We start from the raw sequence: 48,309 nt of genomic DNA on the forward strand, positions 1-48,309 counted from the left end.
GAGCGGGTGACCCGATCGAGCATGTGCTTTTCCCTCATAGCGGCGCCATCTCGCTGATGATCGACATGGCGGACGGGCAGACGGTCGCCACCGCCGCGGTCGGGCGCGAGGGGGCAATAGGCATTCTTTCAGTGCTCGGGCCGTCGCCTTCGGCCGTTACCGCGGTCGTTCGTGCGGCGGGCATCGCCTCGCGGATTCCCGCATCGCGCTTTCACGCCGCTTTCAACCGGAGTCCGGCGATCCGGCACCTGGTCCAGAATCACGCCAGGGCGATGCTGGTACAGTTCCAACTCGGCTCGGCCTGCAATGCGCTGCACCCGGTCGAAGCCCGCATGGCCCGCTGGCTGCTGCAATTTCGCGACCGCATCGACCACGACGTGCTCCCGCTCACCCAACAGGCGTTGTCGCAAATCCTTGGTGTGCGACGAACGACGGTGACGCTCCTGGTGGGTAAACTGCGCGCTTCCGGAGCGATCAGGTCCGATCAACGAGGCCGGATCGAGATCGACCGATCGCGGCTCGCGGCCGCATCGTGCGAATGCCACGACACCATGCGTGTCGAAGTCGAAGAAATCTTTTCGTCGAACACGGCCCGATCACGCGCGGCGGTTCCTTCCGCTGCTGTGCGCATCCCGGAAATTGAATCGGGCGATGTCGTGTGAGCGCGACCGCCGACCTATCCGCGCTGCGACTGGCCGTTGTGTCGTTTCTTCCCGTTGTGTCGTTTCTTCGCCTCGAGCTTGGCGAGCTCGCGCAGCACCTTCGCCGTCTGGCGCAGCTCGTTGCGTGCGGGGCCCGGCTTCAGCCGTCGTGCTTCTTCAAGAAAATCCTTGGCCTGCAGCAGCCAGGTCGACGTTTCAGTTGAGATTTCCATGCGCGCCATGGTGTCCCCCATTGCGCAGCGACGGTCAGGCGCTGGAGCCCGCGCCGAGACGCCGCGTCCGGATGCTCGGCTCGTGAACCCAGGCTTCCCGCGCGAACCAGTCGTGATAGGTGCGGCAGATCGGGCAATGAGTGCGCGAGAAGAACACCGCGCTGCGTCCAAAGCTCTCGCGATCGATCTTGATGCCGGTGGGGATCGCGCGTCCGCTTTGCGGACATTTCACCATAACCATACCCATGTGTCCCTCCCTTGAAATGGTACTTGCTGTCTTTGCAGCAAAGTACCGGCCGGTTGGATTTGCGCCTCTTGTCGGTGCGGTGACTTGGGGGGCATAGCGCACCTGTGCATTTGTCTGATCGAGCATGGGGTGGGCATACTCGTTGCGGGGCTTACTCCAACCGGCCGGATCCCTCCTGAACGAATCCTCTGTGTAAATTGGGCGCCGCTTTTTTAGCTGGCTTTGTGCAGAATCTTGGCGAAGTGATCCCTGATCGGCTCACCCGTTTCCGTCGCAAGCTTCTGGGCAAGGGCCAGTAATTCCTTGTTCTGGCCGGATGCGGCGTCGAAGGTCTTGCGCGCCTGCGACGCGGACAAGGTAAAGACTTCCGAAACTGACTTGCTGCCCAGCAGATTGACGAAGAAATCGATCGCGGAGGCAGCATTGGCGTTTGAGATTTCGAGCACCTTGAGGCCGTAGTCTGTCGTGCTTCTGGCATTGCTCGAATAGCTCTCGCGCAGCGCTTCCGTCATCGCCTCTGACGCGACCTTCATCTTCTCGCAACCTTCCCGCGCGCGGGCAAAACCCTGCTCGGCCAGCTCGAAGCTCACGCCCGGCAACGCGATCTTCGGGAGTTCCAACAGTGGCATCCCGAATACATTGGTTCCGTTCGGTGCAACTTTCGTTTCGCTTTCACTCACTGCGGCATCACCTTTCTCAAGCGAAAGCCATTTCCCGAGACGCTCGCTTGCGTCACGAGAGCTCACGCTCCGTGTTCGATCTGTTTTTTGATGAGCTTTGATCCAGCCCCGCACCCACTGTGCCCTGCGAAAACGGGGCGGTCGGTTCGATTTGCGACTCTCGGTTAAAATTTTTTCGACGATGTCAATTCACACCATCGTATATAGCTATGGTTAACGGGGAAGACGTTGTGAATAACTGGACATTGCCAGGCGCGGGCTTTCGTTCGTTTCCGACGCTGCCTTGGGCGGCCGCGCTGACCAGGGGTAACCCAATAGGGCGAGTCTCAGGGACATGCCCCGGGCGGTAAAATTGCTGCCGATCGGCATGCACGCAGTATCGGCGCGGAGACCGAGATGCGCGAACCGACCGAGCAATCGCATTCAAAAAATGGAGCTGATCATGAGCAGGATGGCACTGGTGATTGCATTCGTGCTGGCGTTGATTGGACCAGCGTCGGCACAGAAGGCGGAGATCGAGGCGGCAAACGCTAAATGGATTGAATTCTTCAACAAGGCCGATTTCGCCGCGATCGCGTCATTCTACACCGCTGATGCCATCGCACTTCCGCCTGGTTCTGCGATGGTCCAGGGCCGAGCCGCGATCGAGGCAATGTGGAAAAGCATGGCCGAAAAAGTTGGCGATCCGAAACTCACCGTCCTGGACGTCAAGCCGCTCGGCCCCTCTGCGGCGCGCGAGATCGGGAATTTCAGCCTGAAGACCAAGGGCCCGACGCCGCAGGAACTGAGCGGAAAATATGTTGTGGTTTGGGAAAAGGTCGGAAATGACTGGAAGATGGCGACCGATATCTGGAACGACGGCAAATAGGCTCTTCGCGGCTGTTGGCTGCTGATCACAACACCACGCTCGTGATGCTTGGCTCGCCGCTGCAACCATGTTGGTCAGATCATCCTGGCCCGCATCGGTAACGCCGACGCTTCAGGTCCGATTGCCGCTCGGATATGGCTCGGCAATCCAGGTCCGAAAGTGCCAGACGCGGAACGCTAACTTATTCTTCGTTTGGTCAGGATCTGCGCCCGCACGTGCGCGTCGTCGGCGACCCTGACCACGTAGGGCTTCTCAAGTTTGCGCTCTACATCAAACTCGGAGCGTCCAGTGTAGTTGATGTGCCGGCCGTAAGTGTGCAGCGACATCGAAATGTCTTTTCCAACGTTCCGGACGCTATGTATGTGTTCTGGATAACAGCGGGCCGTGTCACCAGCGGTCATCACGTGTTCACCGCTGCGTTTCAGGTCGGCATAGCCGGGCTTACCACCGTCATCGCGCCGGTCATAGTTGATCTCTTGTTCCTGGCCTTCGATGCCGACCACCACGGCCCAGGTTTTGTGGTTGTGCGGGTTGGTGCCTCGGTTCGGCAGCCACGATACCAGGAAAACGGCCAGATCGTGATTGGGCTCTTCATGGAGCATGTGAACGCCGAAGCCTTGCTCGGCATCGCATTCACGATATTCGGGGCGGCGCAGTTCCGGCGATTTTGCAAATTTCCTGGCGAGCGGTACGACCAGATCCGTGATTTCGACCGGATCAGAACGCTGAGCAGTAATCTCCCGCAGGTCGCGCACGTACTGGTCGAGGGTCATTGCATCTACCTCCAGGTTTTCAAGGCGTTGCAATCCGGACGAAATTTACGACGATCGCTGCGAAATTCAATGTCTGCTCCGGGTCCGAAAGCCGACATCGTCGCGCGGACGCCGTGTCTGGGGATACCTCTGTGTTGCCCGACGGGCAAATCAGTTCCGGTTTTCAGAAATCGTGTCAAGTAGAAAATTTCCGTAAATCAAAAATATTTCTGTTGTCGGCCGACCCAAATCAGTGCGCATCTATCGCCATCCCGTCCTGGTCAGAAGGGCGTCGGCCGTCGTCACGGACGTTGGGCGGGTTGCGGTGGACGCTGGTTTGCGCTGAGACGATGGCGCGGACCAAGCGTACGGCAAAACCGTGTGGTCCTGGCACCCGTTGCAGGTGTCAAGCTGTCGGGTAGGCGAGAGCCGAACGGCAGCGACGGAGTCAACCAAGAACTCGTCTCCGGGGAGAGCACGGCATAAGCCGTAAAGCCATTGCGCAGGGAATGTCGGATGTTCTCCGCTGCCCTGTATGCTCATGTGCACTTTGTTTTGTGCTAACCGCACATGAGACCGCGGGTGCAGCGCGCATCCGGCATTCCCTGCGCCCTCTGTTTTGAGAGGGTGGAAGTTCAAGAGCAAACCTCGGGCGCGATGCGTCGCGAGATCGCGAGGGTGTGTTCAGTGCACTGTGCAACAACACTACGGACGTCGTCCCGGCTCAAGGCCGGGACGACGTAGCGTAACCCGGATCCACCGAGCGACATCCGGGGCTGGCAGAAATCCCGCATGTCGCTATGCTCATGCGGGCTGCAATTCACATCAATCGAGGCGCCCCATGCCCATCCAGCACTTTCTTCCTCCCGCCGGCATCAAGTCGCCGCCGCTGTCGTTTGCCACCCGCGTCGGCGATCTACTGTTCATCTCGGGGATTCCCGGCTTCGACGACAAAGGCGCGCTGCCCGACGGCTTCGAGGCGCAATTCGGCAACGTCGTGATCAACATCAAGCGTATCCTCGTTGAGGCCAACGCGACGTTTCGCGATCTGGTCAAGGTCAACGTGCTGCTGACGCGCGCGTCCGACGTCGCCACCATGAACAAGCTCTATGCGGAAGCGTTCGGGCCGGCGCCCTATCCGGCGCGCACCACCTGCGTGGTGGTGGCGTTGCCGAACCCGCAGATGCTGATCGAGATCGAGGGCGTGGCGTCGCTGAAGGCGCGGTGACGCGATGCTGACGCTTTATTCCTATCCAACGCTGTTCGGCGTCGCCGACAATAATGGCTATGGGCTGAAAGTGTTCGCCTTCCTCAAGCTCGCGGGCGTGCCGTTCGTCCATGAGCATCTGTTCGATGCCTCGGCGGCGCCCCGCGCGCAGCTGCCTTACATCGTCGATGACGGCGAGACGATCGGCGACAGCGAGACCGTCATCGCGCATCTGGTGCGAAAATATCATCTCATCATCGATGCTGCACTGACGCCGGCGCAGCGCATGACCGATCATCTGGTCACGCGCATGCTCGACGATCTCTATTGGGTGATGTCGTATTCGCGCTGGAAGGACGATCGGTATTTCCCCGCGTTCCGCGACGGCTTCATGGCGCAGCATGCGCAGATCGACGCGGCCGGGCTGAACAAGGCGCGGGACTACAACGCGCAGCGCTATTATTTCCAGGGCATTGGCCGCTACACGCCCGACCAGGCCTACGCACGCGGGCTGGCTGACTTACAGGTGCTTGCCGATCTGATTCCGGCGGATGGATATGTGCATGGGGTGACGCCGACCAGCGTCGATGCCGGCATCTACGGCTTCATCGCCAATATCCACTTCTTCCCGATCCCGACGCCGCTGAAGGCGTTCGTGTCGGATCATCCCAATCTCGTGCGCCATTGCGAGGCGATCCACGCGATGGTGAGCAAGAAATCGTAGGGTGGGTTAGCGAAGCGTAACCCACCAAAGTCTCACCGCGCGTGAAGATGGTGGGTTACGGCTACGCCTAACCCACCCTACGCACCTTCTACCTCAACGTGATCGCGAGACCGCTCAAATCCGCATTCGCCATCAACCCGGTCTGCTGGCCGGCGAGCTCCAGCACCGCGCCCTTCTGGTTGGTCAGCACGATCGCGCGCGCGCCGCGGCCGATGGCAAGGCCCGCGCCCGCCGCGCCATAGACGCCGGCGACGTCGGACGGGCGATAGATGTTGCTGACGCGGCCGCGCAGCACCGTCTTCGAGCCGCCGAACACCAGGCCGTAATCCAGCCCGCCGGTGGAGAGCGCGTAGCGCCGGCCGCGAAAAGTCAATGTGCCGCTGCCGCCGGAGCCGCCGATGACCCATCCGGCCTTGTAGATCGTCATCGCGATGGTGCCCTCATCGGCACGGGCGACGGAGGACAGCGCGGCGCCGGCGAAAGCGATCAGCGCGACGAGCGCGACACGAATGGCGGATGACTTCTTCATGCAGTGTTTCCTTGAGCGTGGAGAGCGAGCGCCGCGACGGTGAATCAGATCGCGGTTCGCCGATTGTAACCGATTGACGGGATCGACAAAGCCTATTCGCGCCGCGCGATTTGCAGGGTTCCACCGCGCTTCAGGCTCGGCCATTTCCGCACCGCGGCTTTGAACCAATCGGGCACTCGCGGGACATAATTCATGACCGGGACATGACGTCTCGGGCGCCTCCCCGATCGGATTTCATTGCCTGGGAGAGCAGCAAACCCCCTGATATCCAGGAGACCCTCGATGCGCCGCCTTTGCCTCTTCGCCGCCACCGCCGCTGTTGCCGTCACCGCGCTTGCCGCCATGAGCCCCGCCGAGGCCTCCTTCCACCTGATCCGCTGGCAGGATTCGGGCTTCTGCCAGATCTGGGACCAGAACATCCCGACCGCGCCGTATCCGGGCAACTACACCGTCGTCGTCGGCAGCGAAGTGCCGACCTTCGGCGATGCGCTGGTGCTGAAGGACGGCCTGCTGCACAACGGCACCTGCTCGTTCTGAGCGCACGTTAACGCTTCGATCAAGGCCGGCCCCACCGGCCTTTTTCGCGGCTAGAAAATTGAACCAATCACGCTTTCGCCACACTCAATGAATGCCCGGATCCCCATCGGGCGCCGTCCCTGCCAGCACGCATTGCGGGGGCCGGCCGACATTTCCCAACAGGAGACCTTTGCCCATGCTTCGAGTTACCGCTCTCAGTGCCGCTGCCGCTATTGCACTGTCCGCTTTTGCCGCGACCGCTCCTGCCGAAGCCGCGTTTCATTTGATCCGCTGGGAAGGCACCGGCGCCTGCCAGATCTGGGACGAAAGCATTCCGGGCAAGCCGATCCCCTCGAACTACAAGACCGTCAGCAAGCCGGTCCCGACCTTCGCCGCCGCGCTCGCAATGAAGGACGGCATGCTCAAGAAGGGCGCCTGCAATATCTAAGACCTTGCATCGGCGGTGGGTTACGGCTTCGCCTAACCCACCCTACGATCAAATCGAAAAAGGCCGGTGGGTGATATCCGCCGGCCTTGCCGTTTCGCCGCACGCTTCGCACACACCTGCCCCGCGCATGACGGCGGCCGCTAGGGGCTGACGGCCCGCAATCCGCATCCTAATATGGCCTCACACAAAAACAGAACCGTTGAGGAAACACCCATGCCCCTGCTCCAAAATCACATCGCTGTCATCACCGGCGCAGGCTCCGGCATCGGGCGCGCGATCGCGAAAGGCTACGCCAGCGAGGGCGCGCGCGTGGTGCTGCTCGACATGAACGAGCAGGCCGCGGCCAGCGTCGCCAGTGAAATCCGCGACGCCGGCGGCAAGGCGGAGAGCTTCCTGCTCGACGTCACCAGGCGCGAGGACTGCGTCGCGATCGCCAGGCGCGTCGCCGATAAAGTTGGCCAGGTCTCGATTTTGGTCAACAATGCCGGCATTGCCCGCCGCAACGGCATGCTGGGCGCAGCCGAAGCCGTGATCAATGATTGGGAAGACATCATCGCGATCAACCTCACCGGCGTCTTCAACGTGACGCATGCCTTCCTCGAACCGCTGCGATCAGCCAAGGGACGCATCGTCAATATCGGCTCGATCCAGTCGTTCGTGCATCTGAAGACGCCGAGTTCGCCGGCCTACACCGCCTCCAAGCACGGCGTGCTCGGCTTCACCAAGGCGCTCGCCGCCGAACTCGGCAAGGACGGCGTCCGCGTCAACGCGATCGGCCCGGGCTTCATCGAGACGCCGCTGAACGAAAAGGTGCGCGCCAGCAATCCGGCGCTGGTGAAAGTGTTCGTCGACCACACCCCGCTCGGCCGCGCCGGCACCGCCGAAGACATTGTCGGGCCCGCGGTCTTCCTGGCGTCCGATCTGTCTGCCTATGTCTCGGGGTCGATCGTGATGGTGGATGGCGGCTACCGGACGGTCTGAACCGACGGGACCCGATATTTGGTGCGGGAACCCAGAAAACGGATTGCCGGGTCGGGCCCGGCAATGACATATTTGCCTAGGCAACTAGTTCGCTCTCCCACCCACGGCAACCGATCATGTCCAACGCCCCGCATTTCGAGATCGACGTATCCACGTTCTGGGCCGATCCCTATCCGGCCCTGGCTCGGATGCGGAAGGAGGCGCCGATCGCTTTCGTGCCGCAGCTGGGCTCGACCGTCTTCACCCGGCGCGACGACATCTTCACCCAGGAAAAACGCATCGACGTGTTCTCCTCGCACCAGCCGGCGGGGCTGATGAACGTGCTGATGGGCCACAACATGATGCGCAAGGATGGCGATGCGCATATGTCGGAGCGCGCGGCGATGTTTCCGGCGGTGTCGCCGCGCACCGTGCGCGACACCTGGGTGCGCCAGTTCCAGGCCCATGCCGACCGCATCCTCGACGAACTCGTGCCGCAGGGCAAAGCCGACCTGTGCAAGGCGCTGGCGCTGCCGCTGTCGGCCGAATGCCTGAAGGACATCACCGGGCTGACAAACATGCGCTACCAGGACATGGACGCCTGGTCGCAGGCGATGATCGACGGCATCGCCAATTACACCGGCAACAAGGAAGTCGAGGCGCGCTGCCATGCCGCCACCGCTGGCATCGATGCCGCGATCGACGACATGATCCCGGTGGTGGAGAAACATCCCAACACCTCGATCCTCAGCGTGCTGCTGGCCTCGGGCCAGAACATGGAAAGCATCCGCGCCAACATCAAGCTGGCGATCTCGGGCGGCCAGAACGAGCCGCGCGACGCCATCGCCGGCTCTGTCTGGGCGCTGCTGACGCATCCCGAACAGCTGGCGCTGGTCCAGGGCGGCAAGGCAAAATGGCTGGACGTGTTCGAGGAATATGCGCGCTGGATCGCGCCGATCGGCATGTCGCCGCGCCGCGTTGCGAAACCGTGGTCGTTTGGCGGCGTCGATTTCGAGCCGGAGGATCGCGTGTTCTTCATGTTCGGCTCCGCCAACCGTGACGAATCCTGTTTCGGCGACCCTGATCGATTCGACATCACCCGCAACACGTCGAAGAGCATCGCCTTCGGCGCCGGCCCGCATTATTGCGCCGGCGCCTTTGCCTCGCGCGCGATGGTCGCGGATGTCGCGCTGCCCGGCATTTTTGCACGGCTGACGGATCTGCAACTCGACGACAGCGAGCCGGTACGGATCGGCGGCTGGGCGTTCCGCGGCCTGCTCAATCTGCCCGTCAAGTGGGACGCGAGCTAGAGCGCAGCGTTAACTTTCGCCATTTGAATCCGGGCGGCGCCAGTCAAATCGGCAAGTCAATGCCCGTACTGATCCAATCCTTTAGAAGCGGACTGTCGCGACGGTCAAGGAACTTTCCGAAGTCAATCCGCTTCGGCTTGCTCTCTTCCAACTTCCTCTCGATGATACCGGTCGCGTATTGCCAGTACTCCTCACCATACCCTGGATTGGATTCAACGAGGGATTTCGCGAGAATTTCTACGTAAATCGCACCGATCGCCCTCCTCCAAAACTCTGACGCTTTGAATAGTCCGTCAGCGCGCCCGGCCGGCCATACCACATGATCCAGTAGTCCTCTTCTGCGGCAGCCCAGCCTTCAGGTGACAGCGTCAGATCAAGGCAGGGCGACCTGCACACCAACGGCTCCTTCATCTCCTTATCGAAGAAGAAGTAGCAGCCCAGCTTGTGATACCAGGAGACCCGCAGGAATTTTCGCACCTCATCCCGATCTTGCTGCAGCGCGACCTGCCGCGCTCCTGTGCGCTTGAGATCGGAGACGATTCCTTCAACTCGCTCTCTGCTGAACTTCTCGACCTCGAAAACCATCCCTTTGTACGTCGGAAACAACTCCTGGAGAATTACCATGATCTCGGAAAAAAAATTGCCGGCAATATTGCCGCCGCGCCAGCACTCCTGCACGCCAATATAATTTCCGTAGATCAATTCGCTGGAAAAGTCATAGGTGAAAAACCCCAAACCGACGGCCCGATCGGCGAGCTTCAATATGAAGTAGCGGGAGTCGAGCGTGTAAGAGATTTCCTTGCCATTCGATATGACAAAACTCCGCCGCACTCCGATATCGCCGTGCAGCGTCCATCGGATAATGTCCTGGGGATCATCCCTTTCGATTGCCGGAAACAGATCTTCATAGAGATCGAAGACTCCGGAATCATAAAATGTCTGATGGTCCCAAAAATCCAGTCGGGTGACCCAAATCGACGGCCTCAGAAATGCAATCAGCCTCTCGTCACTGTCGACCTGCGGATTTGCATATTTGTCGACGCCCCGCACGTCGCCGAGATTGAAAGCCGTCTCGCCGGGTTCACCCGTTTCGAAATCACGCACGGGAAACTGCCGCGGTCGGACGCTGGCTTTTCTCCATTCCGCATCCTTGGCATAAATCGGAATAATGATGGGCCGGTAGTTCTTGCGTTGTTTTTGCAGAGCGACCGCCAGGCCAAGCTCTCTCTGAACCCAAGGCGAGTTCAGCGAATGCTCACTGACCACCAGAAAAAAGAAGTGACACTTTGAAATCCTGTCCCGGACCACATCTTGAACCTGGCTACCCAATTGAAGATCTTCGCCATACTGGAATACGGAAAATCCGGCCTCCTCAAGGACGCGCTCGTAACCTTCGGCCTCGTTGTAGTCCTTGGAGCTATGCGAGATGAACGATGAGATGTATCGCTGGGCGCTGCCTAAGAAACGCAAATTGACCTCCTAATCCGAGAGCAAAATTCCTGTGCTAAAATCTCTTTTGGTAGAACTATCCAAGTGATACTACCTTCAGGCATAGCGTGAGACAACTCGATATCGCGACGCTGGTCGTCTGGCCGCAAACCACGATGCTCCAGCGCTCGAACCGCATGCTGATGATTCTGCGCATAAGCGCGGTTGCGTATCTGCCTGTGATCTGGGTCACGTAGACAACGAGAGACCTCCCTGTTCGGGCCGAAAAATCGAACTGATATCGACAAGCTGACGACCAATCTCCACACACGCCAACAATGGAGAACGACAATGCTTGCTGAAATCTTTTTGCTGCGCCTGGAAGCCAAGTTGCGCTCGAACCAACAAACCACGCCAGTGAGGAATCCTCGCTTCGTACCGATCGTGCTGCGTTCGTAACCGAACCGTCATCGGGGGCTCGCCAACGGTGACGCCTCCATGACAATTTCGTTGAGATCGACAACTCAATTGAAGCCGTCATCAAACGTCTGATAAGAAGCCCTTCGGAATCATATTCGGAGCGTGCACGTGGCGGACGAAGCAGGTCCCCGGCAGGGACGACAGGGACCACAGGGTCCGCGCGGCGAACCCGGACGTCCCGGGCCGCAGGGGCATCCCGGACCGCCCGGCCTGGAAGGCCCGCGCGGCAAGCCTGGCGCGGACGGCAAGGCCGGCGCGCAGGGTAAAGCCGGACCGCAAGGCAAGCGCGGCGAGACTGGCCCGCAGGGTAAAGCCGGCGCGCAGGGTCCGGCAGGCCCCCGCGGCGAACCCGGACCGCCCGGCCAGCTGCCCTCGATCGAGCAGGTGATGCCGTGGCTGCATCTGATTTTCGATGCCTGGGAAGATCACCGGAAAATGCGCGAGCGCGAGGCCGCGGAACGCGAAGCCGCAGCACTCGCGGACACCGAACGTGAGGCCGCCGAGCGAGTGGCGCTCGAGACGGCCCTGCACGGTGATGATGGCGACGCTGATGATGACGACGATCGCCACAAGGACAAGAAGAAGCACAAGCGCAAACACAAGGACAGGAAGTAAGCGCGCCGCTCAGCGCCGCTGACAAACAGGCCCGCGAGCGTCGCCTACCATTCGCCCAAAGGGATCATGGGATCGACCTGGCCACACAGCCAGGCCGTCGCCAATCCGGTGAAAAACGTCAGCAACGCCCGGCCCAACAAACACGCGATTCAATGTGCGGCGCTGGGCCCGGCGCCAATATCCGGCAGCAGGCGCATCAGCCGGAAGCACCAGCGCATGACGCGATACCAGAGAAAACCCGCAATGGAGCCCGAGATCGCGAGAATGGTGATGATGGCGGGCTCGTAGCTTCCGCCCACCCACAGCATCCAGCCGGACCACAGCACGGTGAAAGCGATGGCGCTCAGTTTCAGGGGAATCGTCGGCTTCATGACACCCTCCACGGCAATCGGATGGTGCCAACCTATGCCCGGGCGACCGGCCGCACTGTGAGCTACGTCACGTGGGCTACCCGGGAAAACGCGATCAGGAACGGCCTCCAATTCAATTGCCGGGCGGCGAACGCAGCCTGTCTTATCCGAATCTCGCCCGCGAACGCTCCCGTGCCTTCTCGGCCTCGACCTCGCGGTCGCGGGCCGGCGCGTTGGTCTGCAGCGACGCCAGCAGGCGGCGGGCGCTGTCGGAAACCTCGGAGACCGCGCGGTTGAAGGCCTCCGCATTGGCCTGCGACGGCGAGTTGAACCCGGAAAGCTTGCGCACGAATTGCAGCGCCGAAGCATGGATTTCCGCGTGCGTCGCCGGCGGCTCGAAATTGAACAGGGTCTTGATGTTGCGGCACATGGTTCTCTCCTCGGGATGCAGGCTGGCCATTCCAAGGACGAACGGCCGATGCAAAATCCGACAGTTTCGACTATTCTGTCATAGATTGACCGGCGCGTTCACCCTCTCGGCAATGGCAACAGCGAGTTCCCGATGAGCCACGTGACCTACAAGATCGTCGAGCATGACGGCGGCTGGGCCTATACCGCCAATGGCGTTTTTTCCGAACCGTATCCGACCCACGCCGCGGCGCTCGCGGCCGCGCGGCGTGCGGCGGCCGAGCAGCGGGTGCCGGGGCGCACCGAGGTGATCGAATACGAAACCGCAGACGGCAAGTGGCAGACCGAGACCGCGGCCGGCAATGACCGGCCTGAGACCGATGTCGAGGACACCGCCTAGCCGCGAACGCACACAATCCGGTGAACGCGCAAGACAGAAACGGCGACCAACGGTCACGCGCCAGTGAAAGGCATCCGATGATCGTACGGTTCGGCCGCGGCCTAAGCATCCTGCTCGCATGGTTCATCCTGAGCCAAACCAGCCCGGCCCTTGTCTCCTCCGCCCTCGCCTGCGCTTGCTGCACCAATGAAGGTCAGCGCAACGTCGCCACCGTGGCGCTGGATTCCGGCAAGCAGCAGGAGATTGAAAGCCTGCGTTTCGGCAGCAAGGCGACCTTGTTCACGGGCGAAGGCGACGTCGAGGGCATCCCGGGCATCGCCACGCCCGCCGGCACCTACAAGCTTTCGGCGCAATGGCGCGAGGACAGGCTCGTGCTTTCATTCCGCGACGCCGCCGGCCACACCGGCACATTAGCGTTGACGCGTTCCCCAACGATCTCGGTGTTCGAGGTCGACCCGCGCGACCGGCCCGACAGGGGCCAGGGACCGACGCTCTACAAGGAATGGAAACTGTCAGCGCCCGCCTCAGGCAGCGGCGTCTTTCAGCCCGGTATCGCAAGGCAGCAGATCCTGACGCTGATCCTGCAGGGCGGCGGCAATTCCTGCACCTCCGGGGTCGACTTTACGCACTGGACGCTGGTGATGCAGGGTCCGAAAGCCAATTACACGCTGTACGGCAATCTGGTGCGGTAAAACGCCCTTGTGATATGCTCCCCAACAAGTGGCCCAAGAGAGCGCCGCATCAGGGGAGATCAGCATGAATTTTTCGCAAATCACGTTGACGGCCGCACTCGCCTTGACCTCCTTCGCCGCATCTGCCGCAGATTATCCGGCGCCCAAACAGGGCGACTGGATCGCCAGGGATTTCAAATTCCACTCCGGCGAAACCATGGAGCTGCGGCTGCACTACACCACGATCGGCGAGCCGACCGGCCAGCCGGTGCTGGTGCTGCATGGATCGGGCGGCTCCGCCACCAACATGTTGACGCCGACCTTTGCCGGCGAATTGTTCGGCCCCGGCCAGCCGCTCGACGCGGCGAAATACTACATCATCATCCCGGACGGGCTCGGCCACGGCAAATCGTCAAAGCCCTCCGACGGCATGAAGACGGCATTCCCGAAATACAATTATGAGGACATGGTCGACGCGCATTACCGCCTGCTCAAGGAAGGCCTCGGCGTGAAGCACCTGCGGCTGGTGATCGGCAACTCGATGGGCGGCATGCACACCTGGATCTGGGGCGGCAAATATCCGCAGTACATGGACGCGCTGGTGCCGATGGCCGCGCAGCCGACCGAGATGGCGGCGCGCAACTGGATGCTGCGGCGGATGATGCTGGAAACCATCCGCAACGATCCCGACTACAACCGCGGCAACTACGTCACCCAGCCGCGCATGATGAAATACGCCATCGCCGCCTATGGCATCGCCACCGGCGGCGGCACGCTGGCCTATCAGATGCTGGCGCCGACGGGCGCGAAGGCGGACAAGATGGTGGACGACCGGCTGGCGCTGCCGATTACGGCCGATGCCAACGATTTCATCTATCAGTGGGAAGCCTCGCGCGACTACAATCCGTCCGCGGGCCTCGACAAGATCGAAGCGACGCTGCTGGCGATCAACGCCGCCGACGATGAGCGCAATCCGCCGGAAACCGGCGTCACCGATGCCGCGATGAAGCGCGTCAAGAACGGCCGCCTGTTCCTTATCCCGGCTTCGACCGAAACGCGCGGACACCTCACCACCGGCAACGCCGCATTCTACAAGAAGCAGTTGCAGGAGTTGCTGCAGGCCGCGCCGCAGCGGAACATGTGAGCCGGCGCACAAACCGGATCACCCGATAGTGGCGGAGCCTATCCGGTAACAGCCGCTTACGCCTTGGGACTGCGACCGGGCGAAGCCTCGACATATTCGATATCGCGGCCGAAACCGGTCAAAGCCGCCTTCAGAGCTTTGACATCCTTGGCGTCGGCCTTCGCGACGGTGAAAATCGACGCGAGCTTCGGACGCTTCTGGCCGGGGTACAAACTTTGCGCAACGAAACCCGCACGCTGCAGCGCTTCGATAATCTCCTGACGCCTGTCGTGGTCGACGGAGTCGCTGAACTTGAACTGGACCGACATCCTCCTTAGTTGGGCCACCCTCGTTGCCTAATCAAGCCGACTTCCATCTGCTATGCCTGCTTTTTCGCCTTCTTTTTTGCTTTCTTCTTAGCCTTCTTTTTTGCTTTCTTCTTCGCACGCTTCGCCAGCGCAGCCGCGAGATCAAGCAGGCCTGAACCGTATTCCTGCGTGAACTTCTTTTTCTTCATCCCGGCCACCTTCTTGGCCGTCGAGGTCAGCCGCTCCACCACGGCGTCGGCCGCGGCTTTCGACTTTGCGGTACGGCCATAAACCAGTGCGGCCGCGCCGGCCACATGCGGCGTCGCCATCGATGTGCCCGGCCAGGAGTCGTAGTCCGTGGTGTCCGCAAAGCTCGCCTTGACGCGCGGCACGGTGGACAGGATGTTGACGCCGGGCGCCACCAGCCCGATATGCGCGCCGGTGCAGGAGAACGACGCCCGCCTGTCGGTTTCGTCGACGGCGCCGACGGCAAGCGCGCCAGGGTAACCGGCCGGGAACTCCTTCGGATTACCCTTCTCGAACTCGTTGCCCATGGCAGCCACGACGACCACGCCGGCATCCGCCAACTCCTGGAAAATGGCGGCCTCCGCCCTGGAATTTTCGGTGCCACCGATGCTGAGGTTGACGACCTTGATGTCCGAATCGAGCGCGGCCGCCAATGCCTGGCTGTAATATTCGAAGTTGAAGTTCTGCTCGGCGCTTCCGGGCTTCGGATCGTCGAATATCTTCCAGCAATGCAACCGGCAATTGGCGACGCCGGCGACCCCGATCGAATTATTGACGATGGCGGCGATCGTGCCGCTGACATGCGTCCCGTGACCGAGAAAGTCCCGGGAGACGTTGCCGTCATGGTGATAGGCGTCGATCGCTTTCTTGAGGTCGGGATGCCCCTCGTCGATGCCGCTGTCCAACACCGCGACATGGATCTTGCTGGCGTCGGGATGCGATCCGTCGAACCACCGGATCGCACGCAGTCCCCACTGGCGATTGACCATGGGATCCGCCTTGCTCAGCCAGCGGTTTGGAACGGGCTCGACCAGATCGATTGCTTTCGAGGCCCGCAGCCGCTTCAGCAGCGCGGTGGTGGCTTTCTTTTCCTTGACCTCCACGAGTTGAAATCCGGTCAGGGATTTTCTCGAATTGGTCGACGACCTGGCGAGAGCACCATGAACGGATGCGAGCGCCATGACTCCAGGCCGCGAAACCTCCGTCCCCCCGCCGGTAACAAAAAGCGGCTTCATCGACTGAAGACCGGCTTCGTTCCTGAGCATTTCGAGCGGGCCGGCAACTTCGTCCGGCATGGCACGCGCCGCCATGCGGGCGGTCGCCGTCGAGGCCAATGGGCTTGCCGCGACGTGTCTGACGGCAGATGTCTTGAAGCGGATAATGAACTGGCCCGCGACGTGGTTGCTCTGCGAGGAAGTGCGCAGTTCCGCATGTCGTCGTGATCTGCCAGCGGTTTCGACTTGCCTTGTACGTTGTGTTGCCATGGGCCAATTCCTTCAAATAGTAGGAATAAAATAATACCCGTTATAAGCGAAAATATCCTCCCGCGCTACTCCGAACAAGAGCCCGGGACCGGCAATGTCGACGGCACCGCGCAAGTGATGCTAAGGCAACGTTGTGCTGGATGTGAGCGCTCGATGTCGTCGCACCGCTTTCGCTTGATTGCACTTGGTCTGTCCGGAGTGATCGAAGGCTCGCACCAGGGCCACGCCGACTTCCGCGTCGGCAAACGCATCTTCGCTACGCTGGGCCATCCCGACGAAAACTGGGGCACGGTGAAGCTGACGTACGAGCAGCAATCGATGCTGGTAGAGGCGGAGCCCGAAATCTTCCGCCCGGTGCCGGGTGGATGGGGCAAACAGGGCTACACCAATGTTCGCCTGGCCAAGGCCAATGCGGCGACGCTAAAAAGCGCGCTGACAATGGCCTGGCAGAATGTTGCGCCGAAGGCATCCGCCAAGCGACGCGGGATGACGCAATAGCGATTGCTGCAATCATTCCTTTCCATTGCTGCATCATCCGTCGACCTGCCGGGGTATTCGAAACTCGGGACAACTACCCCATGGGACGTTGCGCGCGCGATTCTTGTCGGGGGTACCTTTCAGCCCGGCATGCAGAACGTTCACTTCCTGCAACTCGTATCGGCCGGTGGCAAAGTCATGAGAAAAGATCACGTCAATGGTTGTGTGCGACCATATCAGGCAAAGAACACACACAGGCGCGAAACGCACTTGCGCCAAGTAGTATGTGAAACGGACGCGCGAACCGGAGCGATCCCCTCGCGCATCCGGCACTTCCTGAGTCTGGACGTATTCTGCGCCCATGCTGCGCATGACGGCATGGCCTGAAGCCAGCAGCCGATTCATGGACGCGCCGGGCCCGGCAAGTTCTCTGACATGTGAGAGAAGCTGATCATTGATATTGCTGTTGAAGGTTGCTGTCGGGCCTCGAAAGCCATTGTCCGACGGCCAAAACACCCCATTCGACAGACCGGGCCATACTGTCCAGCGTTGCGCGCCGGCCCGAGACAGGATGCGCTCGTATTCAGCAACGCTAATCGAACCGACGCTGCATTTCTCCAGCCCGACGAGTTCGGTAAAGCTGAAAGCCCAGAGCAAGACGGGGAGCGCAAACAGCAATCCCACGGGTGAAAGCAATCCTATCGCAATCTTCGGGTTCGTGCTCAACGCGTTTCCAATCGTGAAGATTGACCGTAGAGCGGTTCCTTCCCCCGATCACGGGAGGTCAGGCCGGATATTAGGCAACTTGCTGCGCACAGCTCACCACGAATCTGCACGCACGGTCGATAGCACGTTCGTGCTGCGCTTATTTCAAGCCAGCAATCAGCTCGGCACGACGAATGAGCTAGCCTTGCCTCGCATCAAACTGTGTAAGGACGATCAGCCAGCAGTCCCGATTTCGCACCGCATCAATTCCACTTCACTATCGTGCCAGCGCCACGATCGCGGCAATCCGATCGCCGAAGCCGTGGTGCTTACGTGCTTCATCGTGGCAGCATCATCAGCTGTTTTGTGCCGGCGGACGCGGTGCAAGATATCGGCAGTCTCCGGGACCGTAGGACCATTCCAAAAGATAATGGGTGGTCGCCGGAATATCGCGATGGTACCTTCACGTTATCGCGCCGCATTCATTCAGGAGATACGCCTTGACCGACTTTGCCGCCAGCGACCTCGCCGCGATCTATCCTGCCCCCTCGCCGCGCGTGATCGCGAAGGCGCGGCCCGAGATCGACGTCCATGCCAAGAAATTCATCGGCATGTCGCCGTTCTGCGTGCTGGCCACGTCGGGCTCGGACGGCAGCGTCGACGCCTCGCCGCGCGGCGGCAATCCCGGCTTCATCCATGTCGCCGGACCGAACGCGCTGCTGATGCCGGACCGCTCCGGCAACAACCGGATCGACAGCTTTCGCAACATTGTCGAGGGAAGCGGCTTCGTGCAGCTGATCTTCTTCGTGCCCGGGATCGACGAGACGCTACGCGTCGGCGGCAAGGGCAAGGTATCGGCGGATCCCGAACTGATGGCGTCGATGGTGGAGTTCGGCAAGCCACCGCGCGCGGTGCTGCACATCGACGTGCACGAGGCCTATTTCCACTGCGGCAAAGCACTGATGCGCTCAAAGCTGTGGGCGGGCGATACGCGGGTGGAACGCGCCGTGATGCCCAGCATCGGCGAAGTCATTCACGACCAGACCGGCCTTGGCGAGCGGGAAAGCCAGGAAGTGATTTACGAGCGCTACAAGACGCAGCTGTAAGGGAAGGTCGAACCTGGTGCGGTTGCCGGGATCAGCGATCGGTCGCAGGGCTGCTTGCGCTACCGGCCAGGCGAAGTTGGGCCAGCCGCACTTCCCTGTCTGCAATCCATTGCTCTACTTTTTGAGCCTGGCTTGAGCCGAACTCGAATTCCCCCATCGGCGTGCCCGCATCGATCCATCGCCGGTTGCTGGCAGGCAAGAAGCAGACAAGCACGGCAATAGCCGCCGCCACGGCCACAGCGAGCGCGCCCATCACGAAATCGGCCCACAAGAGATAGCCAAGGAAAACGGCAAGCGCGGCGAGCATGAACATGCTGCCGCGCTTCATCACCCGCCCATTACGCTCGAGATGCGCATAATGCGATCTCAGCTCCGCCAGCTCTCGCTCGAGCCGGGCAATTTCCTCAGAGGGCGCCATCGCGCCTCCGCTCAGTGCTCGCTCTCGAGCCCGCCGACATGCTTCTGGGTGTAGAGCTCAAGCCCGATGCGCTTGATCAGGTCGAGCTGGGTCTCGAGGAAATCGATGTGATGCTCCTCGTCCTTCATCAGCTGCTCGAACAGGTCGCGTGAGACGTAATCTTTGACGCCGTGGCAGTGGGTAGCGGCTTCCTGGTAGAGCGCGCGCGCGGATATCTCGGAGGCCAGATCGCATTCGATGATTTCCAGGACATTCTGGCCGATCCGCAAGGGATCGAGAACCTGCAAGTTGGGAAAGCCGTCGAGGAACAGGATCCGGTCGGTGAACTTGTCGGCGTGTTCCATCTCCTCGATGGATTCCTTGCGCCAGACCTTGGCCATATTCAGCAGGCCCCAATTGTTCAGGAGCCGGTAATGCAGCCAGTACTGGCTGATCGCGGTAAGCTCGCTGCGCAGGCCCTTGTTGAGATAATCGATAACTTTTGGGTCGCCCTGCATTGGTGCACTCCGGGTTTTTGAGGCCAAATCGGCCCGAAACGGTATTTAGAACGCTTCTAAATCAGTTTGGAGGCAAGAGCAATGGTTCCCGCAAAAAAGCGGTGGGGAACCGATCTATCCAGCGGATTGGGAAGGTATCAGGAGGCGGCGAGCGCGAACTCGTGGGCCTGCTCCTCGGTCACGGCGTGACTATGCGGGCAGCCCGAACAGCAGGCCTTGGCGCAGGGACCCAGCGCTTCGTCGATGATGGCCTTGATGGTACGCGCGCAGCGACCGCACTCGGCGCTGCAGCCGAGGCATCCGTAGATCTGCTTCGGATTGCGCGGCAGGTCCGAAGCTGCACTGACGGCATTGCGGACATCATGGTCGCTGAGGACGTTGCAGGAACAGACAATCATGAAGTCGGCAGGCCCTTCGGTGATGCTCGTGATCATCGATATTGAAGGGCCGGCCCCGATGCAAAAGGAAAAACCGTACTTTCAAGCAATTCCAAACTGACGCCGGAGCAGTTTGGAACGAGTCTAAAAAATCCTTGTCTAGCAGGCACAAATGGCAGATTTCCGAGGTAGCTCCGTAACGTCAATCGCTATCACTGCTCCCGTTGTCACTGTCACTGTCACTGTCACTGTCACTGTCACTGTCGCTATCGCTGTCACTGTCGCTATCACCACCGCTGTCGTCTCCCCCGCTATCGTTGCTGCAGGAATCGCTCGACGAGCTGGAATTTTCAGACGGATTGGAACTGTCGGACGAACAGTTCGAAGTGAAATTGTCGGTCGGGCTGGAATTGCTGGACGAGCAGTTCGAACTGGAATTGTCGCTGCTGAACGGGTTGGCGATACTCCAGCCAGCGCTGCCGCCGCCGCTGCTGGAACCAACGCTGTAATCATTGCGGTCGCGGTCGCTCGCCGAGATGCTGCGCCATACGCTGGTATCCTGCGTCCGGGTCATCATCCAATAGCACATCGCTGACATGCTGCCGGCCGCGATCAGAAATGTTGTCACGTCGCTCATCCCGGAATCCTCTTCAAAAGCGGCTGGGAAAGGGGCCTTTTGCACCGCAATGAAGCCCAACCGCACGCCCCTTCGTCGCCAAATGAGGCGATCCCGTTCATTGATAATTTCAGCAAAATATGGAACTTTCCGCTGCGACGGACCGCTTTCCCCGCCGTCCTTTTGCTCCATCAGAAAGGTGAGGCCCATGAAGAAGACATTGATGGCGCTGACTGCCGTCACCGCTTTGGCTGTGTCCGCGGTAACTGTTCCAGCTCCCGCCCATGCGCAGCGTGGCGTAGCGGCCGGCGTCGCAGCCGGATTGATCGGCGGCGCCATTGTCGGCGGCGCGATCGCCTCGCAGCACGGCTATTACGGTGGTCCGGGGTATTATGCGCCGGCCCCGGGCTATTACGGCGGCCCGGCCTATGTTGCCGAACCCGGCTACGGTCCGGACTGCATCTGGCAGAAGCAGCGCTTCTGGGACGGCTATGGCTGGCGGGTCCGCAGCGTCCGGGTTTGCGACTAAACACCCGTTCACCTTCATTAAATCGCACGCCAAATCCCGGAAACCCGATGGGTTATCCGGGACTTGGCCATTCCATGGCCAGAAAAAACCGCTTTTTTCGACCATCAAGACTGCACGTTTACTTTCGGTTGACCGTTGTGCGCTTTTTTGACTGACGGCCAATTCGAGTACGGCGTGTGTGCCTAACCCTAAACCCGGCGTCGGCTGATCAGGCGCCACCTCCAGGAGAGCCCCCAACATGAAGAAGACATTTGCTGCCTTCGTCGCGGCCGCAACGATTGCCGGTTCGCTCGCTGCGGCACCCGCACCCGCGAACGCCCAGCGCGGCGTGGCAGCTGGCGTGGTCGGCGGCCTGATCGGCGGCGCGATCATCGGTGGCGCGATCGCCTCCAGCCGCCCGGCTTACGGCTACGGCGGGCCGGTCTATGTGGAAGACGCCCCCCCGGCCTGCCGCCTGGTTCGCGAGCGCTTCTGGGACGGCTACGGCTGGGCCTACCGCCGCGTCGAAGTCTGCCACTGATCTGACCGACCGGCGCGCCTGCGCGCCTTGCGAGTTCAAGCCCGGCCGGGATCCTCGGCCGGGTTTTTTCGTTTTGTTTCTTCCTCATCCCCGGACGAACGCACTTGCGTTCGCTCGGGAGGAGCGGTCGTCAGGCCACGTCTCGACGGATGCAGGCTGTCTGTGGCCTCATGGTTCGAGACGGCGCGTTGCGCCTCCTCACCATGAGGATAGACCGCGTCAGCGCGACGAGCTGATCGAACGCAGCACCGCTTCGCTCGGCCAGCAATCGACCTTCAATCCCGCGGATTTCTGATAGGCCCCCAGCGCCGCGCGGGTCTGCATGCCGGCCTTGCCGTCGAGCTTGTCCTTGTAGAGGCCGATCCGCGTCAGATGACGCTGCATGGCTTCGACGTCCTTGCTGCGCATTTGCGTCGATGCCGACCATGGCGTCGCGAACGGCAACGGGTTCGACATGCGGTCGGCGAGATGGCCGACGAACAGCACGTACAAATCAGAAAAGTTATATTCCTTGATCACGAAGTAGTTCTTGGTGGTCAGGAACGCCGGACCATAGATGCCTTCGGGCTGCAGCAGCGAGGCCGGCTGGGCCTGTTCGACCGCACTCAGCTTCGCGCCGCGCACCGGCACGAACCCTGCGCGCAGCCATTCGCCGATCGGCTTGCTCACCTCGGGCACGCCCATGGTGCAGTCGGCATTACCAGGCGCACGCACTTCATAGGCCCAGCGCAAGCCCGGCTGCCAGCCTTTGTTGACGAGTTGCTGGGCGGCGGAGGCGAGCGCGTCAGGTACCGAATTCCAGATGTCGATGCGGCCGTCGCCATCGAAATCGACACCATGCTTGTAATATTCGCCCGGCAGGAATTGCGTCAGGCCGGTGGCGCCGGCCCAGGACGAGCGCATGTCCTTGCGCGTCACCGCGCCCTCGCCGAGGATCTTCAGCGCCAGAATGAATTCGGCGCGGTACTGATCCTTGCGCCGGCCGATATAGGCCTGCGTCGCCACCACGCGCACGGTGTCGTAAGGCAATCGATGACGGCCATAATCGGTTTCGCGGCCCCAGATCGCGAGCACGACCGTCGCGGGCACGCCGAAGCGGCTCTCGATCTGGCTGAGCGCTGTGCGATGCTTTTGCATCAGCCTCTGCCCCTCCGCCGCCAGCCGCGCGATCGACGCCTCCTTCACGTAATCGGCCGGCACCTGCACGAACTCGGCCTGCGACGGCGCGCCCGTAGCGGGCCGTCCCGGCAGGATCAAATCGGGCAATTTGTAATCCGGCTCGAGGCCGCGGGTTTCGGCGTCAAACGTCGCCCGCGAAACGCCGGCGGCCTGCGCCTCCGGCCACAGGGAGGCGATGAACTGCGTGAAACCGGCATCCGCGGCGCGGGCTGGGCAAGGCGGCAGCAGAGCCACCAACAGGAGACCAATGGCAGGCAGCGAGCGTACCGCCAATCGAAATGCCTCGCTCACGCGTCGGTCAGGTCGAGACGCCGCTCGATACGCTCGATGCGCACGTCCATCCGGTCGAGCCGATTGGACATGTTGGCATACTGGTTCTCGAGATTGCCGACGCGATGCTTGATCTCGCGAATTTCATCGCGCACGTCATCGATCGCCCCACGAATATGGCGCAAATGCTCAAGCACGATGTTGTCCGTGTCAGCCATGGTGCAAGACTATCATAGCACCCCGTCATTGTGAACCACGACGCTGGGTCCTGACACCGCCCCACCGCCCCTAATGCGAGACGGCGTGTTTGGCATTCTCCGTGGAATCATTCGACAGCTTGTCGACATAGGCAATGCCGATCGCCGACAGAATGAAGACCGTATGGATGATGGTCTGCCACATCACGCCGGTTTCGGTGTAGACGCTCTTGCCCGAGGCCAATGCACCGGCCTCGATGAAAGTGCGCAACAGATGGATCGACGAGATGCCGATGATCGCCATCGCGAGCTTGATCTTGAGCACGCTGGCATTGACGTGGCTGAGCCATTCCGGCTGGTCGGGATGCCCTTGCAGATTGAGCCGGGAGACGAACGTCTCGTAGCCGCCGACGATGACCATCACCAGGAGGTTCGAAATCATCACCACGTCGATGAGGCCGAGGACCGCCAGCATGATCTGCTGCTCGCTGAAATCGAAGGCGTGGGCGAACAGGTGCCACAATTCCTTCAGAAACAGCACGACATAGACGCCCTGCGCGACGATCAGGCCGATATAAAGCGGCAATTGCAGCCAGCGCGAGCTGAAGATCAGCATCGGGATCGGACGTAATGCCTTCCTCTCAGCTGGGGGCGGCAAGGGCGTTTCCGGCGTCATGGACATGATCGGGGATCTCTCTGTGCGGGACTCAAGTGGGCAATCGCGGCCAATCTAATAGCCGGATATGGCACATTCCGGACGAGCGGAACTGAGCGGCCATTTGGCGCAGGCGGAGTAGCGCCTGCGACACGGCTTCGTCATCTCAACGCGAACCACAACTCAGCGCGTCAGCTTCTTGTACTTCACGCGATGCGGGATGATGGAATCCTGCCCGAGGCGACGCATCTTGTCCTTTTCGTAATCCTGGAAATTGCCTTCGAACCATTCGACATGGCTGTCGCCTTCGAAGGCCAGGATGTGGGTGGCGATACGGTCGAGGAACCAGCGATCATGGCTGATGATGACGGCGCAGCCGGCGAAATTCTCCAGCGCCTCTTCCAGCGCGCGCAGCGTGTCGACGTCGAGATCGTTGGTCGGTTCGTCAAGCAGCAGCAGGTTGGCGCCGGACTTGAGCATCTTGGCCAGGTGCACGCGGTTGCGCTCACCGCCCGACAGCGCGCCGACCTTCTTCTGCTGGTCGGCGCCCTTGAAGTTGAACGACGAGCAATAGCCGCGCGAGTTGACCTCACGCTTGCCCAGGAGGATCAGTTCATTGCCGCCGGAAATTTCCTCCCACACGTTCTTCTTGCCGTCGAGATCGTCGCGCGACTGGTCGACGTAACCGAGATGCACGCTTTCACCGACGGTGATCGTGCCCTTGTCCGGGGTTTCCTGCTTGGTGATCATGCGGAACAGCGTGGTCTTGCCGGCGCCGTTCGGCCCGATCACGCCGACGATGCCGCCTGGCGGCAGCTTGAAGGTGAGATCGTCGATCAGCATGCGGTCGCCAAAGCCTTTGCTGAGGCCTTCGAAATCGACGACGTTCTGGCCGAGCCGCTCGGCCACGGGAATCGTGATCTGCGCGATCTGGGTCTGCTTCTCGCTGGCCTGTTTCAACAGGTCCTCGTAACGCTGGTAACGCGCCTTGGACTTGGCCTGGCGCGCCTTGGGCGAGGATGCGATCCATTCCTGCTCACGGGCGAGCGTCTTCTGATGCGCGACGTCCTCGCGGCCTTCCTGCTCGAGGCGCTTCTGCTTCTGCACCAGCCACGACGAATAATTGCCCTCGTAGGGAATGCCCTTGCCGCGATCGAGCTCGAGGATCCAGCTCGTGACGTTGTCGAGGAAGTAGCGGTCATGGGTCACGATCAGGATCGCGCCGGGATAGTTGCGCAAGTGGCCTTCCAGCCACGACACCGACTCGGCGTCGAGATGGTTGGTCGGTTCGTCCAGCAGCAGCAGGTCCGGCTGGTCGAGCAGCAGCTTGCATAGCGCGACGCGGCGGCGTTCGCCGCCCGAGAGCTTGGTGACGTCGGCATCGTCGGGCGGGCAGCGCAGCGCGTCCATCGCCTGGTCGACCTTGCTGTCGAGATCCCAGAGGCCGGCGGCCTCGATCTCGTCCTGCAGCTTGGTCATCTCGTCGGCGGTCTCTTCCGAGTAGTTCATCGCCAGTTCGTTATAGCGATCGAGGATCGCCTTCTGCTTGGCGACGCCGAGCATGACGTTCTCGCGGACCGTCTTGGTCTCATCGAGATGCGGCTCCTGCTCGAGGTAGCCGACCCGGGCGCCCTCGGCGACCCAGGCCTCGCCGTTATATTCCTTGTCGAGGCCGGCCATGATCCGCAGCAAGGTCGATTTGCCGGAACCGTTGACGCCGAGCACGCCGATCTTGGCGTCCGGGTAGAACGACAAATGAACGTTATCGAGCACCTTGCGGGTCGGGTAGCTCTTGGTCAGACCCTGCATGAAATAGACGAACTGGCGAGCCATCGCGATCCCTTGAAACCAGAGGATTTATGGAAATTTTGCTGCCGCTGATGTAGCGGCGCGGCCCCCAAAGGGCAACCGCGGGAACGCGTTTTCTGTTCGTTCACCACGGATGAATACGGGATGGTCACCATGTGCGCCCATGTGTGCGCCGGATCACGACAATTGAAACCAACTTTTAATAAATCAGGCCAAAAGTCGTTCAAGACGCCGAAAAACGGCGTCTCCGCGGCGAAACCGCGAATGGCAACCAGAGACCCTCGTCATGGCGACGACCAACTCAGCATCCCTTTCCACCCCGGCGCACGGCCACGGCCTTGCCAAGCCGCTTGCCGAACTCCGCAACTTCTGGCGCCAGTTCGTGGCCAAGGCCTTCAACACCTACCGTCCGGAACTGCACTATATGCGCGGCCCCGGCCCCGCCTGGCGCGCCAAGCACCTCGCCCGCTCGAACTGAGCTTCCCGGAATTTTGACCTGGCCCTGCTTTTAGGCCGCTTGCGCGCCTGTCGATTGCGCGCGACCATGGCTATCTCCCCTGACGGCCCGATTCCGCCGTCACCCTCGCCATGATCGGACCTTCCAATGACGCGGCTGCGCTGTGCAATTCTCGACGACTATCTCGATGTAGCCTTGAAGGTCGCGGACTGGTCCGAAATCGCCGACCGGGTCGATGTCACCGTCTTCAACCAGCCGTTTGCGAACGCGGAAACCGCCGCCAGTGCGCTGAAGGATTTCGAGATCATCTGCGCGATGCGCGAGCGCACGCCGTTTCCGCGCACGATGTTTGCGGCGCTGCCGAAACTGAAACTGCTGATCACCTCCGGCATGCGCAACGCCGCGATCGACATGGAAGCCGCCAAGGACCACGGCGTGCTGCTGTGCGGCACGCAATGGGGCCGCGATCCCACCGCGCCGCTGACCATGGGCCTGATCCTGGAATTGACCCGCAATATCGGCCGCGAAAACGCGCGCATGCATGCCGGCGAGCCGCTGCAGAAATTCGTCGGCATGGAGATCGAGGGTCGGACACTCGGCGTGATCGGCCTCGGCAAGCTCGGCACCAAAGTGTCAAAACTGGCGCAGGCCTTCGGTATGAACGTGATCGCCTGGAGCCCGAACCTGACGCCTGAGAAGTGCGCGGAAGCTGGCGTCGGCTACGCTACCAAGGAAGAGCTGTTCGCCACATCAGACATCGTCACCATCCATGTCGTGCTGGGCCCGCGCTCACGCGGGCTGGTCGGACGGGAAGATCTCGCCCGCATGAAGCCGACCGCCTACCTCGTCAACACGGCGCGAGGGCCGATCGTCGATGAAGGCGCGCTGCTGGAGGTGCTGACCGAGCGAAAGATCGCGGGCGCCGGCATCGACGTGTTCTCGGTCGAGCCGCTGCCGGTCGACCATCCGTTCCGCAAGCTCGACAACCTCGTGCTGACGCCGCATCTCGGCTACGTCACCGAGGACAGCTTTCGCAACCACTATCGCCAGATGGTCGAAGGCATCGACGGCTGGTTCAAGGGCGAAGCGCCAAGGAAGCTGGCCTGAGGCCGCAGGTCTCAGTCAGGCCGCCGCCTTCTCCGCCGCTTGCCTCGCGACCATTGCAAATCCGTTGCGCCAGGATGCATAGGCCGGCCGCCAGCCCAGTTCCTGCCGGGCCTTGGCGTTCGATCCTCCGCGCACCTTGGTCATCATCGAGACCATGTGCTCACCCGCCAGCAGCCGGCCGAGCCAGGCCGGTACGTGAAACGGCCGTTTGGCGCCGAGAATGCCTGACAGCGCGGGCAGCCAATCCCTGACTTGCGCCGGTTCGTCGTCGACGATGTTGTAGATGCTGCCGGGCCTGCCATGCTCGACGGCGGCTACCGTCGCGGAAGCCGCGTCCTCGACATGCACGAAAGACCACCAGCCGCCGCCGTCGCCGATCAGCGGCACGCGGCGATGGCGCAGCTGGCCGATCATGGCCGGCGACAGCATGCCGGTATCGGGTCCATAGAACGATCCATAGCGCAACACGATGCCTTCGGGCGCGACTGAGGCGGTCACGGCACGCTCCAGATGCTGGATCGCTTCGAGCGTAGGGCGCAACTCCTGCGGCGGATCAGGATCGAGTTCGTCGGCCTCGGTCTTGACCGGTCCGCCACCGCTGCCATAGGTCCAGCCGCAAAAGCTCTGGGCGATGAAACGCTTCGCGCCGGCATCGCGCGCGGCAACCAGCAGAAAATCGGTGCCGCGCGTCCGCAGCTGATTGGTGGCGCTGAAGGCGCGATCGAAACGGCGCAGATCCGTCACCGCGGCAAGATCGGTCATCTCGTCGATGACGACATCGGGCTTCGCCGACATCACGGCGGCATGAACGGCCGGTGCGTCGAGGCCGTCGGCGACAACCGGTTCAGCCCCCAGACGTTTGATGGCCTCGGCCTTCGCCGCCGTCCGCGTCATGCCGGTGACGGAATGACCGGCCGCAACCAATGCAGGAACGAGTTCGCGGCCAACGGCGCCGGTGGCGCCCGCAACGAAAATTCGCATGCTGAGATCCTTCCTTTGCCGCCCAGCCTCGTTGTCGGCGGCAAATAGTCGGAAGAAATGTGAATTCAAGCGCGCGCCCACCTCGCGCCCAATGAAAAAGGCACGCTTTCGCGTGCCTTTTTTAAATGATGTCGGTCCGAACCAGTGCCTAGCGCACCGTCACCGGCGCGGGCAGCGGGGGCACCACGGTCGGCTGCATGCCGGGAACCGGGGCGAGTTGCGCCTGAGTCGGCCCGCCCTGGGCGGTTGCAGGCGGCAAGCCTTGGGCAGGTGGCAAGCCTTGAGCAGGGGCCAAGCCCTGGGCAGGCGCGGCCGAAGCGGTCGCGGTTCCCGGCGGCGGGCCACCGGGCATCACGACGACGCGGGTGCCGACTTTGACGCGTTCGAACAGGTCGGACACGTCCTCGTTCAGCATGCCGATGCAACCCGACGAGACGAACTTGCCGATCGTCGAAGGCTGGTTGGTGCCGTGGATGCGGTAGACGGTCGTACCCAGATACATCGCGCGGGCACCCATCGGGTTGCCGGGGCCGCCGGCCATGAAGCGCGGCAGATAGGGCTGGCGTTCGATCATCTCGGACGGCGGATGCCAATCCGGCCACTCGGCCTTGCGGGTAACCTTCTGCACTCCGGTCCAGGTGAAACCATCGCGGCCGACGCGGACGCCGTAGCGGATCGCGCGGCCACCGCCGAGCACATAATAGAGGTAGGTGTTCGGCGTATCGACGACCAGCGTGCCGGCGGGCTCCTTGGTCGCGAACGAAACTTCCTGACGGCGCAGATGCGGCGGCAGCTGCGCGGGCGCGGCTTCCGGCTGTTCTTCGGGCGGCAGGGCTGACAGCACCAACGGCTTGCCGTCGGCGCCGACAGCCGGCTGCTGCGGTTGCACGGCGCCGGTGACGGCGGGTCCGCCGCCGACCGCTTCCGGCGGACGCATGCGGTCGTCACCCAGAACGCGACGATCATCACCACGATCCGAATAGATCACGGGTGGCGGACCGGCGGGCCGCCCGTAACGCGGATCATCTGGCGAAAGAATCGGGCCCGTAGGCATCGGCTGGCCGCGGTCCGAATAAACCGGCGCGCCGGCAGGACGACCGTAACGCGGATCATCCGGCGAAAGGACGGGGCCTGTGGGCATCGGCGGGCCGCGGTCGCTATAAACCGGGCGGCCGTAGCGGGGGTCGTTCGGCGACAGCACCGGACCAGGCGGCGGGAGCGCGGTCGAACTCTGGGCGTTCGGCGCGTCGTCGTCGTCATCGTCCAAGGCATCGAAATCGGGCGCGGGTCTGCGGCGTTCATCGACGCCATAACCACCGGGAACATACTGTCCGGCCTGGTAGCCTTGACCCTGGTAGCTTTGGCCTTGGTAGCCTTGGCCCTGGTAGCCTTGGGCCTGGGCAAGCGAGGTTCCTGCCATTGCAGCAGCGATGGCAGCGCTGATCGTCAGAATACGGTTAATCATCATCGCTCTTGTATAGTCCCCAAGCCACACCGGACCGTTAACGGCAGATGACGGAAGATAGCGGCGCATTCAAGACAAATCCGTCAAATTCGGCCCAAATCGGTCATTTTGTGATGGACCGTGAACGCTGCGGCAAAGATGCCGCACGGCGCGAAAAACATCGTCTACCAGCCCCTCGCCGCCATTGGCCGCCAATTTTGTAACAAACAGGTTCGAGACGTTGAGATACTCTCGAATCGGCCTGATTCGCGGTGCGAATCCAGCCGCTTCCCAGTGGTCACCGCGTTCCCTTGGCATCAACAGCCCTGCATGTTCCCGGCAAGGCGGAACTCGCGTCCATGCTCCCCGGTTTTCGCTTTCTGTTCGCCGCGATCGTGCTGTCGATGTCGGTTCTGGTCTTTGGGCTGGGTGCGGCGGCGCTGCTGCGTGCCTCGCATGAGCAATTTGCCAGCATCCCGTCGCGGCGGCCGCCGCCCGAACCCGTATTTGTCAGGCAGAACGAACCGCCCCAGCCGACCCTGGCCCTGCTGCGCGTCGAGCCCGATGTCGCAGAGAAGGTGCCGGACAATGTGCCGGCGACCATCATCGAGACCGTGACCCCTTCCGCGCCAGCTCCGGAAGCGCCGCCGGCTGAACCGGAAAAGACGGCTGCGCTGAAGCTGGACGAACCCGTGAAGCTGAACGAGGCCGTGCCGGACGAGACGGTGAAAGCGGAAATCCCGGCGGCAGAAACAATACCGGCTGTTCAGGCTGCGCCGGCGGAGATGCCTGCCGCCGAGACTCCTGCTGCCGAAACGCCTGCGGCCAATGGGGAAGTGAAGCTCGCGGCGATCGCGGAAACGCCGCCGCCGGCAACATCAGCCGTATCGACCGAGCCTGCGCCGGTGGCGGAAGCGCCCTCCCTGGCAGACAACCTCGCCGCGATGAAGATCGCCACGCTGGGCGGTCCTGCCGTCGCTATCCAGGAAACGGCTTCGGTGAAACCGGCGGCCGCAAAATCAGAGCGCAGCGTCAACCGGAAGCGGGCGCAGCGCGCCAAAGAGCGCCGGCGCATCGCAGCGGCGCGACGCGCGCTGCAGGCGCGGCAGGTGGTTCAGCAAACGGCCGACCCGTTTGCGCAACTAACCTCGCGCAGCAGATAATAAAACGCGCACCGCTCAGGTCGGGCCGGTCGCAACCGGCGGACCGCCCTGCACACCCCATTCGGTCCATGAGCCGTCATACAGCGCACTGCCGCGCACGCCGAGGCGATAAAGCGCCAGCGTCAGTACCAGAGCGGAGACGCCGGAGCCGCAACTCGTCACGATCGGCGCGTCGAGCTTGACGCCGGCGCCGACAAACACCGCGCGCAGCTCCTCGAGCGACTTCATCGCACCGGTCGAGGCGTCGAACAGCTGGTTGTAGGGCACGCTGAGGCTGCCCGGAATATGACCCGAACGCAGGCCCGGCCGCGGCTCGGGCACCTTGCCCTGATAGCGCTCGTTGGCGCGCGCATCGAGCACCTGCTCGGTGCGGCTTTCGAGATTGTCGACCATCTGCTGGAGATTGCGCGTGTACCGCGGATCGAACGTCGCCTTGAACGTCGCCGGCTTCGGCGTGACCTCACCGCTGTCAATCTTGCGGCCTTCGGCACGCCACTTCTTCAGGCCGCCATTCAGGATCCGGACGTTCTGGTGTCCGAACGACAGGAACATCCACCACACGCGGGGGGCTGCGACCCATCCGCCGGAATCGTACAGCACGACCGTATCGCCGTTGCCTATTCCAAGCCCGCCGACATCGCGGCCGAACTGCTCGGCGCTCGGGAACATATGCGGCAGCGGATTGGAATGATCGGACACCGCGTCGACGTCGAAGAACACCGCGCCCGGCAGGTGGGAGGCGAGATAGTCGTCCTTCGGCAGCGGCAGAATGCCCGGCATCTTGAACGACGCGTCGATGATCTTGATTTTGGGATCGTCGTAATGCGCGGCGAGCCAATCGGTGGAGACAAGCGGATCGTCGGTGGTGGTCATGTTTGATTCCAATTCTTCGGTAGTGGGGCCGTCGCCCTTCGAGGCGCGCAAGAGCACGCACCTCAGGGTGACGGGAATCGAAATTCGTCATCCTGAGGTGCGAGCGCTTGCGAGCCTCGAAGGATGACAGCCCGGCTGTCACCCCTTCTTCTTCGGCTCCCACTTCTCGACCGGGCCGCCGGCGTCGCGCCAGGCGGCGAAACCGCCGGCCATGTGCGCGACCGGCTTCAGGCCCATGTCTTTCGCGGTCTTGGCCGCCAGCGCCGAACGCATGCCGCCGGCGCAGTGGAAGATGAATTTCTTGTCCTGTTGGAACACCGGCTTGGCGTAGGGGCTTTCCGGATCGATCCAGAATTCCAGCATGCCGCGGGTGCAGGAGAACGCGCCTGGAATTCTACCGTCGCGCTCGATCTCGCGGGGATCGCGGATATCGACGATCACGACATCGTCGCCGGCAGCCGCCTTGATCGAATCCACAGCGCTGAGGGTTTCGACCTCGGCATTGGCTTCGTCGATCAGGGATTTGATACCGCGGTGGATGGTCTGGGGCATTGATTGCACCTTTATTGTTGTCCGCTGTTGTTTTTGTTGCCGTCATTCCGGGGCGATGCGAAAGCATCGAACCCGGAATCTCGATCCAGTAAAACAACCTCGAGGTTCCGGGTTCGCTTCGCGCCCCGGAACGACGGTGAAAGCCTACCGCACCAATTCCTTCATCGCGCCTTCGAGGCCTTCGATCGTGATCGGGTACATCCGCTCCGAGAACAGCCGGCGAATGATGGTGGTGGATTCCGAATAGTCCCAGTGCTTCTTCGCCACCGGATTGAGCCACACCGCGTGCGGATAGGTGCGAATGATGCGATCGAGCCAGACCGAACCGGCCTCCTCGTTGACGTGCTCGACCGAGCCGCCGGGGACCATGATTTCGTAAGGCGACATCGAGGCGTCGCCGACGAACACCACCTTGTAGTCGTGCGGGTACTTATGCAGCACGTCCCAGGTCGGCGTGCGGTCGGTGAAGCGCCGCTTGTTCTGCTTCCAGACGCCTTCATAAAGGCAGTTGTGGAAGTAGAAATATTCCATGTGCTTGAATTCGGTCTTCGCCGCCGAGAACAACTCCTCGACCTGCTCGATATGCGAATCCATGGACCCACCGATGTCGAAGAAGACCAATACCTTGACCGCGTTGCGCCGCTCGGGGCGCATATGCACGTCGAGATAGCCGTGGTTGGCGGTCTCCTTGATCGTGGTGTCGAGGTCGAGTTCGTCAGGCGCGCCGGTGCGGGCGAATTTGCGCAACCGCCGCAGCGCGATCTTGATGTTGCGGATGCCAAGCTCGACATTGCCGTCGAGATCCTTGAACTCGCGCTTGTCCCACACCTTCACGGCGCGGTTGTTGCGGTTCTTTTCCTGGCCGATCCGCACGCCTTCGGGATTGTAGCCGTGGGCGCCGAACGGCGAGGTGCCTGCCGTGCCGATCCACTTGCTGCCGCCCTGGTGGCGGCCTTTCTGTTCCTCTAGCCGCTTGCGAAGCGTCTCCATGAGCTTGTCCCAGCCCATCGCCTCGATCTGCTTCTTCTCTTCCTCGGTGAGGTATTTCTCCGCGAGCTTCTTCAGCCATTCGGCGGGAATGTCCGCCTTCTCCATGGCGTCGAGCAGGTTCTCCAGCCCCTTGAATACGGAACCGAACACGCGGTCGAACTTGTCGAGGTTGCGTTCGTCCTTCACCAAAGCGGCGCGGGAGAGGTAATAGAAATTCTCCACCGTCTGATCGGCGAGGTCGGCGTCGAGCGCCTCCATCAGCGTCAGATATTCGCGCAAGGTCACCGGGACCTGTGCGTCGCGCAGCGATGTGAAGAATTGCAAGAACATGGAATACAGATTGCCCGCCGGGCCGCTGACGTCAAGGGCTGGCGGATTCCCGACAGGGAAGGCCAGCGCATACCAGACAGGCCTAGACCGGGAGGGTTTTTCCTCTAGAATTGAGCCATAAAGGGCTTATTCCGGCAGGGGAAATTCAATGGGGATCATAGCTGCACTGATCATCGGTGCAATTGCGGGCTGGCTGGCCGGAAAGATCGTGCGCGGCGCGGGTTTTGGGCTGATCGGCAACATCGTGATCGGCATCATCGGCGCGTTTCTCGCGAGCTGGCTGTTGCCGCAACTGGGCGTCAGCCTCGGCGCAGGCTGGATCCGCGACATCGTCAACGCCACCATCGGCGCCGTGATCATCCTGGTGATCCTCTCGCTGGTCAAACGCTGACAGGCGCGCATCACCTCCCATCGCGACCGCCGATCCGGCGGTCGTTTACTGTTCAGGCCGCTAGCGGCGCAAGAACGAACAACAAGGCAAAGAGATAGATGAAATTTACCGGCACCAAGGACTACGTCGCCACCGAAGACCTCAAGGTCGCGGTCAACGCCTCGATCGTGCTCGAGCGCCCGCTGCTGATCAAGGGCGAGCCCGGTACCGGCAAGACCGTGCTGGCCGAGGAAGTCGCCAAGGCGCTCGGCGCGCCGCTGCTGACCTGGCACATCAAGTCCACCACCAAGGCGCAGCAGGGCCTTTACGAATACGACGCGGTATCGCGCTTACGCGACAGCCAGCTCGGCGACAGCAGGGTCTCCGACATCTCCAACTACATCAAGCGCGGCAAGCTGTGGGAAGCCTTCACCCACGACAAGCGCCCGGTGCTGCTGATCGACGAAATCGACAAGGCCGACATCGAATTCCCCAACGACCTCCTGCTCGAACTCGATCGCATGGAGTTCTTCGTTTATGAGACCGGCGAGAACATCAAGGCGAGCCTGCGCCCGATCGTGATGATCACCTCGAACAACGAGAAGGAACTGCCGGACGCGTTCCTGCGCCGCTGCTTCTTCCACTACATCAAGTTCCCCGACGCCGACACCATGGGCCGGATCGTCGACGTGCACTTCCCCAACATCAAGAAACGCCTGGTCGAGGAAGCGCTGCGGATCTTCTTCGAGGTGCGCGAAGTGCCGGGCCTGAAGAAGAAGCCCTCGACGTCGGAGCTGCTGGACTGGCTCAAGCTGCTGCTCAACGAGGACATCACCCCGGAAATGCTGCGGGAGCGCGATCCGCGCAAGCTGATCCCGCCGCTGCACGGCGCGCTCCTGAAGAACGAGCAGGACGTGCATCTGTTCGAACGACTGGCGTTCCTGAGCCGCCGCGAAGTGTAATCGCAAGACGACAGCGCCAGAACCTCGGTTCTGGCGCTTCGCTTTTGAAACGACAAAATCAACGAAAAGAAGAACAGGGAAGATGAACGTTCAAAGCCAGATTCACGCCGCCTCGCCCGGCCATACCGAGCATTTCGACGTCCTGATCGCGGGCGCCGGCATCTCCGGCGTCGGCGCGGCCTACCACCTCACCACGCAATGTCCGGGCACCAGTTTCGTTGCCCTCGAAACCCAGAAGACGTTCGGCGGCACCTGGAGCACGCACCGCTATCCGGGCATCCGCTCGGACAGCGACCTGCATACGTTCGGCTATCGCTTCAAGCCGTGGACCACGGCGCCGATCGCAAGCGCGGCTGAGATCCTCAAATATATGGGCGATGTGATCGAGGAGAATGACCTCGCCCGCCATATCCGCTACCAGCACACCATCACTTCGGCGACCTGGTCGAGCGAACAGAACCTCTGGACCATCGAGGCCACGCGGAGCGACACCGGCGAAAAGCGTCGCTTCACCACCAATTTCTTCTGGATGTGCCAGGGCTATTACCGCCACACCGAAGGCTACACACCAGAGTGGAAGGATATGGCCAGGTTCCAGGGCCAAATCGTCCATCCGCAGAAATGGCCTGAAGATCTCGACTACAAGAACAAGCGCGTCATCGTGATCGGCTCCGGCGCCACGGCCGCAACGCTGATCCCGGCGCTGGCCAATGACGTCGCGCATGTCACCATGCTGCAGCGTTCGCCGACTTATTTCCGCACCGGCCGCAACGCGATCGAAATCGCCGAGCAACTACGGCAGTTGCAGGTCGACGAGAAGTGGATCCACGAAATCACCCGCCGAAAGATCCTGTTCGATCAGGATGCATTCACCCGCAAGACCTTCGAGGAACCGGAAGCGGCGAAGAAGGATTTGTTGTCGGCGGTGGAAGCCTATCTCGGCAAGGACTACGACATTGCGACCCACTTCACGCCAAAATATCGGCCGTGGCGGCAGCGCATCGCCTTCATTCCCGATGGCGATTTGTTCCAGGGCATCAAGTCGGGCAAGGCTTCGGTCGTCACCGACGAGATCGAGTGCTTCACCGAGAAGGGCATCCTGCTGAAATCCGGCAAGGAACTGGAAGCCGACATCGTCATCACCGCGACCGGCTTCAACCTCTCGGCCAATGGCGACATCGAATTCGCGGTCGATGGCAAGAAGCTGGATTTCGCCGATACCGTGACCTATCGCGGCATGATGTTCACCGGCGTGCCGAACCTGGTCTGGGTGTTCGGCTATTTTCGCGCCAGCTGGACCCTGCGCGTCGATCTCGTCGCGGATTTCGTGTGCCGGTTGCTCAACCACATGAAGGACACCGGCGCGAAGAAAGTGGTGCCCCAGCTGCGGCCGGAAGACCACAACATGCCGCTATTGCCGTGGATCGATCCGGAAAATTTCAACCCCGGCTACATGATGCGCGGCATGCACTTGTTGCCCAAGCGCGGCGACAAGCCGGAGTGGCAGCACAACCAGGACTACTGGGCGGAGAAGGATGAATTTCCGGCCATCGACCTGAAGGACCACGTGTTCGTTTACGGTTGACCAACCCGGATTGGGTTGAGGCTACTGAACCGCTCCCCGCTCGGGAGCGGTTTTTTATTACCTTTCTCAGAGCAACTAAAGCCAATACTGTATACCGGAATGGACATTTTTCAGCATAACTCATAAAATATCTCGACTTGCGGCCACTAATGTATACAGACTGCACTCAGGCCATAGTATTGGAGTGCAGCCATGCCGTCGTCATTCCCGCTCAATGCCTGGTACGCCGCCGCCTGGGACGTCGATCTCAAGCACGCGCTCTTCCCCCGTACGATCTGCGGCAAGCATGTGGTGATGTACCGCCGCTCCGACGGCCAGGTGGCCGCGCTGGAAGACGCCTGCTGGCACCGGCTGGTGCCGCTGTCGAAAGGCCGGCTCGACGGCGACACCGTCGTCTGCGGCTATCACGGGCTGAAATACAATGCGCAGGGCCGCTGCACCTACATGCCCTCGCAGGAGACCATCAACCCGTCCGCCTGCGTGCGCTCCTTTCCCGTGGTCGAGCGGCATCGCTTCATCTGGCTGTGGATGGGCGACCCGGCGCTGGCCGATCCGGCGCTGGTGCCCGACATGCACTGGAACGACGATCCGGCCTGGGCCGGCGACGGCAAGACCATTCACGTGAAGTGCGATTATCGGCTCGTGGTCGACAATCTGATGGACCTCACCCACGAGACCTTCGTGCACGGCTCCAGCATCGGCAACGACCACGTCGCCGAGGCCCCATTCGACGTCACCCATGGCGAGCGCACCGTGACGGTGACGCGCTGGATGCGCGGCATCGAGGCGCCTCCGTTCTGGGCCGCGCAGCTGGGCAAGCCCGGCCCGGTCGACCGCTGGCAGATCATCCATTTCCAGGCGCCCGGCACCGTCAATATCGATGTCGGCGTGGCACCCGCCGGCACCGGCGCGCCGGAAGGCGACCGCTCGCAGGGCGTCAACGGTTTTGTCCTTAACACCATGACTCCGGAGACCGACACCACCTGTCACTATTTCTGGGCCTTCGTCCGCAACCACCGCCTGACCGAACAGAAGCTGACCACCGAGATCCGCGAAGGCGTCTCCAATATTTTCCGCGAGGACGAGATCATCCTGGAAGCGCAGCAGCGCGCCATGGATGAGAACCCGGACCGCACCTTCTACAACCTCAACATCGACGCCGGCGCGATGTGGGCGCGGCGCGTGATCGATCGCATGGTGGCCCACGAGACATCGCCGCCGACCGCACAAGCCGCGGAGTGAGGCCATGAGCGAACGCGATTCCGAACGCTCGATTTCGCAGACGGTGCGGGCCCAGCTCGCGCTGCGCGACATGATCCTGTCCGGCCGGTTGCGGCCGGGCGAGCGCATCAGCGAATTGCAGGCGGTCGAGATCACAGGCGTGTCGCGGACGCCGGTGCGGCTGGCGCTGGTCCGGCTCGAAGACGAAGGCCTGCTGCAGGCGATCCCCTCCGGCGGCTTCATGGTCAAGGCTTTCACCGAGCGCGACATTCTGGATTCGATCGAGCTGCGCGGCACGCTGGAAGGCCTCGCCGCCCGCTTCGCCGCCGAACGCGGCGCCAGCGCGCGCAGCCTCGAGCCGCTGAAGGAATGCCTTGCCGACCTCGATCAGCTGGTTCGCCAGGACCCGGTCTCGGTCGAAGCCTTTTCCGCCTATGTGACCATGAACGCGCGCTTTCACGCGCTGCTCACCGAACTTTCCGCCAGCCCGCCGCTGATCCGGCAGATCGACCGCGTCTCGGCATTGCCGTTCGCGTCGCCGAGCGGCTTCGTGATGGCGCAGTCGGCGCTGCCGGAAGCGCACCAGATCCTTTTGATCGGACAGGACCATCACCGCATCGTGGTGGACGCGATCGAGAACCGCGAGGGCGCGCGCGCCGAAGCCATCATGCGCGAACATTCGCGCCTCGCCGCACGCAATCTGCGGCTGGCACTGCGCAATCGCACGCATCTCGATTTGCTGCCGGCCCTCGCATTGCTCCAATCCCCGGCCTAGAGCCCCGTTCCGATTGAATCGGAACGGGGCTCTAGATTCTTTTTTTGACGCGTTTTCTTGACGCGAACCGGAATCCACTTCTCTTGAAAACGCTCTAGGAGGGATCGTCATGCGCTTCGTCGAACAATGGAGCTGGTGCACGGTCGACGCGATCCGTGACGTCACGCCTGGCATCCGCGAATTCCGCCTGCGCCCGGACGGCGGCGTGGCGCCCTACCCGGCCGGCAGCCATCTCAACGTCGCGGTGCTGATCGACGGGCAGCCCGCACGGCGGTCCTATTCGCTGGTCGGCGATCGCGATCCGGAAGTGTATCGCATCGCGGTGCGGCTGGCGCCGGACAGCCGCGGCGGCTCGCGCGCGATGTGGAGCCTCAAGCCGGGCGCGCGGATCGAAATCTCCAATCCAACATCGCTGCTCGATATCGACTGGAACAGGAAAAATTATTGCCTGATCGCGGGTGGCATCGGCATCACCCCGATATCAGGCATCGCCAGCGCCCTGCACCGCCGGAACATCGACCTGCGCCTGCACTACGCAGTAAAATCGCGCGGCGACGCCGCCTATCTCGACGAATTGTCGTCCGTACTTGACAACCGACTGGTCGTCCAAGCCAGCGACGAAGGCGAGCGGCTCGATCTCGATGCCACCTTCCGCGCACTGCCATCGGACGCGATGGCCATCATGTGCGGGCCGATGCGGATGCTGGAGACGGCGCGGCGCGCCTGGAACGAGGCCGGGCGAGCGCCCGCCGATCTGCGCTACGAAACCTTCGGCTCCAGCGGCCTGCTGCCGACGGCGGAATTCCGTGTGCGCCTGAAGGATATTGGCGCCGAGCTTGTGGTCTCGCCCAACAGTTCGATGCTCGACGCGCTCAACGACGCCGGCTTCGAGGTGATCTCGGACTGCCAGCGCGGCGAATGCGGCGTCTGCGCGGTCGATGTCATCGCCGTCGATGGCGAGATCGACCACCGCGACGTGTTCTTCAGCGACGCGCAGAAGCAGGGCAACCGCAAGATCTGCCCATGCGTGTCACGCGCCGTGGGCGTGGTCACGATCGACACGCTGTACCGGGCAGAGGCACCTCTGCGCGGCTAAACCCGCGCTGCCTCAGGCGCGGCCTTGCCGCGGATCATGTCGGAGGCCTTGTCGGCGATCATCATGGTCGAGGCGTTGAGATTGGCCGAGATCATCCGCGGCATGATCGACGCGTCTACCACCCGCAGGCCCTGCAGCCCGTGGACGCGCAGCTGGTCGTCGACGACAGCCCATTTGGTATCCGCCGGTCCCATCCGGCAGGTGCAGCCGGGGTGGAACGTGGTGGTGCCGCGCTCGGTGGCCGCGGCGAGAAACTCGTCGTCGCTTTGCACCTTGGGCCCGGGGAAATCCTCATAGGCGTAATATTGCGACAGCGGCGCGGAAGCGAGCAGCCGGCGCGCCAGCTTCATGCCGGCGACGACGACGCGGCGATCGAGCTCCTCGACCAGATAATTGGTCTGGATGATCGGCGGCGCAAACGGATCGGCCGAGCGGATACGGACAAAGCCGCGGCTTTCCGGCCGCTGCTGCCATGAGGCGATGGTCATGCCAGGCTCGTCCTCGAGCTGGCCCTGCACGCCCTCCTTGTAGCTTGCGGGCGTGAATGTCAGCTGCAGGTCGGAGCTTTCGGTGGTCTCGCCGGAATGCCAGAAGCAATAGACCATGGTCGGCGACAGCGACAGCAGCCCGCGTCGCGTCGTCGCCCATTTCAGCGCCTCGACCCAGAGGCTGAGGCCGCGCCGAAGCTCGTTAATGGTCTTGATGTTCTTGACGCGCGCGACCGAGCGCGGCGCGTAATGATCCTGCAGGCCCTCGCCAACGCCTGATAGCGCGTGACGCACCTCGATGCCGTGCGACTGCAACAGCTCCGGCGAGCCGACGCCGGACAATTGCAACACTTGAGGTGAATTGTAGGTACCGCCGGAGAGGATGACTTCCTTGTTGGCGCGCACTTCAGTGGGCGTGCCGCCCCTGCCGCCCTTGAGGTAACGGACGCCGACGGCGCGCTTGCCTTCGAAGATGATGTTGGTGACATGTGCATGCGTCCGCACATCGACATTCCCGCGTTTTACCGCCGGATGCAGGAACGCGGTCGCGGCGCTGACGCGCAGGCCGTTTTGAATGGTGCGCTGGGCGTAGGAGACGCCTTCCTGGATCGCGCCGTTGTAATCGGGGTTGCGCGGAATGCCCAGACTCATGGCGCCTGCCATGAATGCCTCGCACAGCGGATCGCGCCAATCCATGGTCGTGACGGTCAGGCTGCCGTCGCGCCCGCGATAGGTTTCATCGCCCTCGCCGACGCGCCGCTCCAGCCGCCTGAAGTAGGGCAGAATGTCCGGGTAGCCCCAGCTCCGATTGCCGAGTTGCGCCCAGGTATCGAAGTCCTGGCGCTGGCCGCGGTTATAGATATGGCCGTTGATCGACGACGAGCCGCCGAGCGTCTTGCCGCGCGGCGCGTAGATGCTGCGGCCGCCGGTCCACGGCCCCGGCTCCTGCTGATACGCCCAGTTGACGCTCTTCATATGGAACGTCTTGATGAAGCCGGCCGGCAGATGAATGTAGGGATGCCAGTCCTTGCCCCCAGCTTCGAGCACACACACGCGGGTGCCTGCATCTTCGCTCAGGCGATTGGCGAGCACGCTGCCTGCGGAGCCCGCGCCAATGATCACATAATCGAACGTTTCCATCACACTTTTTCTGCCGCGGGCTGAAAAACTACCGCAGTCTATCGTTGAGTTGATAATTGAGATGCGCCTTCACCGTCGGCCACTCGCTGGCGATAATGCTGAACACCACGGTATCGCGCAACGTGCCATTCGGCGCGATCACATGGTTGCGCAAGATGCCATCCTGCTTGGCGCCCAGGCGTTCGATGCCGCGGCGGCTCTGCTGGTTGAAGAAGTGCGTGCGGAATTCTACCGCGATGCAATCGAGCGTCTCGAAGGCGTGCGTCAGCAACAGCAATTTGCACTGCGTATTGAGGGCGCTGCGCTGCACGCGCTTGGCGTACCAGGTGGAGCCGATCTCGACGCGCCGGTTGGCGGCATCGACATTCATATAGGTCGTCATTCCCGCGATCTTGCCGTCGGCATCGAACACCGTGAACGGCAGCATCGAGCCTGATGCCTGCAAGCCGAGCCGGCGATCGATCTCCTTGGTCATGTCTTCCGGCGCCGGCACGAAGGTGTACCAGAGATTCCACAGCTCCCCGTCCCGCACCGCTTCGGTCAGGCCGTCGCGCTGATCGTGCGACAGCGGTTCGAGCCGCGCGTAAGCGCCGCGAAGGGTAATCGGTTCAAGCCAGGGCATTCAGGACTCCGACGTCGTCGTTGCGAGGAGTGTAAGCGCAATTTCAGAGATCGTCATTCCGGGATGGTCCGAAGGACCAGACCCGGAATCTCGAGATCCCGGGTTCGATGCTTCGCATCGCCCCGGGATGACGATCGCGTTTTGCGCGATCGTCACTTATTCAAGAAATTCAGCGGCAGGCCGGGGCGCGGCCAGTCCATCGCGACCAGCTCGCCCTTGCCTGACAGCGTGATGTACGCGGTCTTCAGGTCGGGCCCGCCGAAGGCGATATTGGTGGTCATGCGGTCGCCGGTCGGCACCTGCTCGACCAGGGTGCCGTCGGGGGCGATCACGGAGATGCAGCCCGAGATCAGCGTCGCCACGCAGACATTGCCTGAGGCTTCGACCGCGAGCGAGTCGAACATCTGGTAGCCGCCGAGGCCTGTGATCGGCTTGCCGCGTTCACCGCGATAGATCGGCTCGCGCGGCTTCAGCGTGCCGGGCGCGGAAAGTTCGTAGGCCCAAAGCCGCGCGGTCGGCGTTTCGGCGATGTAGACAGTGTTTTCGTCTGGCGACAGCCCGATGCCGTTGGCCGGCAGTACGCCGTGCACGATCTCGACGATCTCCTTCATGCCGGGTTTGACGTAGTAGACGCCGCCGACATCCATGTCGCGAGCCCGGCGCTTGCCGAGTTCGGAGAACCACAGGCCGCCGTGCTTGTCGAACACGAGGTCGTTGGGGCCCCGCAGCGGATACTCGCCGCATTTGTCGACCACCGTCTCGACCTTGCCGTTCGACAGGTCGACGCGCTGGATCGAGCCACCGAGATAGTCATCGGGCTGCGGACCCGGCATGATCACCTTGCCCGTCGGAATCCAGCTAAAGCCGCCATTGTTGCAGAAATACATTTTGCCATCGGGGCCAAGCGCTGCGCCATTGGGGCCACCGGGGACTTCCGCGACCACCTCCTTGCGGCCGTCCGGCCAGATCCGTGTCAGCCGTTTCCCGCGGATTTCGACCAGCACGACCGATCCGTCCGGCATGACCACCGGGCCTTCCGGAAACTCCAGATCGGTGGCGAGAACGCGGACATTTCCCATGAAATCCTCCCGGCTTTTTATGGCTGCAGGCGGACTCCAAGCTCATTTCCGCACGCGCAACACTGACGTTGCGTCATGTTATGGCAAAGCAGATCACGCTTGCCAAGCAACCGCAGGCCATTGGGACACGCAGGGCTGCCCTGCGGGAGATTGCGTCTGCCCCTACTCGCGAACCGGTATCCATATTTCCAGTCCGCCATTGCCGGTCGCGGGATCGAACTTCTCGTCATAGCGCTCGAAATTCGGCGCGTCGGCGGCTTTCATGCCGGACGCCGGCAGCCAGTGATTCCAGATCGTGTTGACGGTACGGCGAATGGTCGAGATGTGCTCGGCGTGGGTAAACACGGCGTATTTCTGTTCGGGAATCCGCACCCGCTGGAATTCGCGCGGCAGGTCGGAAAAATCGGTCACTTCGACGGCGGCGACATAGTCGAAATTGCCAGCATCGTCGGCGTTGCAACAGACGCCATAGGCCACCTTGCCGACCCGGCCGGGGACATTGTCGATGGCCTGATTGAAACGCTGCCACAGGCTCGGAATGAAGGCGCCTTCGTTTTCGTGGGTGCAGCGTTCGCCGATACCGGCGACCAGCAAGGCCTTGCCGGTCTCGAAACGCGGGGGCTTGAGATGATCGAGCGCGGTTGAAATCATGACGATGGGCTCCTGAAGCTTGAGACGATCGAGGCACGTTCCTGATCGAACCATCTCAGGCGTGATGCCGAAATGGTCGCGGAACGCGCGGGTGAAGGCTTCGTGAGAGCTGTAATCCGCATCCAGCGCGAGGCTGAGAATGTCAGGCGCGCCGGCGCCAAGCGCACGCGCCGCATTGCTGAGGCGACGCGCACGCACATAGCGCATGACCGAATATCCGGTCGCGGCCGCGAACGCCCGCACCAGATGGAAGCGCGAGACGCCGGCGATCGCGGATATCTCGTCGAGGGTCAACGGCCCGGCGAGATGACTTTCGATGTACCAGAGCGCCTTCTGGGCTGGATTCATCGGTGACAGCTTTCTTGTCGAAGCGGCCGCATCATGAACGCTTGCAACGCGCCGCATTTGACCGGCGTTGCTCTCGCGGTCGCCATAGCGTCGCGGGGAACCGCGGGTGTGCTACGCATCGCCCGGAATGACGGCGTTACTTCGCCGCAGCCGGCGCCGCATCCTTCGCCGGCGCATCGGCCTTCTTCTTCAATTCTTCCGCGGTTTTCTTCTGCAGATCGTCCACGAACTTCTGCAAGGCGATGACGCTTCCCTTCAGCGCCTCGATCTGCCGGTTGGCGGCATCGAGCTTCTGCTGATTGTCCTGCGTCATCTTGTTGATGGTCTTTTGCAGGAAGTCGACATTGCTCTGCAGGCAGGAGGTGCGCCGCTCCATGGTTTTTTCGACGGTGCAGATCTCGATGCCGGGAACATCCTGCGCGTAGCTTGCGCATGGCATCAGCAGCGCTGCGACGGCGGCAGCAGTCGTTGCAATCCGGGCGATCATCCAATCCTCACTTAGACTTCATTCGGTCAATCACATCAATTTGCTCGTATCAGGCCGCAGGCTGCAGCGATACCACACTGATACCGCATTCAGGCGGTGAGCTTCCCCTTTATGGGTGTGGATGGACTTTCGCCGGGGAACCCAAACGTCAGGTTTGCACGCCCCGGCAATGGAGATTGAACATATGGCAACGCGCGAGAAGCGGCTGGCACAGTTCGATGGCAACGGGGAACCGCCGCCGGACCGGCCGGTGGAGGTGCTTTGCGAGGATCACAGCGGCACATATCAGTTACCGTTCGCCTGCCGCTGGATCGAGGGCCAATGGCGCAACGAGCGGACCGGTGGCGCTCTTGAGGCGACCGTGGTCGGCTGGCGGCTGCCGCGGGTCAGCAGTCAGGTTTGACAGTTTTTTTCCGGGGCTAGGCGGTTGCAGGCGCAGCCGCGCGCGGCGCATTGTGTCAGAATGCGACGATGTCGCGCGTTGTCCGAAACCGCTCTTAAGTTTTGGAACGCGGACGGAACGAATCGCGCCCGAATCACTGCTTGGCGGCTGTGCTCCCCTGTTCACGGCTAGATATCGGCTGGAACGTGATGCGGCGCACCACATGCAGCACCGCCACGATCGGCCGCAACCAGCGGCCGACGACAAGGGTTAATTCCTCCGGGGATGACATGACGATCTCCTTGGCGGTCACTTCCAGGGTGTCGGCGGCGGCACGTGATCGACGGCCGGGTCCACATCGACGGTCTTGAAGTCGGCCGGGCTGACGATCTCCAGGTACTCCATGTCTTCCGAGTAGTCGTAGAGGTAGTGCGTGATGCCCGGGCGCTGATGCACGACGTCGCCGGCTTGCACCAGCGTCGACTTGTCCTCGTACATGAAGCGTGCCCAGCCCTTGGTCATGATCACGATCTGGAATTCGCACAGATGCTTGTGCCAGCCGGTGCCTTCTTCGGGCGGCAGATCGGGATTGGCCTTGACCAGATGGCAGATCACCTGGCCGCCGGTGGCGTCGGCGATGCCGAGGTCGCGGTAGAGGAAGAAGTCGCGCAGTCCCCCGCCTTCGAACTCGGTATCGCCGGGTTTGACGTGGGAGAATTTGCTGACGACGGCAGTCTGATTCATTGAAGCCTCCACGGTTCTCGTTCGCGAGATCGCGATCACGCAAGGCGTCCAAATTTTCGGCAGCGTCGCATCGTCGCGTTCACGGCTGCATGCTGCTATGCGAAATCTGCGCCAGTCGCGTTGCACTGCGGCGATCACACCAGTGACCGGCCGAAGCGCTTGACGGGAGACTGGAATCCGCGCCCGGTGATTTCTGCCGCAGCGTTGCTGCATCGCGGATGTCAGCGGCGATACACCGCGATGGCACCGGCTTTAAGCAAACCCTGCCCGAAGCTTGAGCCCGTCAAACGGGCAGCGCCTGGCGCGCGCTGCCTAATATTCCACCTCGAGCTCCTCGATGTCGGCGGGCTCGGCCTTGGCGGCTTCGATCCACTCGACCATCTCGGGCATCGCCATGATGGTTTTTGCGTAGGCCGCAAGCTTCGGGTCGAGCTTGACGTCATAGGTCATGAAGCGGGTCACGACCGGCGCGTACATCGCGTCCGCCATGGTGCGTTCGCCGAACAGGAACGGCCCCCCGGACTGGGCAAAGCACTCGCGCCAGATGGTGCAGACGCGGTCGATATCGGACTGTGCGCGCGACCAGATCTTGAAGTTCGGGAAATGGCCCTTGAGATTGACCGGCAGTGAGGCCCGCAGCGTGGTGAAGCCGGAATGGATTTCACCGCAGATCGATCGGCAGTGCGCCCGCCGCACCCGGTCCGCCGGCAGCAGGCCGGCGTCCGGCATCACCTCGTTGAGATATTCGGCGATCGCCAGCGTGTCCCAGACGGTGGCGCCTTCGTGCCGCAGGCACGGCACCAGGATCGACGACGACAGCAGCAGGATTTCGGCCCGCGCCGACGCGTCGTCAGGTGCGGTCACGACCTCTTCGAAGGGAAGACCTGAGAATTTCGCGAGCAGCCAGCCGCGCAGCGACCAGGACGAATAGTTCTTGCTGCTGATGGTCAGTGTCGTTTTCGTCATAGGGCCTTCCCTCACGCCTGAACGTCTTCCGCAAGGCTGAGCCGGCCGCACCAGCGCGCCGCCGATAGCTTACGCCGGTCACTTGCGCCGGTCACGTTCCGCAGCAAGCCACGTGCCAGTTTTTCGGGCGGTTCGCTCCGCTTTGGCTTCGATATTGCATGGCATCATCGGGCAAGGGCGGATGCGTATGATGTCATTGATGTACCAAGCTTATCAGAACCATATGGACCTCACGGCGCCGTGGCGGACCGGGGCCGGAGCGGCGCTGAAATACCTCAACCTCGTGCCGCAAGGCGTGTCCGACAAGGCGTTCGGGCGGCTGGCTGCGGCGCTCGAACTGATCTCGCGCACCTCGCTGACCTACACCCGCCCGGCCTATGGCATCGACAAGGTCATGGTCGGCAATCAGGAACTGGAGGTAACCGAGGAAGTCGCCTTTGCCACGCCGTTCGGATCGCTGCTGCGGTTCAAGAAGGAGCACGCGCCGGAGCAACCGAAGTTGCTGCTGGTGGCGCCGATGTCCGGCCATTTCGCGACGCTGCTGCGCGGCACCGTGAAGACCTTGCTGCAGGACCACGACGTCTACATCACCGACTGGCACAACCCGCGCGACATCCCGCTGGGCGCCGGCCGCTTCGGCCTCGAGGATTACACCGACCATCTGATCACTTTCCTGGACAAGATGGGCCCGCGCTCGCACATGGTGGCGATCTGCCAGCCCTCGGTCTCGGCGCTGGCGGCGGCGGCCGTGATGTCGGAGCAAAATCACCCGGCTCGGCCTGCGACGCTGACGCTGATGGCGGGGCCGATCGACACCCGCATCCAGCCGACCAAGGTCAATGACTTCGCCAAGAGCAAACCGATCAAATGGTTCAAGGAGAATTTGATCAACTACGTGCCCGTTCAATGCAAGGGCGCGTTCCGCCAGGTCTATCCGGGCTTCGTGCAGCTCACGGCGTTCGTCTCGATGAACCTCGAACGCCACATCAAGCAGCACATCGACCTTGCCCAGCATCTGGCCAAGGGCGAGAAGGAGAAGGCGGAAGTCATCAAGACCTTCTACGACGAATATTTCGCCGTGATGGACCTGCCCGCGGAATTTTACATCGAGACCGTGCGCGACGTGTTTCAGGAGCATCTGCTGCCGCTGGGCAAGCTGATGCATCGCGGCAAGCCGGTGAACCCGGCCGCGATCAAGCGCATGGGCCTGATGACGGTCGAAGGCGAGAAGGACGACATCTGCTCGATCGGCCAGACGCTGGCCGCCCAAGATCTCTGCACCGGCGTGCGCGCCTATCGCCGCGTCCATCACATGCAGGCCGGCGTCGGCCATTACGGCGTGTTCTCCGGCAAACGCTGGAACAACGAGATCTATCCGCTGCTGCGGGATTTTGTTCATGTGAACTCGTGAGGGGGCAGGCTTTGGCTTGGCGTCGTTGTGAGCCCGGCTGCTCCACGCACCACTGTCATCCCCGCGGATGCGGGGATCCAGTACGCCGCGGCTTCTCGGTTCTATCATCGGCGCCTCTGGAATACTGGGTCGCCCGGTCAAGGCCGGGCGATGACAACTGAATATGTGGCCGCATTCTCGCGACGCCTTGCGCCCGAGGCTTGCTAGAAATTCCTTGCCCTCTCATTGAGAGGGCGCAGGGAAGACCGGGTGCGCGCTGCACCCGCGGTCCCGTGTGCGGTTTGCACTAAGTAGGCTGCACACGAGCATACAGGGCAGCGG

The 48,309-nt window shown here is 62.1% G+C and carries 59 protein-coding genes (1 of these 59 only partly in view); 27 read left to right on the forward strand and 32 right to left on the reverse strand.

The features are described 5' to 3' along the window. Positions 1-662: the 3' portion of a Crp/Fnr family transcriptional regulator gene (locus JQ558_RS08015; RefSeq protein WP_212209802.1), read on the forward strand. Its footprint begins 142 nt before the window's first position; 662 of the gene's 804 nt are visible here — the last part of the coding sequence; its start codon lies off the left edge, out of view; the stop codon is at positions 660-662. Positions 663-676: 14 nt separating this feature from the next. Here JQ558_RS08015 and JQ558_RS08020 read toward each other — a convergent pair whose 3' ends face one another. The 3 genes from JQ558_RS08020 to JQ558_RS38095 form a co-directional block, all read right to left on the reverse strand. Then, on the reverse strand, positions 677-883 hold the full coding sequence (locus tag JQ558_RS08020) for a hypothetical protein (RefSeq protein ID WP_212209801.1): 207 nt from the start codon (positions 881-883) through the stop codon (positions 677-679). 25 nt (positions 884-908) lie between these two features. Further along, positions 909-1,121: a hypothetical protein gene (locus JQ558_RS08025; protein ID WP_212209800.1), complete on the reverse strand. Its 213-nt coding sequence runs from the start codon at positions 1,119-1,121 to the stop codon at positions 909-911. A 212-nt stretch (positions 1,122-1,333) separates the two neighbouring features. After that, on the reverse strand, positions 1,334-1,915 hold the full coding sequence (locus tag JQ558_RS38095; RefSeq protein ID WP_312014737.1) for a phasin family protein: 582 nt from the start codon (positions 1,913-1,915) through the stop codon (positions 1,334-1,336). A 238-nt stretch (positions 1,916-2,153) separates the two neighbouring features. Here JQ558_RS38095 and JQ558_RS08035 point away from each other — a divergent pair, with 238 nt between their 5' ends. Beyond that, positions 2,154-2,669 carry a DUF4440 domain-containing protein gene (locus JQ558_RS08035; RefSeq protein ID WP_249119787.1) on the forward strand — a complete coding sequence of 172 codons (516 nt, stop codon included), beginning with the start codon at positions 2,154-2,156 and terminating at the stop codon, positions 2,667-2,669. A gap of 176 nt (positions 2,670-2,845) precedes the next feature. On the opposite strand, the gene JQ558_RS08040 is transcribed toward JQ558_RS08035, so the two are convergent. Next, positions 2,846-3,442, reverse strand: a complete 597-nt coding sequence (locus tag JQ558_RS08040; protein ID WP_212276927.1) for a cysteine dioxygenase family protein — start codon at positions 3,440-3,442, stop codon at positions 2,846-2,848. Between the two features lie 820 nt (positions 3,443-4,262). Here JQ558_RS08040 and JQ558_RS08045 point away from each other — a divergent pair. Then, the gene (locus JQ558_RS08045) at positions 4,263-4,649 is read left to right on the forward strand and encodes a RidA family protein (RefSeq protein WP_212293306.1); all 387 of its coding nucleotides are present in this window, start codon (positions 4,263-4,265) and stop codon (positions 4,647-4,649) included. Positions 4,650-4,653: 4 nt separating this feature from the next. Then, the gene (locus JQ558_RS08050) at positions 4,654-5,352 is read left to right on the forward strand and encodes a glutathione S-transferase family protein (protein WP_212293307.1); all 699 of its coding nucleotides are present in this window, start codon (positions 4,654-4,656) and stop codon (positions 5,350-5,352) included. A gap of 88 nt (positions 5,353-5,440) precedes the next feature. Here the strand turns inward: JQ558_RS08050 and JQ558_RS08055 are convergent, their stop codons facing one another. Further along, positions 5,441-5,881 (reverse strand): hypothetical protein, encoded by a 441-nt coding sequence (locus tag JQ558_RS08055; RefSeq protein ID WP_212293308.1) that lies wholly within the window; start codon positions 5,879-5,881, stop codon positions 5,441-5,443. A gap of 282 nt (positions 5,882-6,163) precedes the next feature. Here JQ558_RS08055 and JQ558_RS08060 point away from each other — a divergent pair, with 282 nt between their 5' ends. The 4 genes from JQ558_RS08060 to JQ558_RS08075 all read left to right on the forward strand — a co-directional run bounded on the left by JQ558_RS08060 (position 6,164) and on the right by JQ558_RS08075 (position 9,115). Continuing rightward, positions 6,164-6,418 carry a hypothetical protein gene (locus tag JQ558_RS08060; RefSeq protein WP_212206583.1) on the forward strand — a complete coding sequence of 85 codons (255 nt, stop codon included), beginning with the start codon at positions 6,164-6,166 and terminating at the stop codon, positions 6,416-6,418. Between the two features lie 175 nt (positions 6,419-6,593). Further along, positions 6,594-6,845 carry a hypothetical protein gene (locus tag JQ558_RS08065; RefSeq protein ID WP_212206579.1) on the forward strand — a complete coding sequence of 84 codons (252 nt, stop codon included), beginning with the start codon at positions 6,594-6,596 and terminating at the stop codon, positions 6,843-6,845. Positions 6,846-7,058: 213 nt separating this feature from the next. Beyond that, positions 7,059-7,826 (forward strand): SDR family NAD(P)-dependent oxidoreductase, encoded by a 768-nt coding sequence (locus JQ558_RS08070; RefSeq protein ID WP_212293309.1) that lies wholly within the window; start codon positions 7,059-7,061, stop codon positions 7,824-7,826. 116 nt (positions 7,827-7,942) lie between these two features. After that, a complete protein-coding gene (locus JQ558_RS08075) occupies positions 7,943-9,115 on the forward strand; it encodes a cytochrome P450 (protein ID WP_212293310.1) in 1,173 nt (390 codons plus the stop codon). Between the two features lie 237 nt (positions 9,116-9,352). On the opposite strand, the gene JQ558_RS08080 is transcribed toward JQ558_RS08075, so the two are convergent. Next, positions 9,353-10,585, reverse strand: a complete 1,233-nt coding sequence (locus tag JQ558_RS08080; RefSeq protein WP_212293311.1) for a toll/interleukin-1 receptor domain-containing protein — start codon at positions 10,583-10,585, stop codon at positions 9,353-9,355. A gap of 546 nt (positions 10,586-11,131) precedes the next feature. Between JQ558_RS08080 and JQ558_RS08085 the strand changes: the two genes are divergently transcribed. Beyond that, positions 11,132-11,638 carry a collagen-like protein gene (locus JQ558_RS08085; protein WP_212277133.1) on the forward strand — a complete coding sequence of 169 codons (507 nt, stop codon included), beginning with the start codon at positions 11,132-11,134 and terminating at the stop codon, positions 11,636-11,638. Between the two features lie 149 nt (positions 11,639-11,787). On the opposite strand, the gene JQ558_RS08090 is transcribed toward JQ558_RS08085, so the two are convergent. Both JQ558_RS08090 and JQ558_RS08095 read right to left on the reverse strand, forming a co-directional pair. Further along, entirely contained in the window at positions 11,788-12,009 is a 222-nt protein-coding gene (locus JQ558_RS08090; RefSeq protein WP_212277134.1) for a hypothetical protein, read from the reverse strand. A 142-nt stretch (positions 12,010-12,151) separates the two neighbouring features. After that, positions 12,152-12,418 (reverse strand): DUF2277 domain-containing protein, encoded by a 267-nt coding sequence (locus JQ558_RS08095; RefSeq protein WP_211997302.1) that lies wholly within the window; start codon positions 12,416-12,418, stop codon positions 12,152-12,154. 132 nt (positions 12,419-12,550) lie between these two features. Here JQ558_RS08095 and JQ558_RS08100 point away from each other — a divergent pair, with 132 nt between their 5' ends. The 3 genes from JQ558_RS08100 to JQ558_RS08110 all read left to right on the forward strand — a co-directional run bounded on the left by JQ558_RS08100 (position 12,551) and on the right by JQ558_RS08110 (position 14,611). Next, positions 12,551-12,796: a DUF2188 domain-containing protein gene (locus tag JQ558_RS08100; RefSeq protein ID WP_192740030.1), complete on the forward strand. Its 246-nt coding sequence runs from the start codon at positions 12,551-12,553 to the stop codon at positions 12,794-12,796. Between the two features lie 77 nt (positions 12,797-12,873). Then, on the forward strand, positions 12,874-13,488 hold the full coding sequence (locus JQ558_RS08105; RefSeq protein WP_212293312.1) for a hypothetical protein: 615 nt from the start codon (positions 12,874-12,876) through the stop codon (positions 13,486-13,488). 64 nt (positions 13,489-13,552) lie between these two features. After that, positions 13,553-14,611, forward strand: a complete 1,059-nt coding sequence (locus tag JQ558_RS08110; RefSeq protein WP_212293313.1) for an alpha/beta fold hydrolase — start codon at positions 13,553-13,555, stop codon at positions 14,609-14,611. A gap of 56 nt (positions 14,612-14,667) precedes the next feature. Here the strand turns inward: JQ558_RS08110 and JQ558_RS08115 are convergent, their stop codons facing one another. Both JQ558_RS08115 and JQ558_RS08120 read right to left on the reverse strand, forming a co-directional pair. Beyond that, positions 14,668-14,919: a hypothetical protein gene (locus JQ558_RS08115; RefSeq protein WP_212293314.1), complete on the reverse strand. Its 252-nt coding sequence runs from the start codon at positions 14,917-14,919 to the stop codon at positions 14,668-14,670. Positions 14,920-14,969: 50 nt separating this feature from the next. After that, positions 14,970-16,409 (reverse strand): S8 family serine peptidase, encoded by a 1,440-nt coding sequence (locus tag JQ558_RS08120; protein WP_212293315.1) that lies wholly within the window; start codon positions 16,407-16,409, stop codon positions 14,970-14,972. Positions 16,410-16,562: 153 nt separating this feature from the next. Here JQ558_RS08120 and JQ558_RS08125 point away from each other — a divergent pair, with 153 nt between their 5' ends. Further along, positions 16,563-16,907, forward strand: a complete 345-nt coding sequence (locus JQ558_RS08125; protein ID WP_212206553.1) for an MmcQ/YjbR family DNA-binding protein — start codon at positions 16,563-16,565, stop codon at positions 16,905-16,907. Between the two features lie 33 nt (positions 16,908-16,940). On the opposite strand, the gene JQ558_RS08130 is transcribed toward JQ558_RS08125, so the two are convergent. Next, on the reverse strand, positions 16,941-17,612 hold the full coding sequence (locus JQ558_RS08130; protein WP_212206551.1) for a hypothetical protein: 672 nt from the start codon (positions 17,610-17,612) through the stop codon (positions 16,941-16,943). Between the two features lie 479 nt (positions 17,613-18,091). Here JQ558_RS08130 and JQ558_RS08135 point away from each other — a divergent pair, with 479 nt between their 5' ends. Continuing rightward, positions 18,092-18,697: a pyridoxamine 5'-phosphate oxidase family protein gene (locus JQ558_RS08135; RefSeq protein WP_212206549.1), complete on the forward strand. Its 606-nt coding sequence runs from the start codon at positions 18,092-18,094 to the stop codon at positions 18,695-18,697. A 31-nt stretch (positions 18,698-18,728) separates the two neighbouring features. Here JQ558_RS08135 and JQ558_RS08140 read toward each other — a convergent pair whose 3' ends face one another. The 4 genes from JQ558_RS08140 to JQ558_RS08155 form a co-directional block, all read right to left on the reverse strand. Next, a complete protein-coding gene (locus tag JQ558_RS08140) occupies positions 18,729-19,115 on the reverse strand; it encodes a hypothetical protein (protein WP_212206547.1) in 387 nt (128 codons plus the stop codon). 11 nt (positions 19,116-19,126) lie between these two features. Further along, positions 19,127-19,612, reverse strand: coding sequence for a bacterioferritin (gene bfr, locus JQ558_RS08145; RefSeq protein ID WP_192740037.1), 486 nt, complete (start codon positions 19,610-19,612; stop codon positions 19,127-19,129). A 137-nt stretch (positions 19,613-19,749) separates the two neighbouring features. After that, positions 19,750-20,010 carry a bacterioferritin-associated ferredoxin gene (locus JQ558_RS08150; RefSeq protein ID WP_212206892.1) on the reverse strand — a complete coding sequence of 87 codons (261 nt, stop codon included), beginning with the start codon at positions 20,008-20,010 and terminating at the stop codon, positions 19,750-19,752. Between the two features lie 181 nt (positions 20,011-20,191). Beyond that, positions 20,192-20,848, reverse strand: coding sequence for a hypothetical protein (locus JQ558_RS08155; protein ID WP_212293316.1), 657 nt, complete (start codon positions 20,846-20,848; stop codon positions 20,192-20,194). On the opposite strand from JQ558_RS08155, the gene JQ558_RS08160 reads away from it, so the two are divergent. After that, positions 20,814-21,134 (forward strand): hypothetical protein, encoded by a 321-nt coding sequence (locus JQ558_RS08160; RefSeq protein WP_212276841.1) that lies wholly within the window; start codon positions 20,814-20,816, stop codon positions 21,132-21,134. The genes JQ558_RS08155 and JQ558_RS08160 overlap by 35 nt on opposite strands. Positions 21,135-21,372: 238 nt before the next feature. Next, positions 21,373-21,654 carry a hypothetical protein gene (locus JQ558_RS08165; RefSeq protein WP_212206534.1) on the forward strand — a complete coding sequence of 94 codons (282 nt, stop codon included), beginning with the start codon at positions 21,373-21,375 and terminating at the stop codon, positions 21,652-21,654. Between the two features lie 219 nt (positions 21,655-21,873). On the opposite strand, the gene JQ558_RS08170 is transcribed toward JQ558_RS08165, so the two are convergent. The 4 genes from JQ558_RS08170 to ettA form a co-directional block, all read right to left on the reverse strand. Next, positions 21,874-23,091 carry a lytic murein transglycosylase gene (locus tag JQ558_RS08170; RefSeq protein ID WP_212206883.1) on the reverse strand — a complete coding sequence of 406 codons (1,218 nt, stop codon included), beginning with the start codon at positions 23,089-23,091 and terminating at the stop codon, positions 21,874-21,876. 29 nt (positions 23,092-23,120) lie between these two features. Next, entirely contained in the window at positions 23,121-23,321 is a 201-nt protein-coding gene (locus tag JQ558_RS08175) for a hypothetical protein (protein ID WP_212206532.1), read from the reverse strand. A 70-nt stretch (positions 23,322-23,391) separates the two neighbouring features. Further along, positions 23,392-23,982, reverse strand: a complete 591-nt coding sequence (locus JQ558_RS08180; protein WP_212206530.1) for a TIGR00645 family protein — start codon at positions 23,980-23,982, stop codon at positions 23,392-23,394. Between the two features lie 156 nt (positions 23,983-24,138). Next, on the reverse strand, positions 24,139-25,788 hold the full coding sequence (gene ettA, locus JQ558_RS08185; protein WP_212293317.1) for an energy-dependent translational throttle protein EttA: 1,650 nt from the start codon (positions 25,786-25,788) through the stop codon (positions 24,139-24,141). A gap of 262 nt (positions 25,789-26,050) precedes the next feature. On the opposite strand from ettA, the gene JQ558_RS08190 reads away from it, so the two are divergent. Further along, positions 26,051-26,242, forward strand: coding sequence for a hypothetical protein (locus tag JQ558_RS08190; RefSeq protein ID WP_212206526.1), 192 nt, complete (start codon positions 26,051-26,053; stop codon positions 26,240-26,242). A 126-nt stretch (positions 26,243-26,368) separates the two neighbouring features. Beyond that, positions 26,369-27,328, forward strand: coding sequence for a D-2-hydroxyacid dehydrogenase family protein (locus tag JQ558_RS08195; RefSeq protein WP_212206524.1), 960 nt, complete (start codon positions 26,369-26,371; stop codon positions 27,326-27,328). A 15-nt stretch (positions 27,329-27,343) separates the two neighbouring features. Here JQ558_RS08195 and JQ558_RS08200 read toward each other — a convergent pair whose 3' ends face one another. Then, on the reverse strand, positions 27,344-28,309 hold the full coding sequence (locus tag JQ558_RS08200; RefSeq protein ID WP_212206522.1) for an NAD(P)-dependent oxidoreductase: 966 nt from the start codon (positions 28,307-28,309) through the stop codon (positions 27,344-27,346). A 148-nt stretch (positions 28,310-28,457) separates the two neighbouring features. Beyond that, positions 28,458-29,774, reverse strand: coding sequence for a L,D-transpeptidase family protein (locus JQ558_RS08205; RefSeq protein WP_409410497.1), 1,317 nt, complete (start codon positions 29,772-29,774; stop codon positions 28,458-28,460). Positions 29,775-30,112: 338 nt separating this feature from the next. On the opposite strand from JQ558_RS08205, the gene JQ558_RS08210 reads away from it, so the two are divergent. After that, positions 30,113-30,916: a hypothetical protein gene (locus JQ558_RS08210; protein WP_212293318.1), complete on the forward strand. Its 804-nt coding sequence runs from the start codon at positions 30,113-30,115 to the stop codon at positions 30,914-30,916. A 15-nt stretch (positions 30,917-30,931) separates the two neighbouring features. Here JQ558_RS08210 and sseA read toward each other — a convergent pair whose 3' ends face one another. From sseA to JQ558_RS08225, 3 genes are all read right to left on the reverse strand, one after another. Further along, on the reverse strand, positions 30,932-31,789 hold the full coding sequence (sseA, locus tag JQ558_RS08215) for a 3-mercaptopyruvate sulfurtransferase (RefSeq protein WP_212293319.1): 858 nt from the start codon (positions 31,787-31,789) through the stop codon (positions 30,932-30,934). A gap of 138 nt (positions 31,790-31,927) precedes the next feature. After that, positions 31,928-32,341: a rhodanese-like domain-containing protein gene (locus tag JQ558_RS08220; RefSeq protein WP_212293320.1), complete on the reverse strand. Its 414-nt coding sequence runs from the start codon at positions 32,339-32,341 to the stop codon at positions 31,928-31,930. A 144-nt stretch (positions 32,342-32,485) separates the two neighbouring features. Next, entirely contained in the window at positions 32,486-33,661 is a 1,176-nt protein-coding gene (locus tag JQ558_RS08225) for a VWA domain-containing protein (RefSeq protein ID WP_212206509.1), read from the reverse strand. A 148-nt stretch (positions 33,662-33,809) separates the two neighbouring features. On the opposite strand from JQ558_RS08225, the gene JQ558_RS08230 reads away from it, so the two are divergent. The 6 genes from JQ558_RS08230 (at position 33,810) to JQ558_RS08255 (ending at position 39,670) form a co-directional block, all read left to right on the forward strand. Then, positions 33,810-34,052 (forward strand): GlsB/YeaQ/YmgE family stress response membrane protein, encoded by a 243-nt coding sequence (locus JQ558_RS08230; RefSeq protein WP_192740052.1) that lies wholly within the window; start codon positions 33,810-33,812, stop codon positions 34,050-34,052. A 98-nt stretch (positions 34,053-34,150) separates the two neighbouring features. Then, positions 34,151-34,993: a MoxR family ATPase gene (locus JQ558_RS08235; RefSeq protein ID WP_212206507.1), complete on the forward strand. Its 843-nt coding sequence runs from the start codon at positions 34,151-34,153 to the stop codon at positions 34,991-34,993. An 82-nt stretch (positions 34,994-35,075) separates the two neighbouring features. Then, on the forward strand, positions 35,076-36,578 hold the full coding sequence (locus JQ558_RS08240) for an NAD(P)/FAD-dependent oxidoreductase (protein WP_212276849.1): 1,503 nt from the start codon (positions 35,076-35,078) through the stop codon (positions 36,576-36,578). Positions 36,579-36,770: 192 nt separating this feature from the next. Further along, complete coding sequence (locus JQ558_RS08245) at positions 36,771-37,820, forward strand: aromatic ring-hydroxylating dioxygenase subunit alpha (protein WP_212293321.1); 1,050 nt, start codon at positions 36,771-36,773, stop codon at positions 37,818-37,820. A 4-nt stretch (positions 37,821-37,824) separates the two neighbouring features. Continuing rightward, positions 37,825-38,574, forward strand: coding sequence for a GntR family transcriptional regulator (locus JQ558_RS08250; protein ID WP_212293322.1), 750 nt, complete (start codon positions 37,825-37,827; stop codon positions 38,572-38,574). Positions 38,575-38,683: 109 nt separating this feature from the next. Next, positions 38,684-39,670: a PDR/VanB family oxidoreductase gene (locus tag JQ558_RS08255; protein ID WP_212293323.1), complete on the forward strand. Its 987-nt coding sequence runs from the start codon at positions 38,684-38,686 to the stop codon at positions 39,668-39,670. On the opposite strand, the gene JQ558_RS08260 is transcribed toward JQ558_RS08255, so the two are convergent. From JQ558_RS08260 to JQ558_RS08280, 5 genes are all read right to left on the reverse strand, one after another. Beyond that, the gene (locus JQ558_RS08260) at positions 39,667-41,298 is read right to left on the reverse strand and encodes a GMC family oxidoreductase (RefSeq protein ID WP_212293324.1); all 1,632 of its coding nucleotides are present in this window, start codon (positions 41,296-41,298) and stop codon (positions 39,667-39,669) included. The two genes, JQ558_RS08255 and JQ558_RS08260, sit on opposite strands and share 4 nt — an antisense overlap. A 28-nt stretch (positions 41,299-41,326) precedes the next feature. Further along, complete coding sequence (locus tag JQ558_RS08265; RefSeq protein ID WP_212206495.1) at positions 41,327-41,920, reverse strand: GNAT family N-acetyltransferase; 594 nt, start codon at positions 41,918-41,920, stop codon at positions 41,327-41,329. A 152-nt stretch (positions 41,921-42,072) separates the two neighbouring features. Continuing rightward, positions 42,073-42,999, reverse strand: coding sequence for an SMP-30/gluconolactonase/LRE family protein (locus JQ558_RS08270; RefSeq protein WP_212276855.1), 927 nt, complete (start codon positions 42,997-42,999; stop codon positions 42,073-42,075). A gap of 162 nt (positions 43,000-43,161) precedes the next feature. Continuing rightward, positions 43,162-43,998: an AraC family transcriptional regulator gene (locus tag JQ558_RS08275; protein ID WP_212293325.1), complete on the reverse strand. Its 837-nt coding sequence runs from the start codon at positions 43,996-43,998 to the stop codon at positions 43,162-43,164. A gap of 136 nt (positions 43,999-44,134) precedes the next feature. Beyond that, positions 44,135-44,485 carry a hypothetical protein gene (locus JQ558_RS08280; RefSeq protein ID WP_409363378.1) on the reverse strand — a complete coding sequence of 117 codons (351 nt, stop codon included), beginning with the start codon at positions 44,483-44,485 and terminating at the stop codon, positions 44,135-44,137. Positions 44,486-44,669: 184 nt separating this feature from the next. On the opposite strand from JQ558_RS08280, the gene JQ558_RS08285 reads away from it, so the two are divergent. Continuing rightward, on the forward strand, positions 44,670-44,888 hold the full coding sequence (locus JQ558_RS08285) for a hypothetical protein (protein WP_212033914.1): 219 nt from the start codon (positions 44,670-44,672) through the stop codon (positions 44,886-44,888). A gap of 133 nt (positions 44,889-45,021) precedes the next feature. On the opposite strand, the gene JQ558_RS08290 is transcribed toward JQ558_RS08285, so the two are convergent. The 3 genes from JQ558_RS08290 to JQ558_RS08300 form a co-directional block, all read right to left on the reverse strand. Then, positions 45,022-45,159, reverse strand: coding sequence for a hypothetical protein (locus JQ558_RS08290; protein ID WP_212276857.1), 138 nt, complete (start codon positions 45,157-45,159; stop codon positions 45,022-45,024). A gap of 17 nt (positions 45,160-45,176) precedes the next feature. Continuing rightward, positions 45,177-45,611, reverse strand: a complete 435-nt coding sequence (locus JQ558_RS08295; protein WP_212293326.1) for a cupin domain-containing protein — start codon at positions 45,609-45,611, stop codon at positions 45,177-45,179. Positions 45,612-45,923: 312 nt separating this feature from the next. After that, the gene (locus JQ558_RS08300) at positions 45,924-46,577 is read right to left on the reverse strand and encodes a glutathione S-transferase family protein (RefSeq protein ID WP_212293327.1); all 654 of its coding nucleotides are present in this window, start codon (positions 46,575-46,577) and stop codon (positions 45,924-45,926) included. Positions 46,578-46,764: 187 nt separating this feature from the next. On the opposite strand from JQ558_RS08300, the gene JQ558_RS08305 reads away from it, so the two are divergent. Beyond that, complete coding sequence (locus tag JQ558_RS08305; RefSeq protein WP_212293345.1) at positions 46,765-47,988, forward strand: polyhydroxyalkanoate depolymerase; 1,224 nt, start codon at positions 46,765-46,767, stop codon at positions 47,986-47,988. The last annotated feature ends 321 nt before the right edge of the window (positions 47,989-48,309 follow it).

Source organism: Bradyrhizobium sp. AUGA SZCCT0160 (assembly GCF_018130105.1).
Taxonomy (GTDB): Bacteria; Pseudomonadota; Alphaproteobacteria; order Rhizobiales; family Xanthobacteraceae; genus Bradyrhizobium.

Excerpts from the sequence above, each read along its gene's own strand:
- JQ558_RS08070 (WP_212293309.1), top strand. The coding sequence starts at position 7,059 with ATGCCCCTGCTCCAAAATCACATCGCTGTCATCACCGGCGCAGGCTCC.
- JQ558_RS08280 (WP_409363378.1), bottom strand. The coding sequence starts at position 44,485 with ATGATCGCCCGGATTGCAACGACTGCTGCCGCCGTCGCAGCGCTGCTG.
- JQ558_RS08275 (WP_212293325.1), bottom strand. The coding sequence starts at position 43,998 with ATGAATCCAGCCCAGAAGGCGCTCTGGTACATCGAAAGTCATCTCGCC.
- JQ558_RS08050 (WP_212293307.1), top strand. The coding sequence starts at position 4,654 with ATGCTGACGCTTTATTCCTATCCAACGCTGTTCGGCGTCGCCGACAAT.
- JQ558_RS08090 (WP_212277134.1), bottom strand. The coding sequence starts at position 12,009 with ATGAAGCCGACGATTCCCCTGAAACTGAGCGCCATCGCTTTCACCGTG.
- JQ558_RS08020 (WP_212209801.1), bottom strand. The coding sequence starts at position 883 with ATGGCGCGCATGGAAATCTCAACTGAAACGTCGACCTGGCTGCTGCAG.
- JQ558_RS08205 (WP_409410497.1), bottom strand. The coding sequence starts at position 29,774 with ATGATTAACCGTATTCTGACGATCAGCGCTGCCATCGCTGCTGCAATG.
- JQ558_RS08105 (WP_212293312.1), top strand. The coding sequence starts at position 12,874 with ATGATCGTACGGTTCGGCCGCGGCCTAAGCATCCTGCTCGCATGGTTC.
- bfr (WP_192740037.1), bottom strand. The coding sequence starts at position 19,612 with ATGCAGGGCGACCCAAAAGTTATCGATTATCTCAACAAGGGCCTGCGC.
- JQ558_RS08040 (WP_212276927.1), bottom strand. The coding sequence starts at position 3,442 with ATGACCCTCGACCAGTACGTGCGCGACCTGCGGGAGATTACTGCTCAG.
- JQ558_RS08055 (WP_212293308.1), bottom strand. The coding sequence starts at position 5,881 with ATGAAGAAGTCATCCGCCATTCGTGTCGCGCTCGTCGCGCTGATCGCT.
- JQ558_RS08290 (WP_212276857.1), bottom strand. The coding sequence starts at position 45,159 with ATGTCATCCCCGGAGGAATTAACCCTTGTCGTCGGCCGCTGGTTGCGG.
- JQ558_RS08115 (WP_212293314.1), bottom strand. The coding sequence starts at position 14,919 with ATGTCGGTCCAGTTCAAGTTCAGCGACTCCGTCGACCACGACAGGCGT.
- JQ558_RS08075 (WP_212293310.1), top strand. The coding sequence starts at position 7,943 with ATGTCCAACGCCCCGCATTTCGAGATCGACGTATCCACGTTCTGGGCC.
- JQ558_RS08150 (WP_212206892.1), bottom strand. The coding sequence starts at position 20,010 with ATGATTGTCTGTTCCTGCAACGTCCTCAGCGACCATGATGTCCGCAAT.
- JQ558_RS08245 (WP_212293321.1), top strand. The coding sequence starts at position 36,771 with ATGCCGTCGTCATTCCCGCTCAATGCCTGGTACGCCGCCGCCTGGGAC.
- JQ558_RS08285 (WP_212033914.1), top strand. The coding sequence starts at position 44,670 with ATGGCAACGCGCGAGAAGCGGCTGGCACAGTTCGATGGCAACGGGGAA.
- JQ558_RS08270 (WP_212276855.1), bottom strand. The coding sequence starts at position 42,999 with ATGGGAAATGTCCGCGTTCTCGCCACCGATCTGGAGTTTCCGGAAGGC.
- ettA (WP_212293317.1), bottom strand. The coding sequence starts at position 25,788 with ATGGCTCGCCAGTTCGTCTATTTCATGCAGGGTCTGACCAAGAGCTAC.
- JQ558_RS08065 (WP_212206579.1), top strand. The coding sequence starts at position 6,594 with ATGCTTCGAGTTACCGCTCTCAGTGCCGCTGCCGCTATTGCACTGTCC.
- JQ558_RS08260 (WP_212293324.1), bottom strand. The coding sequence starts at position 41,298 with ATGGAAACGTTCGATTATGTGATCATTGGCGCGGGCTCCGCAGGCAGC.
- JQ558_RS08210 (WP_212293318.1), top strand. The coding sequence starts at position 30,113 with ATGCTCCCCGGTTTTCGCTTTCTGTTCGCCGCGATCGTGCTGTCGATG.
- JQ558_RS08110 (WP_212293313.1), top strand. The coding sequence starts at position 13,553 with ATGAATTTTTCGCAAATCACGTTGACGGCCGCACTCGCCTTGACCTCC.
- JQ558_RS08060 (WP_212206583.1), top strand. The coding sequence starts at position 6,164 with ATGCGCCGCCTTTGCCTCTTCGCCGCCACCGCCGCTGTTGCCGTCACC.
- JQ558_RS08140 (WP_212206547.1), bottom strand. The coding sequence starts at position 19,115 with ATGGCGCCCTCTGAGGAAATTGCCCGGCTCGAGCGAGAGCTGGCGGAG.
- JQ558_RS08225 (WP_212206509.1), bottom strand. The coding sequence starts at position 33,661 with ATGTTCTTGCAATTCTTCACATCGCTGCGCGACGCACAGGTCCCGGTG.
- JQ558_RS08100 (WP_192740030.1), top strand. The coding sequence starts at position 12,551 with ATGAGCCACGTGACCTACAAGATCGTCGAGCATGACGGCGGCTGGGCC.
- JQ558_RS08125 (WP_212206553.1), top strand. The coding sequence starts at position 16,563 with ATGTCGTCGCACCGCTTTCGCTTGATTGCACTTGGTCTGTCCGGAGTG.
- JQ558_RS08190 (WP_212206526.1), top strand. The coding sequence starts at position 26,051 with ATGGCGACGACCAACTCAGCATCCCTTTCCACCCCGGCGCACGGCCAC.
- JQ558_RS08295 (WP_212293326.1), bottom strand. The coding sequence starts at position 45,611 with ATGAATCAGACTGCCGTCGTCAGCAAATTCTCCCACGTCAAACCCGGC.
- JQ558_RS08240 (WP_212276849.1), top strand. The coding sequence starts at position 35,076 with ATGAACGTTCAAAGCCAGATTCACGCCGCCTCGCCCGGCCATACCGAG.
- JQ558_RS08025 (WP_212209800.1), bottom strand. The coding sequence starts at position 1,121 with ATGGGTATGGTTATGGTGAAATGTCCGCAAAGCGGACGCGCGATCCCC.
- JQ558_RS08305 (WP_212293345.1), top strand. The coding sequence starts at position 46,765 with ATGATGTCATTGATGTACCAAGCTTATCAGAACCATATGGACCTCACG.
- JQ558_RS08230 (WP_192740052.1), top strand. The coding sequence starts at position 33,810 with ATGGGGATCATAGCTGCACTGATCATCGGTGCAATTGCGGGCTGGCTG.
- JQ558_RS08160 (WP_212276841.1), top strand. The coding sequence starts at position 20,814 with ATGAAGAAGACATTGATGGCGCTGACTGCCGTCACCGCTTTGGCTGTG.
- JQ558_RS08195 (WP_212206524.1), top strand. The coding sequence starts at position 26,369 with ATGACGCGGCTGCGCTGTGCAATTCTCGACGACTATCTCGATGTAGCC.
- JQ558_RS08180 (WP_212206530.1), bottom strand. The coding sequence starts at position 23,982 with ATGTCCATGACGCCGGAAACGCCCTTGCCGCCCCCAGCTGAGAGGAAG.
- JQ558_RS08165 (WP_212206534.1), top strand. The coding sequence starts at position 21,373 with ATGAAGAAGACATTTGCTGCCTTCGTCGCGGCCGCAACGATTGCCGGT.
- JQ558_RS08045 (WP_212293306.1), top strand. The coding sequence starts at position 4,263 with ATGCCCATCCAGCACTTTCTTCCTCCCGCCGGCATCAAGTCGCCGCCG.
- sseA (WP_212293319.1), bottom strand. The coding sequence starts at position 31,789 with ATGACCACCACCGACGATCCGCTTGTCTCCACCGATTGGCTCGCCGCG.
- JQ558_RS08265 (WP_212206495.1), bottom strand. The coding sequence starts at position 41,920 with ATGCCCTGGCTTGAACCGATTACCCTTCGCGGCGCTTACGCGCGGCTC.
- JQ558_RS08175 (WP_212206532.1), bottom strand. The coding sequence starts at position 23,321 with ATGGCTGACACGGACAACATCGTGCTTGAGCATTTGCGCCATATTCGT.
- JQ558_RS08250 (WP_212293322.1), top strand. The coding sequence starts at position 37,825 with ATGAGCGAACGCGATTCCGAACGCTCGATTTCGCAGACGGTGCGGGCC.
- JQ558_RS08095 (WP_211997302.1), bottom strand. The coding sequence starts at position 12,418 with ATGTGCCGCAACATCAAGACCCTGTTCAATTTCGAGCCGCCGGCGACG.
- JQ558_RS08300 (WP_212293327.1), bottom strand. The coding sequence starts at position 46,577 with ATGACGAAAACGACACTGACCATCAGCAGCAAGAACTATTCGTCCTGG.
- JQ558_RS08255 (WP_212293323.1), top strand. The coding sequence starts at position 38,684 with ATGCGCTTCGTCGAACAATGGAGCTGGTGCACGGTCGACGCGATCCGT.
- JQ558_RS08200 (WP_212206522.1), bottom strand. The coding sequence starts at position 28,309 with ATGCGAATTTTCGTTGCGGGCGCCACCGGCGCCGTTGGCCGCGAACTC.
- JQ558_RS08220 (WP_212293320.1), bottom strand. The coding sequence starts at position 32,341 with ATGCCCCAGACCATCCACCGCGGTATCAAATCCCTGATCGACGAAGCC.
- JQ558_RS08235 (WP_212206507.1), top strand. The coding sequence starts at position 34,151 with ATGAAATTTACCGGCACCAAGGACTACGTCGCCACCGAAGACCTCAAG.
- JQ558_RS08120 (WP_212293315.1), bottom strand. The coding sequence starts at position 16,409 with ATGGCAACACAACGTACAAGGCAAGTCGAAACCGCTGGCAGATCACGA.